Here is a 55,802-nt window from a genome sequence, read left to right as displayed (position 1 = left end):
GACCCGGACCATCGCGCGGCAGTACGGCCGTGACGGCGTCACCGCGTTCGCGGTCGCCCCCGGCTATGTCGACACGGCTCTGAACAAGGTGTTCGCCGAGACCGTCGGTGTGCAGGTCGCCGCCGAGCAGACCGGCCTGGGGCAGGTCGCCCAGCCGCAGGACATCGCCAACGTCGTGGTGTTCCTCGCCTCCGGGCTCGCCAAGCACGCCACCGGCACCACCATCGACGTGAACGGAGCCAGCTATGTCCGCTGAGGCCGCCATCGACATAGATACCCGGCTGTTCATCGACGGCAAGCACCGCGACGGCGGCGCCGGCAGCCAGCCCATCGTGGACCCGGGCAACGGTCAGGAGATCGGCAAGGTCGAACTCGCCGACCCCAGTGACGTCCAGGACGCGCTCGACGCCGCGACCGGCGCGTTCCCTGCCTGGAGCCGCACCCTGCCCGCACAGCGCGGGGCGATCCTCAAGCGAGCCGCCGCCCTGCTGCTGGAGCGCGCCGATCACGCCGCCGCGATCCTGATGACCGAGGCGGGCAAGACCCGCGCCGAGGCGCGCGGTGAGATCGGCCGCGCGATCGAGACGCTGACGTGGAACGGTGAGCAGGCCGGCCGGATCGAGGGCCGCATCATCTCCGGCGCGGCCGACGGTAGCGTCCGGCACAGCGTTCCGACCCCGCTCGGCGTGGTCGCTGCGTTCACCGCGTGGAACTTCCCCGCGGTCCTCGCCTCCCGCAAGCTCGGTGGCGCTCTGGCCGCTGGTTGCACGGTCGTGCTCAAGGCGGCCGAGAGCGCCCCGGCGACGGCCGCGTTCATCGTGCAGGCGCTGGTCGACGCGGGCCTGCCGGACGGGGTGGTCAACCTCGTCTTCGGTGATCCTCCGGCCGTGGCGCAGCAATTGCTCAGCTCGCCGGTGGTCAAGGCGACGACCTTCACCGGGTCGACCGCCGTGGGCCGCTCCCTGGCCGCCCTGGCCGCGCCGCGCCTGATCCGCTGTGTGTTCGAACTCGGCGGTCACGCACCGGTCATCGTGTGCGAGGACGCTGACGTCGACGCCGTGATCACAACGACGAGTCCGGCGAAGTTCGGTTCGGCCGGCCAGTCCTGTGTGGCGCCCACCCGCTACCTCGTGCACCGCAGTCTGTATGAGGAGTTCACCGAGAAGCTCGCCGCACGGGCCAGTTCGCTCACCCTCGGCCACGGCGCGGACCCGGAGACCACGCTCGGTGCGGTCGCCCACCAGGGCCGCATCGAGGCACTGAAGCAGCTGACGGACGATGCCGTGGCGCGCGGCGCGCGCCTGGTCACCGGCGGCCGCCAGGCCGAGCGTGAAGGCTTCTTCTTCGAGCCGACCGTGCTGGCCGGCGTGCCGGCCGACGCGGACATCATGACCGAGGAGCCCTTCGGGCCGATCGCCGCGGTGAGCGCGTACGACGACTTCGACGAAGCCATCGAGCTGGCGAACGCGACCGACTACGGATTCGCCGCCTACCTGTTCACCGACTCCCTGTACTACCGCAATCAGGCCGTGGAGCGGCTGAAGGCCGGGAACATCGGCATCAACCAGCTCGCCCCCTCCCTCCCGGATGCCCCGCTCGGCGGCATCGACGCCAGCGGCCTGGGCTACGAGGGCGGCGCCGAAGGCATCCTGTCCTTCATGCAGCTGCGCCTGGTCAGCCAGTCCGCCCCCGCCCACGGCCCGTATAGGAAGCAGTAATCATGGCCCTCCCCCTGGAAGGCGTCCGGATCCTGGCGGTCGAGCAGTTCGGCGCCGGCCCCTTCGGCTCGCTCCACCTCGCCGATCTCGGTGCCGAGGTCATCAAGATCGAGGACCCGAACAGCGGTGGTGACGTCGGGCGCCATGTCCCGCCCTACATCACCGACACCGACTCGCTCTACCTCGAGACGTTCAACCGCGGCAAGAAGTCCATCGTGCTCGACCTGGCCACCGACGCCGGCCGGGCGGTCTTCAACGACCTCGTGGGGGGGTTCGCGGCGCGCCGACGCGAGCGGCCGCGAGCGGCTCGGGAGCCCACGATCCGTCCTGGGCCTGGCACCGTGATGTCGCGATCGACCCCACCTTGCTGTTCCGGTTCTCGGCGCTGACCTACAACGCCCACCGCATCCACTACGACCGCACCTACGCGACGGACGTCGAGGGCTACCCGGGACTGGTGGTCCACGGGCCGCTCCAGGCCGTCCTGCTCGCCGAACTCGTCCGCGTGCACCTGCCCGAACGGTGCGTGACCCGCTTCGAGTTCCGTTCGCGCGCCGCCGCGTTCGACGACGGCCCGCTGCTGCTGCGCGGCCGCCACGACGCCGCCACCGCGACACTCACCGCGTACGACCACCACGGCACCCCCACCATGACTGCCACCGCCGCGTTTGAGGAGCTCCACCCGTGAACGCCCCCGCTCAGCCGCACACTGCATCAGCACCTGTTGCCGTCGCCACAGGCGGGCGGACGATCCGTGACGTCATCGCCGCACCCGGCCTCGGTGCCTTCTTCTTCGACGACCAGGCCGCCATCAAGGCCGGCGCGACTCGTGACGGCGCCGCCTACACCGGGACCGCACTGACCGATGGCTACCGCGCGGTCCGTGAACCTTCCGAGTCCGTCTCCGTCATGCTGGTCCTCGACGACGGCTACGTCGCCCATGGTGACTGCGCCAGCGTCCAGTACAGCGGCGTCGGCGGCCGCGAACCGCGCATGCAGGCCCGCGCGATGGTCGAAGCCATCGAGAGTGAACTCGCCCCCGCGCTGCGCGGGCTGGACGTGAGCAGCTTTCGGACGGCAGCCGTACGGGCGGAGCAGTTGATCGCGGAGGTCCCCGGTCTCGGCCGGGCCACGGCCTACGGCCTGTCCCAGGCCCTGCTGGACGCCGCCGCCCATGCGGCCGGGCACCACCTCATGGCCCGCGTCATCCAGGACGAGTGGCAGCTGACCGCGCCGCTCGCCGCTGTACCGGTCTACGGCCAGAGCGGCGAGGACCGCTGCGACAACGTCGACAAGATGATCCTGAAGACGGCCGACGTCATTCCGCACGGCCTGATCAACACCGCCGAACTCGTCGGCCCCGGCGGCCGGGAGTTGGAGACGTACATCTCCTGGATCACCCGCCGGATCGAGGCACTGCGTCCTCGTTCCGACTACGCACCGGCCCTGCACCTGGACGTGTACGGGCTGCTCGGGGCCGCCGCTGAGTCGCTGGAGGACCTCGCCGACATCATCATCAGGCTCGAAGCCGCCGCCGCGCCCTACCCGCTGCGCATCGAGCACCCGCTGGACGCCGGCGGACGCGACGCCCAGATCGACCAACTCGGCGCCCTTCGCAAGCTGTTGGCCGAACGCGGCTCCATGGTGCGACTGATCGCGGACGAATGGGCCAACACCGCGGAGGACATCCACGCCTTCGCCGCCGCCGGCGCCGCCGACATGGTGCAGATCAAGACACCCGACCTGGGGTCCCTGCACCACACCGTCGACGCCATCCTCGACTGCAAGCAGCACGGTGTGGGACCGGTCCTGGGCGGCACCTGCGCCGAGACCGACCGCTCCGCACGAACCTGCGTGCACATCGGCATCGCCACCGGCGTCGTCCAGATGCTCGCCAAGCCCGGCATGGGTTTCGACGAGGGCTACGCCATCGTCCGCAACGAGATGCACCGCGCCCTCCGCCTCGACGCGGCGCTTCCCGCATGAGCGCCGCGAGCGGCGAGGCCACCGGCGGCAGCCCGGCCCGAAGCCACCTGTACGTCCCCGGCGACCGCGCCGATCTCCTCACCAAGGCGTTCACCCGGGGCGCGGACGCCCTGATCGTCGACCTGGAGGACGCGGTCGCGCCGGCGGCGAAGGAGACCGCCCGCGACACCGTCGCCGACTGGCTCACGGACCTAGGAACACCACCAATCCCGGTATGGGTCCGCATCAACGCAGGCGATGAGCGGGCCGCGGACGTCGCAGCCGTCGCCGGCCTGGCCTCGCTGACCGGCCTTTGCGTGGCCAAGACCGACGCGGCATCCGAACTCGCCGCTCTGGACCGCGAGTTGACGCTGCGGAAGTCATCGGCTTGGCTCGCCCCGCTGATCGAGTCCGCGCGCGGCGTGCTGGCCGCCCCCGAGATCGCCGCGGCGCCGCGGGTGGCTCTGCTCCACCTGGGCGAGATCGACCTTGCCGCCGACGTGGCTCTCACCCCCGGGCCCGACGCCCCCGAGCTGCTGTTCGCCCGTTCGCAGGTGGTGTTCGCCAGCCGCGCGGCACGGATCGGGGCACCGGTGGCACCGGTATCCGCCGATCTCGGCGACCCCGCCCGCTACCGTGCCACGACCGCGGCACTGAAGCGGCTGGGCTTCTTCGGCCGGGCCTGCATCCACCCCGGCCAGGTCACAGTCGCCAACGAGGTCTTCACGCCGACCGAGACCGAACTGCGTTGGGCCCACAGCCTCCTGGAACAGTTCGCCGACGCGGCTGCCGGAGTGTTCCGCGACAGCGACGGCAACATGGTCGACGAGGCCGTGGTGCGGCGGGCCCGGCACATTGCCACGCTGGCCGGCCATACGCCGGCGGATGCGGCTCCGCCGGCCCTGTGAGGCCGCTCAGGGCGTCGGCAGACGCATGGACAGCAGCGGGCCGTGCTGCTGGGCCCCGTAGACGTCGCTCTCGCCCACGTTCCCCGAGGGGAGCGGGCGCCGAAGGTTGATCTTCACGGCCTTCGCCGGGTCATAGAAGATCGGCTCACTCACGTCGGCGACGGGAATCCCGTAGAGCCCGGCCACCAGTTCCTGGCTGATGGCGCGCTCGCACTTGACCAGGTCGTACTGGTCCTGGCCTGTGAAGACGATGTCGAGGGTGAGTTCGTAGGGGCCGGAGTTCTTGCTGCGGATCACATCGGCAAGTTCGGTCAGCGGCGCGGTCACGAGGGATCTCCCAGGTAGTCGATGTAGGTGATCGGGAACAGCGCGAGCGGGTCGTCCAGCTCCATGAGGTGGTAAACGCTCCACTCGTAGACCGCGCCGGCGTGGAAGTCGGACGGCGAATAGGGGAAGGCCAGGTTCCCGGCCGTGGACACGCGGCCGGGATAGCCGAAGTGCAGCATGGTGGAACGGGCGAACGCACACAGCGTGTCGGCGAGGTCCTGGTCGGCGGCCACAGCCTCGATCACGATGCCGGCCTCGTGGCCCAGCACCTGGGGCGAGGGCTCTAGAGGACCCATGCAGCCGTCCCGCCCGTAGACGCGGAACAGCAGGTCGTAGTCGTCCGGCGGGATCTCCGGGAAGTTGTCGGTCACTCGGTCCCGCACGCCTGCGGTGATCGTTTCGATTTCCCGGAGGAAGTACGGGTCCCGAGCGCCGGCCACCGACACCGTGCGGTAGCCGCGCAGGCGGGCGCCTTCGAGCTTGACCGCGAAGGGCCGGGCGACGTGCCGGGAACCGGAGACACGGGTCCCGCGCTCGCCCTCCGGCGTGAACACACACTCGCTCAGATCCAGGAAGCCACCGGGGCCCGGCAGCCGGTAGGGATCGCTCTTCTCGTAGAGCGTGTGTGCCGCCACCGAGGTCGGCGTGCACCGGCGGGCGAGCGAGAGGGGCTCCAGGACGAAGTGATCGCGGCGCAGAACGCCCAACATGCAGTCGCTGCCGCTGCCCGGCACAGCGGCGATCGCCGCGCACTCCAGAATCTTGCCCATGTGAAGCGCCAGGCCCTCGTCGAACCCGTGCAGCAGCGGCAGCGCCGCGAAGACCGCCGGATCGTAGGCACGCCCGGCAAGGACGACATCGGCGCCGCCACGCAACGCCTCGACAAAGGGTGCCGTGCCCATCTGGGCCACCAGCTGAGTGCTGGCGCGGACGTCGTTCGCCGTGAGCTGCGGACCATGCGGAACGGCGCTGATGCGGCCCTCTTCGAGGGCCTCCAGCGCCCTATGCCGGTCGACATCAGCCGGGATGACCGCCACCCGCAGCGCCAGACCGGCTTCGGTGACGATGTCGTCCACGATCTCGCGGAGCCAGGCCAGGTGCGGGCCAGCGCCCGCCCCGCCCGCGGAACCGACGACCACAGGTATCCCGAGACGCCTGCCGGCGGTGATCATCCGCTCCAGATCCCGCCTCACCGCCGCCCGGTCGGTGAACGACTCGCCCGCCCCCAGGTAGTACGGCCCGGGGTCGGTGGACCCGGCGTCGGCCGCGATGACGTGCGGCCGACGCGCCAGACCGGCCTCAAACGACTCGTCGGGAAACCCATAGCCCAGGATCGCCGTCGCCGACAGCACACGGATCTCGTCGAGCACGTCCGCCTCGTGCGCCAGACTCACTGCACCCTCCCCAGGTCCACTTCAAATGTCAGGCAACTATCGCCTTCAACGAAACATACCTGCAAACTCATCACACCTCCCTTGTCGAACGACAATTTTGCAACCGATTCACCTTCCAGTCGAGACCCTGACTGAGGGGTGAGGCGAAAGGTGCCCGTCATGACAACCCCAGGCCCATCAGCGCCAGAAGGACGGCGCACCCGTAGCGCCCACTCCGGCCGACGAGGGCTACCAGCGCGGACTCACCGCTCGCCAGATCCAGATGACGGCCATCAGCGGCGCCATCGGCGTCGGCCTCTTCTACGGCTCCGGCGAAGCCATCGCCAAGATCGGCCCCAGCCTGATCGCGTGTTACGCCGCAGCCGGCGTCGTCGTCTTCTTCATCATGCGGGCCCTGGGCGAGCTCCTCACCTACCTCTCCACCTAGGGAAGCTTCGCGGACTACGCACGCGAGTTCTTCGGCCCGTTCGCCAGCTACGTCACGGGCTGGTCCTACTGGGTCTTCTGGGTGACCGCAGGCATGGCCGAACTCACCGCGGCGGGCCACTACATCGCCTACTGGTGGCCCGCCGTGCCGGTATGGGCCACCGCCGCCGCGGCACTCATCGTCCTCGTCGTCACGAACCTCGTCTCGGTCAAGCTCTTCGGCGAGCTCGAGTTCTGGTTCTCCACCATCAAAGTCATGGCGATCATCGCGCTGATCGTCATCGGCATCGGTGTGCTCACCTTCGGCTTCACCGATGTCGGCAACACAGCCTCGGTCACTCACCTGTGGGCCGACGGCGGATTCGCCCCTCACGGTGTCTGGCACCAGCGGCCGCATGCTGAGGGGGCTGGCCGCCAACGGGGAGGCTCCGGCCGTCATGACGAAACTCAACGCACGCAAACTGCCGCTGCCCGCCCTCATGCTCTCCGGCCTGGTCATGGGCCTCGGCGTGGTCGTCAACATCGTCTCCCCGGACAAGGCGTTCGCTTACATCACCGCCGTCGGCACCTGCGCCGGCCTGTGGACCTGGCTCGTGATCCTCGCCGCCCACCTCCGCTACCGCGCCGAAGTGCGCCGCGGGAACCTGCCCGCCAACGACTTCCGGATGCCCGGCGCCCCACTGACCAACTGGTTCGCGATAGCCGCTCTGCTCTTCGTCCTCGTGCTGATCGCGAACAACGCCGACACCCGCATAGCGCTCTACGTATGGGCCGTCTGGTTCGCACTCCTCTGCGTCGGATACCGGTTCACCCGACACACCACCGGTGACCCAACCAGGACCTGAGCTGCCGATCTCCGGGGGCGCGGTGCCCCTGTCACCGCCCTGACGCCAGCCGCGCCCCCGGTACCTTCCAACCCACCCGACACACGGAGACCGGGTCCGAGCGCGCCGCCCCGAGGACACCCGGGAAGACCGTCTCAGATCAGGACGGTCACACCTACGCCTTCCGCTACGTCTGGCTGACCGGCCGTGCCGTGGTTCGCGTCCGCACCGGGATCGACCGGGACACCCGCTTCAATGCGAATGCGGACGGGCGCATGTACGCACCGGCGTCGCGGCGGGAGAGTTCCCGATGGCCGCGAGCATGTTGGTCAGCGTTCCGATGCAGGAGGTCACGTGGGGCAGGGCCTACGCCGACCCGGAGAAGGACGGCGCCTCCACCTGGTCCCCTATCGGCCCCGCGTATCTGCCGAATGCACCGCCGTCAGCAACCCCGGCGTACTGCCGATGGCGCCCGATGCGCCTGGAGAGACCCTGATCGTCTCCGGTGTCGTGCGATCTACCTCGGGTGAGCCACTGGCCGGGGCAGTGGTAGACCTGTGGCAGACCGACACTGAGGGCCTCTACTCGGGTATCACCGCGGGGCAGGTGGGACCCCTTCCGATCGTCAACCCCCATCTGTCGAAGTACCACCTGCGAGGCAAGATCGTCACCGATGCCGAGGGCCGCTACGAGTGCCGGACCGTCGTTCCGGGCCTGGAGTCGCTGACGGTACCGGGCGCCGTGTTCGACGAGTTGCTGCACAAGCTCGGGAAGGCCAACTCTCGCGCCCGGCACATCCACGCGAACGTCACGCACTAGGGCCACCACATGCTGACGCACCAGATCCACTTCGAGGGTGACCCGCTGATCGACCTGCTCACGGAAGGACCGATCTCCAGGGGGTGGCCCGGCCTGCCGAGCGGACGCTGCGCTTTCTGCCCGGAAGCGTGCCGGGCACGGCCGACGTGCGCTTCGCGGACGGACGGCCCTTCCACGATCTGGACCTGCGCTCCGGGCGGCACCTGGCCGGGCATCCGTGCGCGGCGGATCTCTACCGGGGCGAGTTCACCGTCCGGGACGCCGGGCACTGGCGCACGGTGTGGCGCGTGGGCGGCCCCGCGAAGGACCTGCTGCTGACGACGGACTACACGCGCGAGGACTGAACTCCCTGTTCCCCGCGGCCGGTTCCGCTGCCCGAGCGTCAGGGCAGCGCCTCCGCGCAGGCCGTCCGCAGGCGGCGCACGCCCTCGGCGATCTCCGCCGTGCCACCGACCGCGGCGAAGCTCAACCGCACGTGGACGGCCGGGGGTTCGGCGCTGAAGTACGGGCGGCCGGGGGTGAGCGCGACACCCGTGCGCAGGGCGGCGGCGGTCAGGGCGGACTCGTCCGTTCCGTCGGGCAGGCGCGGCCACAGGTGGTAGCCGCCGGACGGGACGTGCGGCAGGGCGAGTTCGGGAAGGTGCTCCCGCAGCGCGGTGGTCAGCGCGTCCCGACGGCTCTTCAACTCGGCGGCGAGCGCGCGCAGATGGCGCGGCCAGGCGGGTGAGCCGACCAGTTCGAGGGCGGCCTCCTGCAACGGCCGCGGCACGAAGAACGTGTCCACGACCTGGATGGCGCGCAGCCGCTCCAGCACCGGGCCGCGCGCGACCAGCGCGCTCACCCGGAAGCTGGGCGAGGTGGCCTTGGTCAGCGAGCCGACGTGCACCACGACCCCGTCCGGGTCACCGGCGACGAGCGGGGGCGGCAGGGTTCCCGCGTCCTCGTGCGCGAGCCGCCGTACGAAGTCGTCCTCGACGACGAAGGCGCCGGCCTCGCGGGCCGTCCGCAGCACCCGCGCGCGCCGGTCGGGGGCGAGGACGGCGCCGGTGGGGTTCTGGAACAGGGGCTGGCAGACGAACACGCGGGCGCCGGTGGCCCGGAACGCGTCGGCGAGCAGTTCCGGCCTCACCCCGTCCGCGTCGACGGGCACGGGTACGGGCCGCAGCCCGGAGGATCGGGCGATGGCCAGCATGCCGGGATAGGTGGGCGACTCGACCAGCACCGGAGCGCCGGGCGGGGCCAGGGCACGCAGGGCGGTGGTCAGCGCGGACTGACCGCCCGCGGCGATCAGGACCTCGGCGGCGGTGACGGTCCCGCCCGGTCCGCCGATGTCCCGCGCGAACCACTCGCGCAGTTCCGGCAGCCCCTCCAGCGGCGGCCGCCCCCACGCGCCGGGGCGGCGTCCGGCCCGGGACAGCGCGGCGGCCATGGCACGCTCGGGCTGCAACGAGGGGTGCAGGTAGCCCCCGTTGAACTCGATCACGCCCGGCGGCGGGGCGGCCAGCGAGATCGTGACGCCGGAGGCGTCCACCGTGCGCGGTACGAGGTCGGCGGCGCCGTCCGCGCTGAGCGCGACCTCCTGCCAGGAGGTGTCGCCGGCAGGAGCGGCCGTCGCGCGCGCCGGGGCGCGGAAGGCGCCGGCGCCGGGACGGGTGACCACCAGGCCCTCGGCCGCCAGCTGCGACAGGGCCCGCGAGACGGTCACCGGACTGACCCGGTACCGCTCGACGAGGACCCGGCTCGACGGGAGCTTTCCGCCAGGTGAGTAGCGGTTCAGCTCTCTCCGCAGGCATTCTGCGAGTTCGGCGACGCTGCTACGCTGTTGCATGAGAGCACAGAGTAGCGCTACCGCACCGACACCGATAGCGGTGGACGCCCCGGCCCGCCCACGCGCAGGCATCCTTCAGGCGGCCCTCGGCGTGGTCGCCTTCTCCTTGACCTTCCCGGCCACCGCCTGGGGCCTGGAGGGCTTCGGACCCTGGTCCCTGGTGGCCGTGCGCAGTGTGCTCGCCGCCGTCCTCGCGGGCGGCTGCCTGCTGGCGCTGCGCGTACCGCCGCCCGCACGCCGGCACTGGCCCGGCCTCGCGGTCGTGGCCGCCGGAGTGGTCCTCGGCTTCCCGCTGCTCACCACGCTCGCCCTGGAGACCTCCACCACCGCGCACGCCGCCGTCGTCGTGGGCCTGCTGCCGCTCACCACGGCGCTGCTCTCCGCGCTGCGCTTCGGCATCCGTCCCTCGCGCACGTTCTGGACGGCGGCGCTGGCGGGCGCGGCGGCCGTGGTGGCCTTCACCGTGCAGCAGAGCGGCGGTGCGCTGACCACCGCCGACGCCTACCTGTTCGGCGCCCTGCTCGTGTGCGCCGCCGGCTACACCGAGGGCGGCCGGCTGGCCCGCGTGATGCCGGGCTGGCAGGTCATCGGCTGGGCGCTGGTGGTGTGCCTGCCGCTCACCGCGCCCACGGCCGCGCTCGCGCTGACGCACGAGCCCGTGCACCTGGGCGTCCACAGCGTGACCGGACTGCTCTGGGTCGCGGCGGGCTCGCAGTTCCTCGGGCTGGTCGTCTGGTACCGGGGCATGGCCACCGTCGGCATCCCCAAGGCGAGCCAGTTGCAGTTGGCCCAACCCCTGCTCACACTGGTGTGGTCGGTGCTGCTGCTCGGCGAGCACCTCACTGCGGCCGCCCCCGTGACGGCCGTAGCCGTGCTCGTCTGCATCGCCGTCACCCAGCGGGCGCGCGGCTGACCGGCGCTCACACCGGTGCCGACCGCACACCGGCCCGGCGCTCACCGGTTCCAGTCGCGCTCCGCACCGTAGACTCGGAAGTCGAGGACCGCTGCTCCCGCACATGGTGAGGAGGCCCCGCAGATGCGCGCAACCGTGGGCGACCAGCTCGTCCAACACGGCAGGGTGGTCGGTCAGCACGACCAGATCAGCGAAATCGTCGAGGTCATGGGCACGGAGGGCAACCCGCCGTACCGCGTCCGCTTCCCGGACGGGCACGAGGCCGTCATGTCACCGGGCCCCGACTGCCAGGTCCGCCACAAGAAGGAGCACGAACACCACTGAGTCAGCGCGGGGGTCTCGCCGGCCGGCGGTAGTGGTCGGCGACGACCCGCGCCATGGCTCCCGACGGGTCGGCCGCCACCTCCTTCGCGGCGAAGAAGACGTGCCCGCGTACTTCCGGGTGCGCGGCCGCGAGGGTGAGGTGGCGGGACAGTTCGTCGGGGTCCTGCCAGGCCGCGCCCTGCGCGGGGTCGCCGGCCTTGTAGAGCGCCTCCCCCACGTACAGCCGCGTACGGCTGCCCCGTGCCACCTCGGCCCACCAGGGCAGCAGGGCGGCGTAGTCGGCGGTGGCGAAGCCGACGGCCCAGTACAGCTGCGGGACGACGTAGTCGATCCAGCCCTCCATGACCCACTTGCGCGTGTCCGCGTACAGGTTGTCGTACGTCTGCACGCCGGCACGGGTTTCCGAGCCGCGCGGGTCGGTCGAGGCATTGCGCCACACCCCGAAGGGGCTGATCCCGAACCGGGTGCCGGGGCGGGTGACGGCGATGGCCGCGGCCATCTCGCGGATCAGCCGGTCGATGTTGTCGCGCCGCCAGTCGGCCCGGCCGGCGAAGGCGCCGCCGTACCGGTGGTGGGCGGTGGCGTCGTCGAGGGTCTGGCCGGCGACCGGATAGGGGTAGAAGTAGTCGTCGAAGTGGACGCCGTCCACCGGGTACCGGGACACCGCGTCGAGCATCGCCCGCAGCACGAAGGACCGGACCTCGGGCAGGCCGGGGTTGTAGTAGAGGCACCCGCCGTACCGCACCACCCAGTCGGGGTGCCTGCGGGCCGGATGGGAGGCAGCCAGCAGGGCCGGGTCCTCGTGCAGGGCGACCCGGTAGGGGTTGAACCAGGCGTGCAGCCGCAGTCCGCGGGCGTGCGCCTCCGCCACGGCCGTGCCCAGAGGATCCCAGCCGGGGTCCCTGCCCTGCGTGCCGGTGAGGTACTGCGACCACGGCTCGTGGGGCGAGGGCCACAGCGCGTCGGCCGACGGGCGCACCTGGAGGAACACCGTGTTGAGCCGGCGGCGCACCGCCACGTCGAGCAGGGCGGTCAGCTCGCCGCGCTGCCGGGCCGCGCTCAGCCCCGGGTGTGAGGGCCAGTCGCGGTTGCGCACGGTCGCCAGCCACATGCCGCGCATCTCGGTGACCACGGCGCGGCCCCACCGGTCCGTGCCGGTGCCACCCGTCGCGGTGGCCGCGTCGCCGGTCATCGTCAGGGTCGACAGCGCCGCCACGGTGAACGACCGTCGTGTCACCCGTGCCGCTCGGGCCATCCGGGCACTCCCAGTACGCCGTGGATCCGCACGGTCACGGATCGTTCTCCTGCTCAGGATGCCCGACCCGGGCAACCGATCACGGCCACTACGGGGGTAACGTGCACGATCGGAGCAGGCACCGCACAACGGGCCGCCTGCCACAGCCGTAGGAACTGCGAAAGGGACGATGTGACCGGCATTTCGGGAGACATTGCACGCGTCGGAGTGGTGGGCTGCGGCCAGATGGGTGCGGGCATCGCCGAGGTGTGCGCCCGGGCCGGCCTGGAGGTGAAGGTCGCCGAGACCACCGGCGAGGCCCTGGAGATAGGCCGTACCCGGCTGTTCAACTCCCTGGCCAAGGCGGCCGAGCGCGGCAAGATCAGCGAGGCGGAGCGGGACGCGACGCAGGCCCGGCTGAGCTTCACCACCGACCTCGGCGAGTTCTCCGACCGCGACCTGGTGATCGAGGCCGTGGTGGAGAACGAGCAGGTCAAGACCGAGATCTTCCAGGTCCTGGACCAGGTGGTGACCCGACCGGACGCGATCCTGGCCTCCAACACCTCCTCCATCCCGCTGGTGAGGCTGGCGGTCGCCACCGCGCGGCCCGACCAGGTGATCGGCATCCACTTCTTCAACCCCGCCCCGGTGCAGCAGCTGGTCGAGCTGATCCCGGCGCTCACCACCTCCGAGGGCACGCTGAGCCGGGCGCAGCTGTTCACCGAGAAGGTGCTCGGCAAGCACGCGATCCGCGCCCAGGACCGCTCGGGCTTCGTGGTGAACGCGCTGCTGATCCCCTACCTGCTCTCGGCGATCCGGATGTTCGAGTCGGGCATCGCCAGCCGCGAGGACATCGACAACGGCATGGAGCTGGGCTGCGCCCACCCGATGGGCCCGCTGAAGCTGTCCGACCTGATCGGTCTGGACACGGTGGCCTCGGTCGCCCACTCCATGTACGAGGAGTACAAGGAGCCGCTGTACGCCGCTCCCCCGCTGCTCCAGCGCATGGTGGACGCCGGCCGGCTCGGCCGGAAGTCCGGCTCCGGCTTCTACACCTACGGCTGACCACGAAGAGCGACGGTCAGCGGGCCCGGCACCGAGGTGGTGCCGGGCCCGTGTCGTTCACCACCCTGGTGGGCCCTGCCCAGCCGGGACGGAACCTGCCCGGTTGCCCGTCAGGGCAGGGTGTCCTGGCCCAGCCTGAGGTGGTGCAGGAGCAGTAACGCGGCCGCCATGGTGGCCGCCGGGACCTCGCCGCGGGCGACCAGGTCGGGAACGATCTTGAGGGGCACCCATTCCCGGCGGTCGGACTCGAAGTCGTCCGCCGGGTGTCCGACGTACTCGCCCTCGTCCGACCAGTAGATGTGGTGCCGGGCGTCGGTCAGTCCGTTGGACGGCTCCACGCTCATGAGGTGGCGCAGGGGTCCCGGCCGCCAGCCGGTCTCCTCCTCCAGTTCCCTGGCGGCGGCGGCCGCGACGTCCTCGCCGTCCTCCACGACGCCCGCCGCGAGCTCCCAGCCCCAGCTGTCGGTGATGAAGCGGTGGCGCCACAGGAGGAGGACCTCACCCGCCTCGTTCACCACCGTGGCCACGGCGACGGGCCGCAGCCGTATCAGGAAGTGGTCGAGGTGCCGGCCGTCCGGCAGCTCGACATCCGCGAGGTTGACGGTGAACCAGCGGTTTGCGTACACAGTTTGTTCGTTCTGTTTCGTCCACTGCACGGTTCTGCCACCTTCCGTCGGGTCAGTGGCAATATCGCAGCCGGAACGGTCCCGCAGCAGGCGCACGGCGAGCCGCCGGGAGCACCGCGCCGCCGTCACAGCGGTACGCGCAGGGCCCCGTCGATCAGTTCGGCCGCCTCGGCCGTGCCGGCGCCGCCGCTGCGCACCAAGTGCTCGCGCACCGCGCGCAGTCTGTCCCGCAGCCGCTGCGACTCCATCCCACGGGCCTGTTCGGCCATCCGCACGGCCGTGGCCACCGCCTTGTCGGCGTTGCCCCGGCGCAGTTGGATCGTGCTGAGCATGGCCAGCCGGTGCACCCTGCCCCGGTCGTGCGCGGGGTTGTCCACCGCGGCCGCGGCGTGCTCCTCGGCGGCGGCCAGTTCGCCGAGGCTGAGCAGGGCCTCCGCCACCTGCACGTTGACCAGGCCCGGTTGGACGTAGCCCGTCTCGTCGGGTTCGTACCCGCGCCGGATGCGTTCTGCCGCGGACTCGGCGCGCCCGATGCAGCCCAGGGCGCTCGTGCCGTCGCCGAGGTGGGCGTAGGCCTTGGCCTGCATCGCGTACAGGTCGGAGGCGAGCGCGGGGGTGATGTGCTGGCCGGCGGCGCGCAGGGCGGCCTCGGCGAAGGCGACGGCCTGGCGGTACTCCCGCATGAACAGCGACTGGTTGACCAGCAGCGCGATCACATACGCGCCAAGTCCCCGGTCCCCGCTGGCCTTGGCCAGCCTGAGCGCCTGGTGGAAGTAGCGCTGGGCCAGGCCGTGCGCGTCGGAGTCGTAGGCGCAGATGCCCACGACCGCCACCAAGGCGCCGGTGGCGCGGTGCAGTTGGCGGCCGGTGGCGTCGGTGTAGCTGCCCCGCAGCAGCGGGGCGGCCTCGGCGTTCAAGAAGCCCACGACACGGCCGCGGGTCGCGACGCCGCCGGCCTTGCGGTACATCTGCTCGTAGTGCGTGCGGGCGGCGCGGAGCATCTCGATGTCCAACGAGGTGACCCGGTGCCGGCCACCGCGGGAGACGTCCACGTCCTCGGGCGGGTTCTCCCACTCCCACACGGGCATGACGGCGGGCGTGCCGGTCACGGCGGGGGCTCCGAGGAGGTGCGGGCGCTGCTGCTCGTCGGATCGCCACAGGGCGGTGGCGCGTTCGACGAACCCGGACAGCGAGGTGCCGTGCGGCGCGGAGGGCTCGCCGGGCACGCCGAGGCCGATGTCGTCGAGCGTGACCGGCCGGTGCAGCCGGCCCGCCAGCACCTCGCAGATCAGGTCGGGCACCTGGCCGCGCGGCCGCTGGCCCTTCAGCCACCGGGCCACGGCGGTGTGTTCGTACCGGAGCGCGAGTCCGCGGGCCCGCCCCTCCTGGTTGACGTGCGCTGCCAGGCCCGCGTGCGAGATCCCGGCCTCGTCCAGGATCGCGTCGAGCAGTGTGTTGGGCTGCATGGGTGCCCCCCGGTGGCTGGGTGGCGACAGCGTAGTGCGTTCGCCTTCACACGGGGTGTGAACGGAGCACGCGCATCCGCGCTGTACGCGCGCTGTCGCGGAGCGTCCCCACCCGGTTGACTGAACCGCCTCCTCCAAGAGGCCGTCCGGGCCGCCGGCTCCCCCTCAACACACCACGGCGGCCCGGCACGGCAACGCTCCGCAAGGTGGCTGGCCCTGTCGACCCGGGCGGACTCGAGAAGGGGCGCGGGGAACTGCGCGACCGGCCACCGGCCACCCGCAGCCGACAACGGACCCGCTCCACCGATGGGCCCACCTTGTCGACCGAGGCCGGCTCAAAAAGGGGCGCGGGGAACTACGCGACCGGCCACCGACTGCCCGCAGACGGCAACGGACTCGCAGTCCCCCGCACTTCACCGGCTAGCTGCGCAGCTCCGCCCCCGTGCGCTCAGCGGCCAGCGCCACCGCCGCGTCGCGGGCGGCGGACGCCTCGTCCACGGTCAGCGTGCGGTCCGGCGCGCGGAAGCGCAGCGCGTAGGCGAGGGACTTGCGGCCCTCGCCGAGCTGCTCGGCGTTCTCGTAGAGGTCGAACAGCCGGATGGACTCCAGGAGTTCACCGGCGCCCTCGCGCAGCGCGGCCTCGACGTCGGCGGCCGGGACCGGCTTGTCGACGACGAGGGCGACGTCCTGCGTGGCGACCGGGAACGTGGAGATGCCCGGCGCCTGCGGGGTGTCGTCGCCGACCTGCTCCAGCACGTCCAGGTTCAGCTCCATCGCGCAGGTGCGCTCGGGCAGGCCCAGTGCCTTGACCACGCGCGGGTGCAGTTCGCCCGCGTGGCCCACGACCCGCTCGGTGCCGTCCACGGCGACCGCGAACTCGGCGCAGCGGCCCGGGTGCCACGGTCCGTACTGGCCCTTGCGGACGATCAGTTCGGCCCCGGTCTCGCGGGCCGCGGTCCGCGCGGCCTCGACCGCGTCGGCCCAGTCGGCCGGGCGGCCCTTGCCCCACCAGCCGGTCTGCTCACGGGCGCCCGCGAGGACCACGGCCACATGGCGCGGCTGCTCGGGCAGCGCCGCGTTCAGCTCCGCGATCTCCTCGTCGGTGGGACGCCGGTCGACGGGCGGCTGGGCCGCGACCCGCTGCTCCTCGCGCGGGTGGAAGACCAGGCCGGTCTCGAACAGGGCGAGATCGTGGCTGCCGCGGCCGTCGTTGCGGCGCAGCGCGCCGAGCAGGCCCGGCAGCAGCGTGGTGCGCAGCACGGGCTCCTCGTCGCTGAGCGGGTTGACCAGCCGGACCACGCGGCGCGCGGGGTCGCCGGGCTCCAGGCCGAGCTGGTCGAAGACCTGCTCGCCGACGAACGGGTAGGTCGGCGCCTCGACGTAGCCCGCGCCGGCCAGCGCGCGGCCGACCCGGCGGTGCAACCGCTGGCGGTGGGTGAGGCCGCGGCCGGAGGGGAGCCTGGGCAGCGTGGAGGGCAGGTTCTCGTAGCCCTCCAGGCGGATGACCTCTTCGGCCAGGTCGTTGGGGTCCGTCAGGTCGGGCCGCCAGGACGGGACGGTGACCGTCAGGTCGTCCTGTCCTTCCACCTGGCAGCCGATCTGCTGGAGCCGGCGGACGACGGCCTCACGGCCGTAGACGACGCCCGCGACCTTGTCCGGGTGGTCGGCCGGCACAGTGATCGTGCGCGGAGCCGCGGGCGCGGCGACCTCGGTGACCCCGGCGTCGGCCGTGCCGCCCGCGAGCAGGACCAGCAGGTCCACCGTGCGCTGGGCCGCGGCGGAGGCTGCCTGCGGGTCGACGCCCCGCTCGAAGCGGCGGGAGGCCTCCGAGGACAGCTTGTGGCGACGGGCGGTGCGCGCGATGGAGACCTGGTCGAAGTGGGCGGCCTCGATGACGACCTCGGTGGTCGCGTTCTCCGTGTCCTCGTGGTCGGCGATCTCGGTGTTGGCACCGCCCATGACGCCGGCGAGGCCGATGGGGCCACGCTCGTCGGTGATGACCAGGTCCTCGGCGTGCAGCGTGCGCTTGACGCCGTCGAGGGTGGTGAACTTCTCGCCCTCCTCGGCCCGGCGCACGCCGATCGTGCCCTGGACCAGCTTGCGGTCGTAGGCGTGCAGCGGCTGGCCGAGCTCCAGCATCACGTAGTTGGTGATGTCGACGGCGAGCGAGATCGGGCGCATCCCGGCCTTCTGGAGGCGGCGCTGGAGCCAGATCGGGGAGCGCGCCTCGGGGTCGAGGCCGGAGACGGTGCGCGCGGTGAAGCGGTCGCAGCCGTACGGCTCGTCGATCCGCACGGCGTAGCCGAACGCGTTCGGCGCCGGTACGTCGAGCAGGGCGGGGTCGCGCAGCGGCAGGCCGTAGGCGATGGCGGTCTCGCGGGCGACGCCGCGCAGGGACAGGCAGTCGCCGCGGTTGGCGGTGACGGCGATGTCGAGGACCTCGTCGACCAGCTCCAGCAGCTCGATGGCGTCCTTGCCGACCTCGGTCTCGGGCGGCAGCACGATGATGCCCTGGCTGCCGTCGTCGCCCATGCCCAGCTCGTCGCTGGAGCAGATCATGCCGTGGGAGGTCTTGCCGTAGGTCTTGCGGGCGCTGATCGCGAAGCCGCCGGGCAGCACGGCGCCCGGGAGGACCACGACGACCTTGTCGCCGACGGCGAAGTTACGGGCGCCGCAGACGATCTCCTGCGGCTCGCCGGTGCCGTTGGCCTGGCCGACGTCGACGGTGCAGAAGCGGATCGGCTTCTTGAAGCCCTCCAGCTCCTCGATGGTCAGCACCCGGCCGACGGCGAGCGGCCCCTTGAGGTCGGCGCCGAGCTGTTCGACGGTCTCGACCTCGAGGCCGGCCGAAATGAGCTTGGCCTGGACGTCGCGCCCGGTCTCCGTCGCCGGCAGGTCGACGTACTCCCGCAGCCAAGAAAGCGGGATCCGCATCAGATCTCCATCCCGAACGGCCGGGTGAACCGGACGTCACCCTCGACCATGTCTCGCATGTCTTCGACGTTGTGGCGGAACATCAGCATCCGCTCGATGCCGAACCCGAAGGCGAAGCCGCTGTACTTCTCCGGGTCGACGCCGCAGGCGGTGAGCACCCGCGGGTTGACCATGCCGCAGCCGCCGAGTTCGATCCAGCCCTCGGAGGAGCAGGTGCGGCAGGGCCGGTCGGGGTTGCCGACGGACTCGCCGCGGCAGACGTAGCACACCATGTCCATCTCGGCGGACGGCTCGGTGAAGGGGAAGAAGTTCGGCCGCAGCCGGGTCTTCATGCCCTCGCCGAACAGGGACTGCACCATGTGGTCCAGGGTGCCCTTGAGGTCGGCCATGGTCAGGCCCTCGTCCACGGCGAGCAGCTCGACCTGGTTGAAGACGGGCGTGTGGGTGGCGTCCAGCTCGTCGGTGCGGTAGACGCGGCCGGGGCAGATCACGTAGACCGGCAGCTCGCGTTCGAGCAGGGAGCGGATCTGCACCGGCGAGGTGTGGGTGCGCAGGACGACACCGGACTCGCTGCCGCCTTCGGGGCCCTGCACGAAGAAGGTGTCGGCCTCGCCGCGGGCCGGGTGGTCCGGGCCGATGTTCAGGGCGTCGAAGTTGAACCACTCGGCCTCGGCCTGCGGGCCCTCGGCGACCTCGTAGCCCATGGCCACGAAGACGTCCTCGATGCGCTCCGAGAGCGTGGTCAGCGGGTGGCGGGCGCCGGCCGGCACGCGATCGTACGGCAGCGTGACGTCGACGTCCTCCTCCACCAGCACACGGGCGTCCCGCTCGGCCTCCAGTTCAACCTGGCGGGCGGCGAGCGCCTTGTTGACAGCGCCGCGGGCCATGCCGACGCGCTTGCCGGCGTCGGCCTTGGCGTGCGGGGGCAGGGCGCCGATCTCGCGGTTGGCGAGGGAGAGTGGGGAGGCGGGGCCGGTGTGGGCGACCTTGGCCTCGTGGAGCGCGTCGAGGGAGTCCGCGGCAGCGAAGGCGGCGAGCGCCTCGTCCCGCATGCGCTCGATCTCTTCCGGTTTCAACGCCTCGACCTCGACAGGGTCGTACGACTTATTGGGTGCCGACATCTCTTCCCGTGCTTCCGATTGGCTGGCTGGAGGTCCCCGTCACCGACTCGCACCGCCACGCGGACAGATCGTCACGGCTTTCGGGACACAAAGGTGCCAAAGGCCGAGTCTAACGGGGGCTGGGGAAAGCGAATGCGCCCGTGGGTCCTCGGCCGGTGCTCAGAGCAGGTACGCCGGGGTGCCCACGGGCAGGGTGAATCGGATCTCCGCGCCGCCCCCTCGGGCGCGGCCGACCGTGATGGTGCCGCCATGGGCCTCGACGATGCCCTTGACGATGTAGAGCCCGAGACCGGTGCCGCCGCGCTTGCTGCCCCGCCAGAAGCGGGTGAAGACACGGTTCATGGACTCCTCCGGAATGCCGGGCCCCTCGTCGCTCACCGTGACCGACGTGGCGGTGTTCTCGATGGTCCCGGCGGCTTCCCCTTCCCGTGGGGACGGCGCCGGCGTGACATCGATGGTGACGGATCCCTCGCCGTGCCGCACGGCATTTTCCACGAGGTTGCTCAGCACCTGGTCGATCTTGTCGGGGTCGGCCCACAGCGCGGGCAGCGGCTTCTCGACGCGCACCAGGAACCGGTCGGCGGGCTGGCCGGCGGCGACGTACGCCTGGACGTGCCGCCCGACCGCGGCACCCATGTCGACGGGCTGGCGGCGCACCTCCAGGCGGCCGGAGTCGATGCGGGATATGTCGAGCAGCTCGGCGATGAGCCGGGTGACGCGGTCGGCGTCGGCGTCGACGGTCTCCAGCATCAGCCGCTTCTGGTCGTCGGTGAACCTCTCCCACTTGGCGAGCAGGGTCGCCGTGAAGCCCTTGACGGAGGTCAGCGGCGAGCGCAGCTCGTGTGCGACGGTGGCGATCAGCTCGGCGTGGCTGCGCTCCGTGCGACGGCGTGCCTCGGTGTCGCGGAGGGAGACGACGACGCGGCGGACCGGGCCGGTGGGGTGGGCGCGGACGTACTTCGCGGAGACGAGGACCTCCCGGCCGCCGTGCAGCAGGAGGTTGCGCTCGGGCTGGCTCACCCGGATGGCCAGGCCGCCGTAGGGGTCGGTCAGCTGCCACCAGCGGCGCCCCTCCAGGTCCTCCAGCGGCAGGGCCTTCTCCAGGGGCTGTCCCAGGGCCTGGTCGGCGGGTACGGCGCTGATCCGGGCGGCGGCGGCGTTGAAGCAGATGATCCGCCCGTGCTCGTCGGCGACCACCAGGCCGTCGGGCAGGTCGTCGGGGTCGATGCCGAGGCCGGCGGGATCGTCCTGCCGGGGCGCGGGTGGTCGTCGCGCGTCCCGCGCTCCGGGCGCGCGACCGGTGCCGACAGTCATCCCCTCACCCCACCTCTCAGCCGGTGCAGCAGGCCCCCGGGCTGGTCACCCTACTGGTTGCGGGTGGCGGAGCGGCATCCTCCGGAGCCGCGCTGCGCACGGGCCGACGCGTACAGACATACGGCGGCGGCGGTCGCGAGGTTCAGGCTCTCGGCCTTTCCGTGGATGGGAACCCGTACGACGGCGTCGGCGAGGGCGCGGGTCTCCTCCGGCAGGCCCCAGGCCTCGTTGCCGAACACCCACGCGGTGGGGCCGCCCATGGTGCCGTGGTCCAGTTCGTCGTCCAGATCGCGCTCGCCCGCGCCGTCGGCGGCGAGGATGCGCACTCCGGCGTCCCTGAGCGCGGCGACCGCCCGCTCGACGGGGACGCCGACGGCCACGGGCAGGTGGAACAGGGAGCCGACGGAGGCCCGGACGGCCTTGGGGTTGTAGAGGTCGACGGAGGCGTCCGTGAGGACGACCGCTTCGGCTCCGGCGGCGTCGGCGCAGCGCAGGACCGTGCCCGCGTTGCCGGGGTCGCGCACATGGGCGAGGACCGCGACGAGCTTCGGGCGGGCCGCGACGATGTCCTCGAAGGGGGTGTCGAGGAACCGGCAGACGCCGACGAGCCCCTGCGGGGTGACGGTGGTGGAGATGTCGGCGATGACGTCGTCGGCGGCGAGGTGGATCCGGGCCCCCGCGGCGCGGGCCTCCCCCACGATGTCGGCGTACCGATCGGCGGCCTCGACCGTGGCGAACAGCTCGACGAGGGTGGCCGTGTCGCCGGCCCGGTGCGCCGCCGCCTCCCGCACGGCCTGCGGCCCCTCCGCGAGGAACAGCCGCTCCTTGCCCCGGAAGTTCCGCTTGGCCAGCCGCCGCGCTGCCGAGACGCGGGGCGAGCGGGGGGAGAGCAGGTCAGGGGTGGCGGGGGACATGGAGAGCTTCACCTTCGGTAGGAACGTTCCGCCGCGACGGCGATCAGCCGGCGGTCCCGGGCGGTGCCGGACGCGCCTCGGGCACCGCACGGCGCACATACGACGGACCCGCAGGCAGAGCCCACGGGTCCGTATGGATCGCACCGGCCGGGCCGGCGTCGCGTCACGCAGCCTTGGGCGCGTTGACGTCGCTCGGCAGGGCCTTCTGCGCGACCTCGACGAGCGCGGCGAACGCGCCGGCGTCGTTGACGGCCAGCTCGGCCAGGATCTTGCGGTCGACCTCGACGTTCGCGGCCTTCAGACCCTGGATGAAGCGGTTGTACGTGATGCCGTTGGCGCGGGCAGCGGCGTTGATGCGCTGGATCCACAGCTGGCGGAAGTCACCCTTGCGCTTCTTGCGGTCGTTGTAGTTGTAGACCAGCGAGTGGGTGACCTGCTCCTTGGCCTTGCGGTACAGGCGCGAGCGCTGACCGCGGTAGCCGGAGGCCTGCTCGAGGATCGCCCGGCGCTTCTTGTGGGCGTTGACTGCCCGCTTGACGCGTGCCACTTGATTGACTCCTTGTAGCGGGGCCGTGGTTGTCCTCACACGGCCCGGAAACGATTGGGTCCCGGTCCTGACGTACGGCGCGCGGAGATCGCAGGGCGATCACGCGCCGCCGCGTCACTTGCCGAGAAGCTTCTTGATCTTCTTGGCGTCGCCCGGGGCCATCTCGGCGTTGCCGGTGAGACGACGCGTCAGACGGGACGACTTGTGCTCGAGCAGGTGGCGCTTGCCGGCGCGCTCACGGAGCACCTTGCCGGAGCCGGTGACCTTGAAGCGCTTGCTGGCACCGCTGTGCGACTTGTTCTTCGGCATAGCGCCGTTCTCTCCTCGTCGGTGGCGCTCCGGTGCCCGGTCGCGAGAACCGGGCACGGTGGAGCGTCGCTCTTGTGTCGGATACATCCTGGGACGGGGGTCCCGGGAGTCACGCCTCGGCGGAAGCCTCGGCCGGGGCCTCGGTGATCTCGGCCTCAGCGGCGTTCTGCGAGCGGCCCGGGTGGGCCTTCGCCTCGGCCTTGCGGGCCTCCTGCGCCTGGCGGGCCTCGGCCATCGCCTCGGTCTTCTTCTTGTGCGGACCGAGAACCATGATCATGTTGCGGCCGTCCTGCTTCGGGTTCGACTCCACGAAGCCGAGGTCCTGGACGTCCTCCGCGAGCCGCTGCAGCAGCCGGTAGCCCAGCTCGGGCCGGGACTGCTCGCGACCACGGAACATGATCGTGATCTTGACCTTGTCGCCCTGCTTGAGGAACCGGACGACGTGACCCTTCTTGGTGTCGTAGTCGTGCGGGTCGATCTTCGGCCGGAGCTTCATCTCCTTGATGACCGTGTGCGCCTGGTTCTTGCGCGCCTCACGGGCCTTCATGGCCGACTCGTACTTGAACTTCCCGTAGTCCATGAGCTTGCAGACGGGCGGACGGGCGTTCGCCGCGACCTCGACCAGGTCCAGGTCGTACTCCTGCGCAAGCTCCAGTGCCTTCGCGAGCGGCACAATGCCGACCTGCTCGCCACTGGGACCGACAAGTCGCACCTCGGGAACGCGAATCCGGTCGTTGATGCGGGGCTCGGCGCTGATGGATCCTCCTCGGTTAGCACCACGCGACGGTCTGGCGGACAGCCGCGTACTCTGTGTTCGACAGACCTAACCGCGCCGAAGCACGAAAAATGCCCCGGACGATCACAGGCGGGGCTCCTCGAACTACCGGAACGACCGCCGCGATGGCCGCGGGGCGCACTTTCGGACGGATCGCCGCCACTGGGACGGGAACCGTCTGACCGGTGACCCGCCGCCCCGGAGGGCGGTCAGGTGGGAGTTCGAAGCCTCCACTTGTGGGCCGGACTCGTGATGCCCTGGGCATACGCGTCCAGCCGGTCGTCACACAAGGTTAGCAGCATCGATGGGGAAGGGCTAATTCGAGCTGTCCGGGGCTCGCTGCGGGAGCCCTCCGTCCTGCACCTATCGTGTGGGGCATGAGTGAGACCTCCCCCTCCGGCCCCGCCGAGCAGCCCGACTTCGACGCCATGACCCGCGACATCGCGGAGGTCCCGGCGGTCGAGGTGATCGTGACGGTCGCCGTCAACCTGATGAGCGCCGCCGCCGTGAAGCTCGGTCTGACCGAGGAGGGCGACGAGCACAAGGACCTGGACGAGGCCCGCAAGCTGGTGTCGGCGCTCGCCGGACTGCTGGACGCGAGCGCCACCGAGATCAGCTCCTTCCACGCGGCACCGCTGCGCGACGGCCTGAAGTCGCTGCAGCTGGCCTTCCGCGAGGCCTCGGTCGTCCCGGACGAGCCGGGCCAGGGCCCGGGCGAGAAGTACACCGGGCCGATCTACGGCTGAGCCGCTCCCGCGGAGCCCCGTTTCCCGACCCAGCCGATCACCGCTGCGACGCAGCCGATCCCCGCTCCTTCACGTACAAGGGCTCGCCCGGCGGCGTCGCCCCGGCCGGCAGCAGTGCCAGGTCGAGGCCGCGCACCAGGCGGGCCCTCAGTGTCTCGCTGGCGGCGAGCCGCGCGGCCACGGCGCGGGCGGTCTCGGCGGGGGCGGTGGGGACGGACGGGTCGAGCACCAGCGCCAGGGTCCCGTCGGCCTGCCCCCGCCCGAGGTGGGCGCGCAGCACGGCGGGCTCCGCGGCGACTGCCTCCCGCACGGCGGTGACGACGGCCGGGTCGGCCAGCGGGTCGGTCGTCGTACGGCCCTCGGCCAGGGCGAGCAGGGCGGGTCCGGTCAGCTCGAACGGCACCGGTCCGGCCATGTCCAGCACCACCGTGTCCGCCTTCTCGTGCGCGGCGGCCTCCAGGACCTGGTGCAGCCGTACGGCCACGGGGCGGGCGTCCGGGTCCCAGCGGGCCAGGGAGCCGGTGGAGCTGAAGGCGGGCAGGGCGGTGCGCTGACCGGCCTTCAGGGTGGGTACGGCCATCTCGCTGGTCTTCTCCCGGCGCAGCCCGTTCTCGTCCTCCTCCACCTCGCCGAGGACGGCCACCACGGGCACGAGCAGCCGGGCGCTCCGGAGCCCCTCCAGGACGGGTCCCACGGCGGTGCGGTCCTCGGCCCAGGCGGCGAGCGCCGCGCTCAGCCCGGGGTCGACGGAGCCGTCGTCGTCGGAGAAGCCGGAGTCGGGAATGTTCTTCATCGCCACGGAGCCGACCCTATCCGGGGCCGCGCCCGCTCTCTCAGGGTCCCCTGGCCCACGTCCGATACCGCCCCAGGGGACGTTCGGGCCCCCTATCGTCGGCGGAAGGCGGCGGAGGGGCCGTCGTGAGCGGGGAGGCGGGCGGTGGAGGCAGTGGGCGGAGGCTCGGTACCGGTGCCGGTGCCGAGGTCGGTAGCGGTGTCGGTGGCCGGGGGAGTCACCGTGGCGGTGGCGGTTCGTCGCCTCGGATCCGACGTGAGCGTCGGGTACGGCGACGCCGTGTTCGACACGGCGAGCATCGTCAAGGTCGACATCCTGGCGGCCCTGCTGCTGGGGGCCCAGGACGCGGGGCGGCGGCTGACGACGCGGGAGCGGACGTACGCCGCCGCGATGATCGGGAGCAGCCACAACGACTCGGCGTCGGCGCTGTGGCGGGACATCGGCGGCGCCGACGGCCTGAACGCGGCCAACGAGCGGTTCGGACTCAGCCGGACCACCGGCGGCGACGGTCCGCGGTGGGGTCTGACCCGGACCACGGCCGCCGATCAGCTCGCGCTGCTCGGGCAGGTCTTCGGGGCCCGCTCGGAGCTGAACGATGCCTCGCGGACGTATCTTCAGGGGCTGATGGGGCGGATCGCCCCGGGCCAGGACTGGGGGGTGTCGGCCGCCGCCGACGGCTCCGGGTGGGCCCTGAAGAACGGCTGGATGCCGCGCGACACGACCGGTCTGTGGGTCGTCAACAGCATCGGACGGGTGACGGCCGGCGGCGACGACTGTCTGGTGGCCGCCCTGTCCAGTGGCAACCCGACGAAGGAGCAGGGCATCGCGCTGGTGGAGGAGGCAGCCCGGTCGGCGGTGTCGGCGTACGGCCGGAGGGCGTGACCTCCAGCCGTGGTCGGGTGACCCGGGCCCTACAGCCGGAAGTCGGCCTCGCCCTCGCGGCGGCCGCGCCACAGGACGACCGCCACGACCAGCATCACTCCCCCGGCACCGCCCGCGAGAGGGCCCGCCCAGCCGGAGGCGGTGTCGTCCGCCTCGGCGGAGTCGGGGCCGGGGCCGAAGTACCGCTCGCCGTAGGACGCCGCGGTCAGGCCCTCGGGCCGGAGGCGGGCCGCGGACTTGATGGCGGCGGCGGGATCGACCATGCCGAAGCCGCGGGAGTCGTCGCGGCCGCCGACGGGGGCGCTGCGGGCCGTGTCCTCCAGGAGCTTCTTGATCTGGGCGGGGGTCAGACCCGGGTGGGCGGCCTTGACGAGGGCCACGGCGCCGGAGACGAAGGCGGAGGCCGCGCTCGTGCCCCAGCCCTCGTAGTACCGCTGGTCGGGGTCGGCGATGACGACGTCGACGCCGGGCGCGCTGACCGTCGCGTACCAGCGGCGGGTGGAGAAGGAGGCGCGGGTGCCGTAGCGGTCCACGGCGGTCGCGGCGATCACGCCCGGGTAGGCCGCCGGGTAGGAGATGTGGTCGCCCTTCTCGCCGCCGTTGCCGGCCGAGGCGACGACGACGGCGCCCTTGCCGAGCGCGTACTGGACGGCCTCGTCCTCGGCGGGCTCGGGGTGCGCGGAGTCCGAGTCGTCGCCGAGGGAGAGGTTGATGACGTCGGCGCCCTGGTCGGCGGCCCACCGGATGCCGTCGGCGAGGGCGTTGCCGCGGGTGCTGCGGGCCTTGCTCCGGGCGGAGTCGTCCTCCTCCAGGATCACCCGCACGGGCAGGATCCGGGCCTTGGGCGCGATGCCCATGACTCCGTCCGCGTTGCCGGGGCCGTGGCCGTGACCGGCGATGATGCCGGCCATGGCGGTGCCGTGGCGGGCCCAGGGGCGGTCGCCGCGCCGCGCGCCGAAGCCGATCATGTCCTTGCCGGGCAGGACGTTGCCGCGCAGATCGGGATGGTCGTCGTCGACGCCGGTGTCCAGGACGGCGACGGTGATGCCCTTGCCCTGGGTGGTGCGCCAGGCCTCCTGGGTGTGCATGGCGTCGAGGCCCCACTGCTGGGCGCGGATGCCGTCGGCGTGCGCGGGGACGGACGGCACGAGGGCGAGGCAGGCGGCGAGGAACAGGCTCGGGACGCCGACCGCGAGAGCCCTGCGCGGCGTACGGTTCCCGGGCGTCACGGCGGCTGTCACGAGGGCTCCTCCGTGGCTGACTTGACGGTCTGGCGCAGGCCCCGTTCGATGCGGTCGGCGAGGCCCTGGGCCTCGTTTCCCAGGCCTGCCTGGGCGGCGGGGGTGGTGGCTCCGGACTTCGTCGCGTCGGCGGCGGCCTGCGGGGTGCCGGCGGCGCGGCCGTCGGCCCAGCCGGACACGGCGTAGACGACCACCGGGGCCTCGGTCAGCACGGAGACGGTCCACGACGCGCGCTGCTCGTCGCCGAAGGCCGCGGCGACGGTGCCCTTGGCGGCGTACGGGCGCGGCACGAGGTCGGTGCGCCGGGCGAGCCCCTCGTTCTCGAAGCGGGCGGCGAGGGACGTCATGGTGGGGGCGTCGGCCTTGGTGAAGAGCAGGCCGACGGTGGTGACGTAGCTCTGAGTGGCGTCCGTGTAGGTGGCGCGCAGCAGGCGGGCGCAACCGACGGGGGTCAGGGCCTTGCGCAGCAGCGGGTCGAAGGCGCCCTCGCAGCCGCTGTCCGGCGCCACGGCGACACGGGTCCAGGTGCGGTCGGCTCCGCCGGGTCCGGCGCCGCGGCCGTCCAGGGTGGGCGGGAAGAGCTGGTCGACGGGGACGCTGTGCCACATGGCACCGGCCGCGGCGAAGCCGCCCTCCGCGCCGGGCTTCCCCGGCTCCCCGGTGAGCCAGCTGCCGGTCAAGGCGCCGCCTACGAGCCCGATCCCCAGCACCACGCAGGCGGCCGCCACGGCGACCCGCGGCCGTACCAGCGCACCGTTCGACCGTGCCCGCTGGTCGTGGCCTGCCGGCTCCCCGAACCCCAGGCCGAGCCCCGCCCCCGGCGCCATGGCCGCGCTCCAGGACAGCGCCGGATCAGGCGCCGTGGCGGCACCCGTGGCTCGCGGCGGTGTCCCGGCGGGAGCACCCGGGGAGGCGTCGAAGGACGGATGCGGCGGGACCGGGGTCCACGCCGACCCGGTCGGCCGCTGGGGCGCGCCGGTGGGGCGGGGACGGTTGTCGGCGTCGACGGGGCTGGAGAAGCTGCCAGGGCCTCCGGTCCGGCCGGGCGCGCTCGGGTGGCGTGCCGTGCCGAGGGGGCCGGTCGCGGTGTCGGCGCCGCCGACGGGCCCGGCCTGGGACGCCGGGGTGGTGACGGGGCCGTTCGCGGCGTCCGACCGGGGGTCGCGCGCGGGGGACGGGGCCGTCGGATGGGGCGGTGCGCTCGGCATCGGGGGGTTGTGGACGGAGACGGGGCGCAGACGTGTGGTCGTCTCGGACGCGGTTTCGGCGGGTGCGCCGTCACCGCGTGCCGCCGGTGAGGGCCGGTGTCCCGGAGGCGGGGGTATGGTCCCGCGCTCGCGCCGGCCGGGCTGCGCCGACTCACCGGGGAAGCGAGCGGCGGCCCTCCGGTCCCCGGAGGTCGTACTTCCTGCCGTGCCGTCAGCGGAGTCTCGACGACTCGAAGCCCCACGCCCAGGCACCTGCGACGCGTCCGCAGAACGGCCGGGAGCCCCGGCGTGGGTGTCAGCGGACGCCCCGGCAGCGGCTCCGGACGCCGCGCGTCTCTCGACCGGTGGTGTGCCCAGTGGACGGTCCCCTGCCCGGCCGAGGTCCGGTCGGCGCGGTGCCTCGCGGCCGACCGTCGGGGGTGCGTCCGGGAAGCGGGCCGTGGCGGGGGGCGGGGGCGGTGTCGTGGGGGGTGTGGTGCGGCGGGCAGGGGCACGGAAGTCCGGGAAGCGTGGGCGGGAAGCGGCGGTGGTCCGGGCGTCGTCGGTGGCGGGGCCGGTGCGAGGTGGCGGGAAGCCGGTGCCGTGGCCCGCGCGGATGTCCGTATCCGGACCCGCCGGTCCTCCACCTGTCATGGCACGCGGGGAGCCACCCGGGACCGGAGCGGCGGGACCTGCCGAAGTGCCGCGTGCGGAGACACCCCCGGCTGGAGCGGCCGAACCCGTCGAAGCACCACGCGGGGAACCACCCTCGGCCTGAGCCGCCGAAGCGCCACGCGGGGAACCACCCCCGACCGGAGCCGCCGAACCCCCCGAAGCCCCACGCGGGGAACCACCCCCCGCCGGAGCGGCCGAACCCGTCGAAGTGCCGCGCGTTTCCGCGGTCGTACCGCCGCCGGGCACCGCCCGTGTCGTGCCCTCGACCGTGCCGGGCGCGGCCTGGGTGGGCGGGTCGTCGGTGGCGCGTGCCGTCGGGTCCCAGTCGCCGTCGCCGCCCGAGGGCCCGACGGGCCGCGGGGGGACGGGGGCGTGGCGCGCTTCCGTGCTCATGCACCCCCCGTTTCCTCGTGCCCGTGTCGTTGCACCGGGCACGGCCGTCCTCGTCGCCCCGCCCGGCGCGGACTCGTCGTCACCGGACACGCATACCCGTACGAGCGATCCGCCATCCCGGCTCAACACCGCGGCCGGATTCACCTCGCGGTTCCACCGTTCGTGCGCGTCACTCTACGGGCTGCCCCGGTCCCGGCGGGAACCAGTCCACGAGCCCAGGGGGATCTGCCCGGAACATCCCCCTACCCAGCGGTAATCAGGTCTGGCAGGCTGCGTCCATGACTGCGCGCGCCGCCGACCGGGCCCGTTACGACCGGGCCACCGCCCAACTCGACGCCCCTGTCGCGATCGTGGACCTGGACGCCTTCGACGCCAACGCGGACGACCTGATCCGCCGGGCCGGAGGAAAGCCGATCCGGGTCGCCAGCAAGTCCGTGCGCTGCCGGGTCCTGCTCGAACGCGCCCTGGCGAAGGACGGCTTCGCGGGCATCATGTCGTTCACCCTCGCCGAGTCCCTGTGGCTGGCCCGCTCGGGCTTCGACGACGTGCTGCTCGCCTACCCCTCCGCCGACCGCGCCGCCTATGCCGAACTCGCCGCCGACCCCAAACTCGCGCGTGCCGTCACGGTGATGGCCGACGACCCGGCGCAACTGGACCTGATCGACGCCGCACGCGAGGGCGGACGTGAAGTCGTCCGGGTCTGCCTGGAGTTGGACACCTCGCTGAAGCTGCTCGGCGGGCGCGTGCGGGTCGGCGCGCGCCGCTCCCCGCTGCACTCCTCCGCCCAGGTCGCCGACATGGCCCGCACGGTGGCCCGGCGGCCGGGGTTCGCGCTCGTGGGGATCATGGCGTACGAGGGCCATGTGGCGGGTGTGGGCGACGCGGTCGCGGGGCGGCCGCTGCGTTCGCGCGCGATCCGGCTGATGCAGGCGGCGGCGCGCAGGGAGCTCGCCGAGCGGCGTGCCGCGGTGGTGCGGGCGGTCCGGGCTGTGGCGCCGGACCTGGAGTTCGTCAACGGCGGCGGCACCGGCAGTGTGCAGCACACGGCGGCGGAGGACGCGGTCACCGAGATCGCCGCGGGCTCCGGGCTGTACGTCCCGCGGCTCTTCGACAACTACACGTCGTTCCGGGGCCGTCCGGCGGCGCTGTTCGCCCAGCCCGTCGTACGGCGCCCGGGGGTCGGGGTCGTCACGGTCCTGGGCGGCGGCTACCCGGCCTCCGGCGCGGCCGGCGCGGACCGGCTCCCGGAGCCGTACCTGCCCGAGGGGCTGCGCTACGACCCCCAGGAGGGTGCGGGCGAGGTGCAGACCCCGCTGCTCGGCTCCCCCGCCGACGACCTGCTGATCGGCGACAAGGTGTGGTTCCGGCACGCCAAGGCGGGCGAGCTGTGCGAACGGTTCGACACGCTGCACCTCGTCGAGGGCGATCGTGTGACGGCGGCCGTGCCGACGTACCGGGGCGAGGGGCACACCTTTTTGTAGCCCCGGGCTCCTGCCCGTAGCCACGGCCCCGGGGGGCCTGCCGCCCCGGCCTTCCGGCGCCTCCGGCTCAGCTCGACGGGCCGATGCTGCTGCCCACGCCGCCGCCGGTCGTGGTGTCGCCGATGGGCCGGATGCCCTTGGTGATCCTGTCCATGTCGGCCGGCGGCGGGCCGTCCGGGCCGGCGTCGAAGACGAAGCGGACGAGGACCGGCGCCTGGGTGCCGGTGCTGGACGGGAAGACGAGCGACTCGACGTAACCGCCCGGCCCCTCGGCGGTTCTGACCAGCCTGCGCACGAAGTAGCCGGCCCGGCCCGCGACCGCGACCTGCCCGGACGCGACTGTCCGCTGGGAGGTGATCCCGCCGTAGAGGCGCTGGCCGATCGCGTTCCGCTCGTACGCCTCGTCGGCCGCGTCCTGGATGTCCCGCCTGGCCAGGGTCTCGGGGGTGGTGCCCTCGGCCGCGGTCGCCGTGCGGGTGATGACCAGGCCGTGCCGGCACAGGCCCACCCCGGCGGGGCAGTCGTAGACGCCGTGGGTGGTCATGACGACGTCGTCCTGGGCGACGTTCTCCGGCTTCTCCCAGCCCTCCGGCAGCGGCAGGGTGATGCCGTTGAGCTGGTCGACGGCGACGGAGGGATCGCCGTCGGCGGAGGCCGCCGGGGACGGCGACGAGGTGGCGGTGGGCGCGCTCGTGGGCGCGGCGGACCGTGTGCCGGTGGCCGGGTCCGCCGTGCCGCCGCCCCCGTCGTCGCGGCCCAGCAGGACCGCGCCCGTGACGACCGCGGCGACCAGGACGGCACCCGCGGTGACGAGGGCGACGGCCTTGGCCCGGGACGGTCCCGCGCCGGCGGGCGGTGACGCGGACGGCTGCCCGGGGGCGCGCCGGTGCTCGGTCCAGGCCGTGCCGTCCCACCAGCGTTCCAGGTGGGGGGCGTTGGGGTCGCGGTACCAGCCGGGCGGGGGCGTCATGCTCACCCCGGCACTCTATGCACCCGGCCCTTCGGACTCACCGGCCGGTGGCCCCACGGGCGGCGCTCCGTGAGGCCGTGGCCGTGCCCGTGTCCGTGTGCACGGTCCGCCGGATCCGCGGAATCAGCCCCGGTCCCGCACGCGTCAGCCGCCGTCGCGCAACGTGCCCGGCTCCAGCCCGAGTTCACGCTCGGCCGTGGTGAACAGCAGGGTGTCGAGCGCGGGGTGGGTGAACCGCGTGTCGTCGTTGGCGTAGGAGCCGAGGCCGTCGATCGCCACGAGGATGACCACGCACGCCCCGAGGGCGTCGTCGGTGGTGAAGTCTCCCCCGCGCACACCGTCCTCGATCACGGCGGTCAGGGCGTCCCGCATGATCTCCTCCTGCTCGGCGACGACGCGCAGGAGGTTCGGGCGGTAGCGGGAGAGGTGGCGGGCGTTGAGCCAGAGCCGTCCCAGGTCGACGAAGTCCTCGCCGCCGAGTCGGCCCAGCAGGCGGCTCAGCCGCCGCACCGGCGGCAGCTCGGCCTCGGCCTGAGGCAGCAGGGCCTCGCGTTCGCGGGTGACCGCGCGGACGAACGCGTCGCACAGCAGGTCGTCGATGGTCGCGAAGTAGTGGCTGATCAGACCGGGGCGCACCCCCAGCTCGTCGGCGACGAGCTGCATCGTCACACGCTCCAGGCCCCGCTCCAGCGCGAGGCGGGCTGCCGTCTGCAGGATCTCGGTCCGTCGCTCGGCCGCGGTTTTCCGCGTCCGCGTGGCCCGGGGGGTTGACGTCATGCCGATCACATTATTGGATGGCGCACCAACAGTCTATTGGTGTCGACACCAACAAAGCTGGTCCGCCTCGGCCGTACCCCCCGGACACCTCGGTGGCGAGGACAGTGCCGTCTTTTCGTCTCTTCGAAGGAACCACCCATGCAGCGTTCCCCGCGTTCCCCGGCGGGCTCCGACGTGGCCGCCCCCGCCCCCGGACGTGACCGGGCCGGACTGGTCGAGAGCCGCGGCATCGACTGCGTGCCCGACTCGGAGCGGCACGGCACGGCGCGTGAGCTGTTCTCCGTCTGGGCCGCGCCGAACGTGAGCTACCTCAGCTTCGTGGTCGGAGGCACCCTCGTCCTGATGGGGCTGTCACTGGCGGAGTCGCTGGCCGTCATCGTCACCGGCAACCTCTTCTGGCTCCTGACCGGGTTCATCGCCGTCAGCGGCCCCGCCGCGGGCACCTCGGGCTCGGTCATCTCCCGAGCCATGTACGGCGTCGTCGGCAACAAGGCCGTCGTCGCCCTCACCGGCTGGCTGATCTCCTCGCTCTACCTCGCGCTGAACTGGTCGGCGGCCTCCGTCGCCGGCCTCGGCCTGGCGGGACGGCTCGGCCTGCCGGACTCCGCCGCGCTGGACGCCGCGGTGGTCTGCGTGATCGCCGGCGCCACCATCCTCGTCGCGATCTACGGGCACGCGACGATCGTCCGCCTGTACACGGCGCTGACCATCGTCCTCACCCTGGTCTTCGTCGCCCTGAGCGTGATGGTGCTCGGGCACACGAACTGGTCGTACACGCCCGCCGAGCCGCTCACCGGGCTCGGCCACCTCGTCGTCCTGGCCTCCGGCTTCACGATCGTCGCCTCCGCCCCGCTGTCGTACTCCAACAGCCCGGACCTCTCCCGCTACCTGCCGCGGCACACCAGCGGGCGGGCCATCACGCTGTGGACCGCGTGCGGCGCCTTCCTGCCGAGCGTCGTGTTCACGGCGATCGGGGCCCTCGCGGCCACCACGCTCGACATGAGCGATCCGCAGGCGGCGCTGGAGAGCGTCATGCCGCACTGGTTCGTGCCCGTCTTCGTCACCGCGGTGGTGGTGAACACCGTGGCGAACAACGGCCTCACCGCCTACAGCTCCGGACTGTCCATGCAGTCGATCGGCGTGCGGCTGCCCCGGATGATCGCCGTTCTGGTCGTCGGCGTGATCGGCACCACCATGACGCTGTTCGCGCTCCTGGTCTTCGACTTCCTCACCGCCGTCAACGCCATGATGGAGCTGGTCGTGATCGTCACAGGCCCCTGCATGACGGTCTACGGCACCGACATCGCCCTGCGCCGCAACCGCTACGACGGCGAACTCCTCCACGACCAGAGCCGTACGAGCCCCTTCTGGTACCGCGGGGGCGTCAACTGGGCCGGTGTGCTCGCCACCCTGGGCGGCGCCGCCGCGGCGACGCTGTGCGCCAGCTCCACGTTCTGGGCCGGCCCCGTCTCCGCGGCCATGGACGGCCTCAACCTCGCCATACCCGTCGGCGTCCTCGGCTCGGGGGCCCTGTACTGGGCCCTGTCCCGCGCCTTCGGCACCCTCGCCCCGACGTCCTCCCCCACGACCGCTCGGCACTGACCGCTCAGCACGGAAAGAACTCCCATGAAAGCCGACCTCATCGTGCGCGCGGCACGGATCGAGAACTTCGACCCCACGCCCGCCCGGACCACGGACACCGTGGTGGCCGTCCAGGACGGCAGGATCGTCGCCGTCGGCGGGGACGACGTCCTGCGCCACTGGACGGGCGCCGCCACCGACGTGCTGGAATTCCCCGGGGCGACCCTCACCCCGGGACTGACCGACGCCCACGCCCATCCGGTGTGGGGGGCGATCGAGGTCGGCAGCGGCCTGGACCTCGGCGGCCTGACCACGCTCGACGCGGTGTGCTCCCGTATCGAGGACCGCGTCGCGGAGCAGGGCCGCGAGGCCTGGGTGACCGGGTTCGACCTCGACGTCAACGTCTTCGACGGGGAGCCCACCGGCCACTCGCTGGGGCGGCGCTTCCCCGGCGTGCCGATCTCGCTCATGACCCGCGACGCGCACTCCCTCGTGGTCAGTCCGGCCGTGGTCGACCGCGTCGGGCTGACCGGCGCGGAGACCTTCGACGACGCCTCCGAGATCGTCGTCGGGCCCGACGGGCGGCCCACCGGCTTCATCGTCGAACTCCAGGCCATGGACCTCGTCCTCGACCGCTATCCCGAGGTACCGCTCCCGGTCGCGGCCGGCCATGTCGCCGACCGGCTGCGCGAGTTCGCCGCCACCGGCCTCACCGGTCTGCACGCGCTGGACTTCACCGCGCCCTCCGAGGACGTCTACCGGGAGATCGAGAGGCACGGGGACCTTCCGCTGCGGGTGCGCTGCTCGCCGCTCGTGCCCGCCGACTCGGGACGGGACGTGTGGGAGGCCGTCGCCGCCCAGCAGGGGCTCGCCGGGCGCCGCTGGCACGTCGCCGGCGCCAAGCTGATGCTGGACGGCACCGCCGACAACGGCTCCGCCTGGTTCGAGCACCCCGACGTCTTCGGCCAGAACCGGCGGCCGCTGTGGAAGGACGTGGAGGGCTACCGCGAGGCCGTCCGGTTCTTCACCGAGCGCGGCATCCCCACGGCCACCCACGCCATCGGCGACCGGGCGGTGCGCACCGCCCTCGACGTCATCGAGGAGGCCGGCCACGCCGCGTCCGCGCCGCACCGGATCGAGCACATCGAGTCGATCCCCGACGATCTGCTCCCGCGGTTCGCCGCGCTCGGCGTCGTCGCCGGGCTCCAGCCCGTCCACGCGACCCGTATGACCAGGGCCGACCAGCAGGACAACTGGTCCCGCCGGATCGGGCCGCAGCGGGTCGCCCACGGCTGGCGCACCCGCGACCTGCTCGACCACGGCGCCGTGGTGGCGCTCGGTTCGGACTGGCCCATCGGCATCGCGGACCCGCGGACCGCCCTCGCCGACGCCCAGTTGCGCCGGCCCGTCGAGGAGCTGACGGCCGCCCCCGTCCAACCCGGCCAGCGGATCAGTGCCCGGGAGGCCTACGCCGGGATGACCCGCGCCCCGGCCGTCGCGGCGGGCGCCGCCGACCGGCTCGGCCGGATCGCGCCGGGCTACCTGGCCGACCTCGCCGTGTTCGCCCACGACCCCCTCGACCTGACCCCCGGACAGCAGACCGCCAACCCCGTCCTCGCCACGGTCGTCGGCGGCTCCGTCCTCCAGCACACGCCCCAGGAATGCGCCTCGTGACCTCCGCACCGTACCCCCGCCCCGACCACCGCCCGCATGTGAGCGCCGACGCCGCCGATCCCCGCCTGCGCGGCCGGATCCGGGGCCGGCAGCTCGCCGACGGGCTGCACGGCACCCTCGACGCCTACGACCGCCTCTTCACGCTCGCCGGCCGCAGGCCGGCCACGGTCCGCGACGACGCCGACCGCGCACTGGACGCCATCGGCGCCTTCCGCCCGGCCCTGCGCGAGCAGATCGAGGGCATCGCCGAGGGAGCCGCGGTCGAGGCCTGGCAGGTGGCCGCGCTCAACGCCCGCACCGAGATCCTCGCCCGCGGCAGCGCGGTCCGGCCCGGTGAGTGCTCCACCATCGTGCGGCGGCTGCGGACGGCCGACGGTGGCAGCACCCACGTCGGCGTGCAGACCTGGGACTGGCACGTCGAGCTCAGTTCCTCCTGGCACACCCTCGAATCCGCCGGCGGCGCGCACCGGTACGTGGGCATCACCGAGCACGGCATCCTCGCCAAGATCGGCGTGAACAGTGCCGGACTCGCCCTGCACTTCAACATCCTCGGCCACCGGGACGACCGCGTCGGCGGCATCCCCGTGCACGTTCTGGCCGCGCTCGTCCTCGAGGAGGCCGGCAGCGCCGAGCACGCGCGGGAGATCCTGCGCGAGGCCCCGCTCACCTCGTCCGGGTCCTTCACGCTCTTCGACGCCCACAGCGCCCTCCTCCTCGACCTCAGCCCGGTGGGGGTCTTCGAGGTGCCCGAGGTGGCCGAGGGAACGCATCTGCGCACCAACCACTTCCTCACCGACGTCCCCTCCCGCCACGAGAAGACCTGGCTCTACCAGCCCGACTCCGGCGAGCGCTACGCCTTCCTCCGCGACCGGCTCGCGCGCAACCCCGTCGAACGTGCCGGTGAACTGATCCAGCGACTCGTGACCGGCCCCGGGGAGCCCCCGGTGACCTGCGTCCCCGACATGGACGGGCCGACCGGCGGCCGCTGGGCGAGCCTGGCCACCGTCGTCCTCGACCCGGCCTCCCGCACCGCACAGGTCCTCGACGGCACACCCGCCGAACACACGACCCGCCCCTGGCGCTCACTGCACGCCTGACGCGGTCCTCACAGAACAGGACCACGGCCCCCGCAGGCCGGGGAGGACCGGCCCGGCGCGGCGGAGTTCCGATCCCGGCCCGGCTCCCCTGTCGCAGCTCGGCACGGCAGGTTCCTGACCCCCCGGGCCCGGACCCACCGCCGCTCCCCGACACGGCGGGTTCCCAACGCCCGCCGGGCCCTCGTACCCGCCCGGCGGGGCGGGTTCCTGGCCCAGGGCAGGACCCCGGTCTAAGCCCGGCTGGAGGGGTTCTGACCCCGGACCGGGTGGCCCCATCTCAGCTCGGCCCGACGGGATCCTGACCCCGACCCACACGCCCGTCCCAGCCCGGCGCCGCGGACTTCCAACCCCGGCCCGGCAGGGCGCCTGCCCCAGAGCCGGACCTCGGTCTAAGCCCGACTGAAGGGCTTCTGACTCCGGACCGGATCCCCCGTCTCAGCTCGGCCCGACGGGATCCTGACCCCGACCCAGACCCCCGTCCCAGCCCGGCGGAGCAGATTCCCAACCCCGCCCGGACTCACCGCCTCACCCGGCCACGGCCCGTTCTCCCCTGGGACCCCCGTCCCAACCGAGCGCGGCGCGTTTCCCAACCCCGGCCCGCGGCCCCCCTCTCAGCCCGCCCCCGGCCTCGTGCGTTGGCCGGTCGCGCTTTCCGAGCGGGTCAGGGACAGCAGTTCGCGGGCCGGGCCCACCGGGCGGTGGCCGGTGGGCCAGACCGCGCGCAGGTCGCGTTCGAGGGTGACGCCGTCCACGGGTACGGCAACGAGCCGGCGCAGGGACAGCTCCTCGCCCACCGCGAGTTCGCTGAGCACCGCGGGCCCCGCGCCGCTCACCACGGAGGCCTTGACCGCCGTCGTGGAGGACAGCTCGATCAGCGGGCGCGCCAGGCCGCCGAGCGCCGCGTCCAGCACCTGCCGGGTGCCGGAGCCCTTCTCGCGCAGGATCAGCGGCGTGGTGGCCAGTTCCTCCGCGGACAGCGGCCGCCGGCGGCGGGCCCACGGGTGGGCCGGGGAGGTCACCACGAGCAGACGGTCGTGGCCGATCACGACGGAGTCGAGACCGGACGGCACCGACACCCCCTCGACGAAACCGAGGTCCGCCTCGTCCCCCAGCAGCCGCTCCGCCACCACCGCCGAGTTCCCGGCGAGCAGGGACACCGCCGTGTCCGGCCGCCGGGTACGCAGCGCGATCAGCCATCCCGGCAGCAGGTACTCCGCGATCGTCATGCTGGCCGCCACCCGCAGCCGCGAGTCCCGCCGGTCCCGCAGCGCCTGCGCCCCCGCGTCGAAGGCCTCCGCCGCCTCGACGACCCGCCGCGCCCAGTCGGTGACCAGGGCTCCGGCGTCCGTCAGCCGCGACCCGCGCGGCGAGCGGTCCACCAGCGCCACACCCAGCTGCCGCTCCATGGAACGGATCCGGCTGCTCGCCGCCGGCTGGGTGATGCCCAGCTCCCGCGCCGCCCCGCCGAGGCTCCCCAGCCGCGCCACCGCCAGCAGCAGCTCCAGCGCGCCCAGGTCGGGCACCCGGTGCCCCAGCGAGGTCCTCGGCCGCCGTCCCGCGCCGTCTCCTCCGTTCATCTCGGTCCTCTCGGTGCTCCTCATAAGGCCAGCTTATGTCGTGATAGACATAAACCCCCTGGTGGGGGCCTATGGACCAGGAAAAGCTCGAGTCATGGTCACCGCAGCCCACACCCTGCCCCGGCAGGCCGCACCCCGGCCCCGCGTCCCCGCCGTCCGCCATCTGGGCCCCAACTGGTACGCCTCCGTCATGGGCACCGCCGCCGTCGGCACGGCGGGCGCCGCGCTGCCGCCGCACATCCCGGGACTGCGCACCGTGTGCACGGCCGTGTGGGCGCTCTCCCTCATCGTGCTCGTGGCTCTGCTCACCGCCCGCACCCTGCACTGGGCCCACCACCGCGACCAGGCCCGCGCACACCTGCTGGACGCGGCGGCGGCGCCGTTCTACGGCTGTCTGTCCATGGCCCTGCTGGCGGTCGGCGGCGGCGCCCTGTCCGTCGGGCGGGACTGGATCGGCACCCCGGCCGCGGTCGCCCTGGACGCCGTGCTGTTCACCGCCGGTACGGCCGTCGGGCTCGCGGCCGCCGTGGCCGTGCCGTACCTGATGGTCGTGCACCACCGGATCGAGCCGCACCAGGCGACGCCCGTATGGCTGCTGCCGCTGGTCGCACCCATGGTGTCCGCCGCCCTGGGGCCCGCCCTCGTACCGCACCTGCCGGCCGGGCAGGCCCGGGCGACCCTGCTCCTTGCCTGTGTGGCGATGTTCGGGCTCAGCCTGCTCGCGACCCTGGTCGTGCTGCCGGTGATCTTCGGCCGGCTGCTCACGGCGGGCCCGCTGCCGCTCGCGCTGACCCCGACGCTGTTCCTGGTCCTCGGCCCGCTCGGACAGTCCACCACCGCCGTCGGCGCCTTCGCGGACACGGCGCCCGGTGTCGTGCCGGCCCCGTACGCCGGCGGCTTCGCCGTGCTCGCCGTGCTGTACGGCGTCCCGGTCATGGGCTTCGCGCTGATGTGGTTCGCCTTCGCCGCCGCCCATGTGGTGCGCGCCGCCCGCCAGGGCATGGGCTTCGCCATGACCTGGTGGTCGTTCACCTTCCCGGTGGGCACCTGCGTCACCGGCGCCGCGGCCCTCGCCCGGCACACCCACCTCGCCGCCTACAGCGCCCTCGCGGTCGGTCTGTACGCCGTCCTCGTGACCGCCTGGGCCGCCGCGGGCGTGCACACCGCCCGCGGGCTGATCAGCGGCGCGCTGCTCGCAGCGCCTCGCCCAGCACCTGTGGAGCCCGCGCCAGTGACGGCCCGTACCACGTCAGGTGCCGCCCGCTGATCAGCGCGCAGGGCAGTCCGGGGAAGGCCTCGGGACCGTCGTCGGCGGTGAAGCGGTACGGCTCGTCCGGCAGTACGACGACGTCCGGGGCCGCCGCCCTCAGTTCTTCCAGCGGGACGCGCGGATAGCGCTCGGCATGCCGGGCGTAGAGGTGGTCGATGCCCAGCCGTGCCAGGACGTCGCCCGCGAAGGTGTCCCGGCCCAGCACCATCCAGGGCCGCCGCCAGATCGGTACGACGGCCGTCGTACGGCGCGGGGGCACAGGCGGTGACGACCAGGCAGCCTCGGCCTCGTCCAGCCACCGGGGCCGGCCGGTCCCGCCGCACGCGCGCAGCACCCGCGCCAGTTCCAGGAAGGCCTGCGGCAGGTCCCTGATCTCGGTCACCAGGACCTCCAGGCCCGCCGCGCGCAGGGCGTCGAGGTCCGGCGCCCGGTTCTCCTCCTCGTTGGCGATCACCAGGTCGGGGGCGAGGGCGGCGATCCGGTCCACCTTGGGGTTCTTGGTGCCGCCGACCCGGGTGACGTCGAGGTCCGCCGGATGAGTGCACCAGTCGGTGGCGCCGACGAGCACACCGGGCAGGGACACGGCCACCGCCTCGGTGAGCGAGGGGACCAGCGAGACGACCCGCATCAGCGCGACCGGTCCTGTACCGCCTCGATGTGCTCGGCGACCGCGACCACGATCACCCGGGTGTCGGGCACGGTCGCCCGCCAGCGGTGGCGGACCCCGCCGGTGAGGTACATCGTGTCGCCGCGCACCAGCCGGTAGGCCCGGCCCTCCGCCTCGATCTCCACCGCTCCGTCGGCGACGTACATCAACTCGTCGTTGCGGTGCTGGAATTCACGGCCGGCGTCATGGTCCCCGGTGAACTCCGAGGCGTGCAGCTGGTGATGGCCGCGCACCAGGGAGCGCACCCGGGGTTCGGGTTCCAGCTCGGTGACCTCGGCGCGCACGACGTCGACGCTGCACGCCGGGTCGGCCGCCGCCAGCAGCTCCACGGCGGTGGTGCGCAGGGCGTCGGCGACCTTCTCCAGGGAGGTCTGGCTGGGCCGGGCCCGGTCGTTCTCGATCTGGCTCAGGAAGGGGACCGACAGGCCGCTGCGGTCGGCCACCACGGCGAGGGTGAGCCCCAGCGCGCGGCGGCGCCGCCGGACGGCCGCGCCCACTCGAAGGGGCCGCTCTTTGTTGTCGCCCATCGCTCCGGCTCCCTCCTTCGCTCGTCGGTCCGGTGCTCGTGGGGCCGCTGCCCGTGGGCCCGGTTCCGGGCGCACTCCTTCTGATGAGTTCTCTGCACCCTATGCATGTTCGGCAAACCGGTGCATGCGGGCGTCACAGGAAACCTCCGAAGACCGAACGACTGCCCACATGGTTCGGCAGGCTGACGGTCGTGCGTTGCGAGAGCCAAGCACGCGCAACTCCTTTGTCCTGACCGGCAACCGGGCAGGTTCCGTCCCGGCTGGTGCTGAGAGCGTCAGACTCGTTCGTTCGCTGAGCGGATGGGCTGCTTGAGCCAGGAATCCCCCTGCTTCAGCTGGGGGAGGGTTCAAGTCCCTGTAAGGATCGCGCGGCACCGAGCAGTGTGTGAGCGGCTCTGTGTAATTGGCCGAATTCCTACGGTGGACACCGCCGAAGGGGCGGGCCTGCCCCACACAGATGGGGAAGGCCCGCCCCTTCGGCGGTTTCCGGGTCGGCGGCTACTGCGGGGTCATCCGCGCCGGGACGTCGGGGTGCTGCTTCAGCCAGGCGGTGACGGCCTCGGCCTCGTGGCCCTGACCGTGCTGGTTGATCTCGCCCTCCAGGCTGCCGAGCTCGTCCTCGCTCATCCTGAAGTTCTTGATCCACTTGGTGAGCTGCGGGTACTGCTCGGGGAACTTGGCGCTGGAGATGGTGCGCACCGTGTTGCCCTCGCCGAAGAGCTTCTTGTCGTCGGCGAGCTTGGTGAGGTCGTAGCGGCTGTAGGCCCAGTGCGGCGACCACAGCACCACGGCCACGGGCTGCTTCTTGGCGTACGCGCGCTTGAGCTCGGCGAGCATCGCGGGCGTGGAGCCGTCGACGACCTTGTACTCCTTGTCCAGGCCGTAGCCGGGCAGGACCTTGTCCTTCAGCAGGGTCATCTCGCCGGTGCCCGGCTCGATGCCGATGATCTTCCCGTTGAAGGTGGACGCCTTGCCCTTGAGGTCCTCCAGGGACTTCACGTCCTTGACGTAGGACGGCACGGCGATCTCCAGGGAGGTCGGCTCGTACCAGGTGCCGAGGTCCCTGAGTCTGTCCTTGTTCTTGTCCCAGTAGTTCTTCTGGGCGTAGGGCAGCCAGGCGTCGAAGTTGAGGTCGATGTCACCGCCGGCCAGGCCGGTGTAGACCGGGCCCACGTCCATCTGCTTCAGGTTCATCCGGTAGCCGCGGCGCTCCAGGACGTTCTTCCACAGATAGGTGACGGCGATGTCCTCGTCCCACGGGAACCAGGCGACGTTCAGGGTGCGCTTGGCCTCGGCCGGTTTGGCGGCCGAGGCCCCGCCGGGCAGCGGGGCGAGCTTGTCGACGACACCCGGGTTGTCCTTCAGCCAGGCGCGGACGGCGTCCTGCTGCCGGCCCTTGCCCGCCTTGTTGATCTCGGCCTCGAGGCCGGTGAGCTGCTTCTCGGTCAGCTTGAAGTTCTTCAGCCACGTGCCGACGACCGGGTCGTCGTTCGCGAAGCCCTTGCGGGCCAGCGTGTGCACGCCGTCGCCCTTGCCCCAGGAACCCCTGGGGTCCTTCAGCTTCTTCAGGTCGAAGTCGCTGTACGCCCAGTGCGGTGACCAGAGCGTGACGACGATCGGTTCCTTCTTGCTGTAGGCGCGCTTGAGCTCGGCCAGCATGGCGGGCGTGGAGCTGTCGACGACCTTGTACTCCTTGTCCAGGCCGTAGTCCTTGAGGACCTTGCTCTTGAGCAGGGCCATCATGCCGGCGCTGGACTCGATGCCGGTGATCTTCCCGCCGAACTGGCCCGCCTTGCCCTTGAGGTCCTCGAGCGAGTTCACGTCCTTCATGTACGAAGGGACGGTCAGTTCCAGGGACGTCGGCCCGTACCAGGACCCGAGGTCGTCGAGCTTGCTGCCGTACTTCTTCCAGTACTCGGCGTGGGTCGTCGGCAGCCAGGAGTCCGTCTCGAAGTCGACGTTGCCCTGGGCGAGCGCGGTGTAGAGCGGTCCGGCGTCGAACTGGCGGGCGTCGACCTGGTAGCCGCGCTGTTCGAGGACCTCCTTCCACAGGAAGGTGGACGCGACGCCCTCGTCCCACGGGATGTATCCGATGGTGATCTTCTTGCCGCGGCCGACGTCGCTGCCGTCGCCGGCGGCCGTAGCACTGCCGCCGCCCCCCGCGAAGAGGCCCATACCGCCCGCGACCAGGGCGAGGATCACCACGCCGATGACGGCGATCTGCGGCTGCGGCCGGTAGGACCAGATCTTCAGGCCCTTGGCGGCCCGCGCCTTGGCGGCGGCGCGCCGGCCGAGCGGCGAGACCTCGGTGCCCAGGGCGCTGGTCATGCGGTCGAGGTAGATCGCGAGGATCACGATGGCGATGCCGGACTCGGAGCCGAGGCCGACGTTGAGCTGGCCGATGGCCTCGTTGACGTCGCCGCCGAGGCCGCCGGTGCCGACCATGCCGGCGATCGCGGCCATGGACAGACCGAGCATGATCACCTGGTTGACGCCGGCCATCACGGTGGGCAGCGCCAGCGGCAGCTGGACGCGCAGCAGCGTGTTGCGGGGCGTGGTGCCGAACGCCTCGGCCGCCTCGACCAGTTCCTTGTCGACCTGGCGGATGCCCAGCTCGGTCATGCGCACGCCGGGCGCGAGGGCGAAGATCAGGGTGGCGACGATGCCCGCGGAGGCGCCCGTGCCGAAGAACAGGATGGCCGGGATGAGGTAGATCATCGCGGGCAGCGTCTGCATGAAGTCCAGGACCGGCCGGACGAAGGCGCTGACCCGGTCGGAGCGAGCCGCCCAGATGCCGACCGGCACCGAGATCACCAGCGCGATGATCGTGGCGACGAGGACCAGCGACAGGGTCACCATCGCGTCCGACCACAGTTCCATGGAGTCGATGAACGCGAACCCCACGAAGGTGAGCACTCCGGCGAAGGCGCCGCGCAGCCACCAGGCGAGCACGGCGAAGATGCCCGCGAGCAGCAGCGGCTCCGGCGCCTGGAGGACGGCGTTGATGCCGTCGTAGGTGCCGGTGAACACGGCCTTGAAGAAGTCGAAGAGCCAGGACATGTGGCCGAGCAGCCAGTCGACCGCGGAGTTGACCCAGTCGCCGAGCGGGATCCTAGGCACGGGCCACCGCCTTGTCGCCGCCCTTGTCCCGCGGCGCGTCGCAGCTCACCTGGGAGCTCTGCTCGTCGCCCAGGAAGCCGACGAGACGCTGGCGCGGGACGATGCCGACGATGTCGCGGTGCTCGTCCAGCACGGCGACCGGGTGGGGCACGCGGGCGCTGATCGCGCACAGCTCGGTGAACGGGGTGTGCGGGGTCGCGGTGTCGCAGCCGCAGTCCGCCTCGTCACCGCGTACCTCGCGGTCCATGACCGACTCGGCGGTCAGCACCCGGGACCGGTCGACGTCCTGGGTGAAGGAGGCGACGTAGTCGTCGGCGGGGCGCAGCAGGATGTCCTCGGCGGTGCCGGTCTGCACGATGCGGCCGTCGCGCATGACGGCGATCCGGTCGCCCAGGCGCATGGCCTCGTTGAGGTCGTGGGTGATGAAGACGATGGTCTTCTTGAGCGTCTTCTGGAGCTGGAGCAGCTGGTCCTGCATGTCGCGCCGGATCAGCGGGTCCAGGGCGCTGAAGGACTCGTCCATCAGCAGCAGGTCGGCGTCGGTGGCCAGGGCGCGGGCCAGGCCCACCCGCTGCTGCATGCCGCCGGAGAGCTCGTCGGGCCAGGAGGACTCCCAGCCGGCCAGACCGCACAGGGCGAGCGCCTCGTCGGCGCGGCGTTCGCGCTCGGCGCGGGGCACGCCCTGCACTTCCAGACCGTAGGCGGCGTTCTCACGGACACTGCGGTGCGGGAAGAGCGCGAAGTGCTGGAAGACCATGCTGATCTTCCTGGAGCGGACCTCGCGCAGCTCGCGGTCGCTGAGCGCGGTCAGGTCCTGGCCATCGAAGCTGACGCGGCCGGCGGTCGGCTCCAGCAGCCCGTTCAGCATCCGCAGGAGCGTGGACTTGCCGGAACCGGACAGGCCCATGACGACGAAGATGTGGCCGGGGTCGACGCTGAAGGACGCGTCGATGACGGCGGCGGTGGTGCCGTCGGCGCGCAGGTCCTCGCGGTCGGCACCCTGCCGTAGCTTTTCGACTGCCTCGTCCGGTCGTCGGCCGAACACCTTGAACAGGTGCTGGGCCTGAAGTCTTGAAGACACGCGTACCTCTTGTCTCGGGGCCAGGAACGGGATGCAGAGGGCCGCTAACAGTTGAAGAAAGCAACCACCTTCGATCCGAGGCGCGCCTGCCCAGACCCATTTGGCTCAAACCAAACGTGGCCTGCTTCACATCGCCCTCGTCTTCCGTTCACGTGGAATCCACGGTTCCCGGCCTTCCGGTGACTGTCGGTGCCGTACGGCATGATGCGAGACGTGACCGGACGACTGATGCTCCTCGACACCGCCTCCCTGTACTTCCGCGCCTATTTCGGCGTCCCGGAGTCGATCAAGGCCCCGGACGGCACGCCGGTGAACGCCGTGCGCGGGCTGCTCGACTTCATCGACCGGCTGGTCAAGGACCACCGGCCCGATCACCTGGTGGCCTGTATGGACGCCGACTGGCGGCCGGCCTGGCGGGTGGAGCTGATCCCCTCCTACAAGGCACACCGGGTGGCCGTGGAGCACACCGGCGGTCCGGACGAGGAGGAGGTGCCGGACACCCTGTCCCCGCAGGTCCCGGTGATCGAGTCCGTCCTGGACGCGGTGGGCATCGCGCGCGTGGGCGTCGCGGGGTACGAGGCGGACGACGTGATCGGCACGTTCACCGCGCGGGCGACGGGCCCTGTCGACATCGTCACCGGCGACCGGGACCTGTACCAGCTGGTGGACGACGCCCGCGGGATTCGGGTGCTGTACCCGGTCAAGGGCGTCGGCACGCTCCAGGCCACCGACGAGGCGGCACTGCGGGAGAAGTATGGGGTCGACGGCCCGGGGTACGCGGACCTGGCGCTGCTGCGCGGCGACCCGAGCGACGGACTGCCGGGCGTGCCCGGCATCGGGGAGAAGACGGCGGCCAGGCTGCTCGCCGAGTTCGGCGACCTGGCCGGGATCATGGCGGCCGTCGACGACCCGAAGGCGAAGCTCACGCCGTCGCAGCGCAAGCGGCTCGACGAGGCGCGGCCCTATCTCGCGGTGGCGCCGAAGGTTGTGTGCGTCGCCGCCGACGTCCCGGTGCCGGACGTGGACACGGCGCTGCCGCGCGCCCCGCGCGATCCGGCGGCGCTCGAGGAACTGGCGGCCCGCTGGGGCCTGGGAGGTTCGCTTCAGCGGCTGCTCGCCACGTTGCCGGCGTGACGGCTGTGGCCACGCGCGCGGCCGGCGGCCGGACGGGAGAGGAACTCACCGGAGCGAGGTGTTAGCTTAGGTAAACCTAAGCAAGGGGAACAGGGAGGCCGTCATGGCAGAACGTCCGGCGCGCAAGCCGCGCAGGACCCACTCCGCGCAGGTCGTCCGGACCGAACGGCTGACCCCGCACATGCAGCGCGTGGTGCTCGGCGGGGAGGGCCTGGCCGGCTTCTCGGCGGACACCTGCACGGACCACTACGTCAAGCTGCTGTTCCCTCCCGACGGGGTCACCTATCCGGAACCCTTCGACCTTCAGGGGATCCGCGAGGAGTTGCCGCGCGAGCAGTGGCCGGTGACCCGGACGTACACGGTGCGCGCCTGGGACCCCGGCCACCGCGAGCTGACCCTGGACTTCGTCATCCACGGCGACGAGGGGCTGGCCGGCCCCTGGTCGCTGCTGGCGCGGCCCGGCGAGACCGTGCACTTCCTGGGTCCGGGCGGCGCCTACGTCCCGGACGCGAGCGCCGACTGGCATCTGCTGGCCGGTGACGAGAGCGCCCTGCCGGCGATCGCGCGCTCCCTGGAGGCACTGCCCGAGGGCGCGACGGCCCACGCCTTCATCGAGGTGGCCGGTCCCGAGGAGGAGCAGAAGATCGACTCCGACGTGGAGGTGGTCTGGCTGCACCGCGGCGAGCGGCCCGTCGGACGGGCACTGGTGGAGGCCGTACGGGCGCTGCCGTTCCCCGAGGGCCGGGTGCACGCGTTCGTGCACGGCGAGGCCGGGTTCGTGAAGGAGCTGCGCCGGCTGCTGCGGGTCGAGCACGCCGTGCCCCGCGAGGACCTGTCGATCTCCGGCTACTGGCGGCTCGGCCACGACGAGGACGGCTGGCAGGCCTCCAAGCGCGACTGGAACGCCCGGATCGAGGCGGAGCAGGAGGGCACGGCGCCGGCCGCGTGAGCGACGTACGGAAGCGGCGGTACCCGGGTCGGTACCGCCGCTTCCGCGTGGCTCAGACCGACCGCTGGTAGGAGCGGAACGTCCGTATCGACAGCCACACCGCGGCCACCGCGAGGGCCAGCAGCGCGCCGCCCCGGCTCCCCACGACACTCCAGTCGGGATGCGCGGACATCGCGGAACGGCCCGCCACCATCGCCCAGTTGAGCGGGTTGAAGTCGGCGATGTGACGCATCCAGGCGGGCATCTGGGCGGGCGCCATGAAGGCGGAGGACAGGAACGTCAGCGGCAGCAGCAGGAAGGTGTTGATCCCGATGATGGACTCCCGCTCCTGCACCAGCATGCCGAGCGCGTTGGACAGTGCCCCGAAGACCGTGCCCAACAGGACCGAGGCGAGCACCAGGATCAGGACGCCGCCGACGCCGCCGGGGTAGTCGGCCCCGCCCAGCAGGCCGAGCAGCACGATGACGACCGACTGGAGGGCGGTGACCAGGCCGTTGTGGACCACGTTGCCGTTCATCAGGGCGGCCCGGCTGACCGGGGTGGTCAGGAACCGGTTGAGCGTGCCGCGCTGGATCTCCTCCAACGTGCCCATACCGGCCCACATGTTGGAGCTGAGCGCGCTCATCACCACCACGCCCGGCACCAGGTAGTCCAGGTACGAGGTGGTGCCGAAGCCGCCGAGCTCGACGACCTTCCTGAAGAGGCTGCCGAACAGGAACAGCCAGATCACCGGCTGGATCAGCGTGATGACCGCGTAGGCCGGCTGGCGCGCGAACACCATCAGCTGACGCTGGGTCATGTACCAGGTCTGGGAGATCGCGGTGCTCATCGCGCTCCTCCGGCGAGGGCGAGGGCCTCGGTGCCGGGGGCCCCGCTCTCGGCTTCCGCCTCGGCGTAACGTCGGCCCGCGTAGCGGTGGTAGACGTCGTCGAGGGAGGGGCGGGCCACGGTCGCCGCGGTCACGGTGACCCCTGCGCGCTCCAGCCCTGCGAGGAGCGCGGGCATGGCGGCGGCTCCGTCGTCGGCGCGGGCGCTGATCCGGCGCCCGTCGATCAGCACCTCGTGCACGCCGGGCAGAGCGCCCAGGGCGCTGCCGAGCACCGTACGCCCGGCCTCGCCGACCGCCTCGCGCAGTTCCACGTGGACCGCGTCGCCGCGCAGTTCGCCCTTGAGGGAGTCCGGGGTGCCCTCGACGACGACCCGGCCGCGGTCGACGATGGCGATGCGCTCGGCGAGCCGGTCGGCCTCCTCCAGGTAGTGCGTGGTGAGCAGGATGGTCAGGCCCTCCTCGCCGGCCAGGCGGCCGATCTCGTCCCACATCGCCGTACGGGCCTCCGGGTCGAGGCCGGTGGTGGGCTCGTCGAGGAAGAGGACCTCGGGCCGGTGCACCAGTCCGAGCGCGACGTCCAGGCGCCGCCGCATACCGCCGGAGTAGCCCTTGACGGGGCGGCGTGCGGCGTCGGCGAGGCTGAACCGCTCCAGCAGTCCGTCGACCCGCCGGTCCAGGCCGGCGCCCTTCAGTCCGTAGAGCCTGCCCTGGAGCCGGAGGTTCTCGCGGCCGGTGGCGACCGGGTCGGCGCCCGAGCTCTGCGCGACCACGCCGATGGCACGCCGCACCCGGTCCGGGTGGCGCAGCACGTCATGGCCGGCCACGGTCGCCTCGCCGGAGTCGGGGCGGGCCAGGGTGGTGAGGATCTTGACGGTGGTGGACTTGCCGGCGCCGTTCGGGCCGAGGAGACCGAAGACGGTGCCCGGCTCGACGGTGATGTCCATGCCGTTCAGGGCGGTGACGTCACCGGGATAGGTCTTGGTCAGCCGGCGTGCCTCGACGGCGGGCGCACGAGTGGGACTCATGGCGGAGCTCTCCTGGATGCGTGGATGCGGATGGGTGGCGAAGATCGCCGAATGATCCACGTGAGAGCGCCGGGCTATCCTGGGTGTGCCGCACCTCGATCGCCCGGAGAAGCCTCACGGTGGATTCGGCTCGGGGTTCGAGACCCTGGCGGGGCTGCTGCAACAGCCCTGCCGGGGTCTGTCTCATTGACAGTTCACTTCTGGTAGTGGCGTTCCTCGGCTTCCTTGAACTCCGCGGGGATCTCCCCCGTCTCGTGGAACCGGCGCCAGCTCTCGACGCCCGGCAGCGAGCCCTCGCGGATCTCGCGGGCGAAACCGCGGACCCACTCCGTCTCCGCCTCGGCCATGTGCTGGTGGTACTCGACCTCGACGAGGAACAGGCGCGGCAGCGTCTCGTAGAGCTTGTCCAGCACCGCCCGTCCGCTCGCCACCCGCATTTCCAGGGCGGTCAGCCGCTCCTCCAGCAGCCGCACGACGTCGTCCGGGGGCAGCGCCCCCAGCAGCGAGAGCGCGGTCTCGAAGATCGGGTACTCCTTGGCCGGTACGGCGACGAGGTCCGACAGCCACCGTGTCATCTCCTCGCGGCCGGACTCGGTGAGCGCGTAGATCGTGCGCTCGGGGCGGTTGCCCCGCCGCTCCACGTCGACCACCTCGACGAAGCCGCGCTCCTCGAGGTTCTGCACGACCGTGTAGAGCGAGCCGTAGTTGATCTTGGTGCTGGCGTCCTTGCCCTGGCGGCGCAGAGTCTGCGCGATCTCGTACGGGTGCATGGGCTTCTGCCAGAGCGTGGTCATCACGGTCAACGCGAGCGGATTGCTCAACTTTCTGCGCCCGCTGGCCATGCCCGATCACCTCGCTTCCGAATATCCGTAGCCGAACATATCGCGACTCGACCAACCCGTCAATAGTCGCGATATATCGTGGTGCCGGAGGCGGGAACTCCGCCTCAGTCCCCGCGGACGCGCGCGTGCAGATGCATGTCGTGCCAGCCGTCCGCGTGGAGGCCCGAACTGCGCTTGGTGCCCTCCAGGGCGAAGCCGGTCCTGGTGGCGACGCGGCAGGAGGCGCCGTTGTGCACGGAGTGCAGGAGTTCCAGGCGGTGGAACCCGGTGTCCTCGAACGCCCAGCGGACGAGGGCCGCGGTGGCACGCGAGGCCACGCCCCGGCCACGGGCCGCCGGAGCGGTCCAGTACGCCACCTCCGCCGCGCCGTCCTCGAACCGCACCTCGCGCAGCGCGACCCGCCCCACCGGGCGGCCGGTGTCCGCGTCGGCGACCGCCCACTGGGCCTCCCGGTCCGCGGTCCAGGCGGCACACCACTCCTCGATCCAGCCGGCCGCCTCGGCCTCGGACTCGGCGGCCCTGGCGTGCCACTGGTGCATGACCGGGTCCTGGAAGACGTCGTGGACGACGGCCGCGTCCTCGGCCGTCCAGGGCCGCAGGAGGAGACCGTCACCGGTGGGAAGGGTGGGCTGCGCGGTGCGCGCGAAGGTGCCGGCGGGAAGTACAGGGCTGGTGAGAAGAGGCATGGCCCGTATCCTGCCCACGCGCGGGCCACCGGCGCAGTGGTTTTCCCGGGCCGCGGGCGGCCTCGTAGGCTTTCGGTCGATGCGACGCAAGACCCGTACCCCGCCCTCTCCCCTGCCCCAGCGCCACGGGGTGGACCCGGTGCGGGTGCGACTGCCCGCCGCGGGGACCTGGACCACCGTGCGGGCATATCTGGTGGAGCGGCTGTCGGGGGCCGGGCCCGGCGTGGTCGGGGCCATGGTCGACGCGGGCCGCGTCGTCGGGGCCGACGGACGGGCGGTGGCGTCCGACGCGCCGTACGAGCCGGGGATGTACGTGTGGTTCCACCGGGAGCTGCCCGAGGAGGTGCCGGTGCCGTTCCCGCTTCGGGTCGTGCACCGCGACGAGCACCTCGTCGTCGTCGACAAACCGCACTTCCTCGCCACCACCCCGCGCGGCTCGCACGTCACCGAGACGGCGCTGGCACGGCTGCGGCGCGAGCTGGGGATCCCCGCGCTGAGCGCCGCGCACCGCCTGGACCGGCTCACCGCCGGGCTGGTGCTGTTCACGGTGCGGCCCGAGGAGCGCGGCGCCTACCAGACGCTGTTCCGCGACCGGCTGGTGCGCAAGGAGTACGAGGCGGTGGCCCCGTACGACCCGGCGCTGGTCCTGCCGCGGACCGTGCGCAGCCGGATCGTGAAGGAGCGCGGGGTGCAGGCCGCCCGCGAGGTGGCGGGCGAGCCGAACGCCGTCACACGCGTGGAACTGGCCGAACACCGCGCGGACAGGCTCGGGCGGTACCGGCTGGTGCCCGCCACCGGACAGACGCACCAACTGCGGGTGCACATGAACGCGTTGGGCGTGCCGATCCTGGGCGACCCGCTCTACCCGGTGGTGACCGCCCCCGTGCCGGCCGGCGACTTCCGGCGCCCGCTGCAACTGCTCGCGCGGGCGCTGGAGTTCACGGATCCGGTCACGGGGGCGGAGCACCGGTTCACCAGCGGGCGGGTGCTCCAGGCCTGGTCCGACTTCGCCGGGTGGGCCGGTCAGTAACCGCGCCACCAGCGCAGGAAGCGCTGCCAGGCGCCCTGCGGGCGGGCCGCGTCGGCGGCCAGTGCGGTGTCCGGCTCCCCGGCGCCCGGCGGCTCCTGCACCGCCGGGGGCGTGGGCGGCGACTCGGAGGACGGCACGGATGACGGCTCGGGGGACGACACAGATGACGGCCCGGGCCGCTGCCGAGCGGTCTCGGTGCCGACCTCCCAGGCCGGGCGCAGCGGCGTAACCGGGTGCGGGGTGTGGCTCGGCGTCGATCTCTCGTCCTGTTGCGGCCGCGGCGTGAAGCGCACCGGCAGCTCCACCAGATGGCGGGAGGCGATCGACTCAGTCCAGCGCAGCTCCGCCTCGTCGCAGTCGAGCCGCACGTCCGGCAGCCGGGTCAGCAGCATGTCGACGCCGACGTCGGCGATGGCGCGCCCGACGTCCTGGCCCGGGCACTCGTGCGGGCCGCCGCCGAAGGCGAGATGGGAGCGGTTGCCCTGCATGTCCGCCGTCGGGCCCGGCCGCACCCGGGGATCGACGTTGCCCGGAGCGATGCCCAGCAGCAGCCCGTCGCCCCGGCGGATGCGCCGGCCACCGAGTTCCGTCTCCTGCTTGGCGAAGTAGCCGAAGATGGTGCTGAACGGCGGCTCGTCCCACAGGGACTGCTCGACCGCCTCCGGCACCGTCATCTGGCCGCCGTTGAGCTGGGCCCGGAAGCCGGGCTCGGTCAGGACCCGGCGCACGGTGTTGGCCAGCAGGTTGGCGGTGGCCTCGTAGGTGCCGATGAGCACGACGCGCAGGTGCTGGCCGACCTCCTCGTCGGTCAGGCCCGCCGGCTGCTCGATGAGGTGGCTGGTGAGGTCGTCCTCGGGCCGGGCCCGGCGGCGGGTGGTGACCCGCAGCAGGCAGTCCATGATGTACGCGTTGCTGGCGATCGCGGTGTCGGTGCCCTTGAGCATGTCGCGGGCGGCCTGCACGATCCGGTCGTTGTACTCCTCGGGCATGCCGAGGACCTGGCACATCACCGCCATGGGCAGATGCTCGGTGAACCGGGCGACGAGGTCGGCGCGGCCCGTCTCGCAGAACCGGTTGACCAGGCGCTGGGTGGCCCGGCCGATGTGGCGGCGCAGGGCGCGGAAGTCGATGAACTCCAGGGCGCCCTGGACGGCGCCCCGCAGCCGCCTGAGTTCCTCGCCCTCGGCGTGTGCGCAGATCGGCTGCCAGGCGATGTGCGGCATGAGCGGGTGGTCGGGCTTGACCGTGCCGTCCCCGAGCGGCGTCCAGATACGGCTGTCCTTGGTGAACTGCGAGGGGGTGCTCACCATGTGCAGGTTCTCGGCGTGGCCGAGGACCACCCACATCGGTACGTCGTCGTGGAGCAGTACGGGCGCCACCGGGCCGTACTGCTCGCGCAGTTGCTCGTAGAGCGCTCTCAGGTCCCGCGCCTCGTGGAGCCGGTGCAGTCCTCCGGGCCCGGTGCCGTGCGCGGGGCAGCCGGGGGGCGGGTCGAGGGCGAAGTCGTCCGGACCGGTCGGGGAGTGGGGTTCAGGCGTCACGGCGGTCGCTTTCGGGAAACGGAAGAGGTGTGGGTGCGGGACGGGCCGGCCGGTGCGGATCAGGTGCGCGAGCCCGTCACGGCGAGGGAGTGCAAGAAGCGCGTCAGCGTCAGCAGCACCTCGCGGCTGGAGGCGCGGCGCCGCGCGTCGCACTCGACGATCGGGATCTCCTCGGACAGATCGAGCGCGGCGCGCAGCTCCGGGAGCGGGTGACGGGGCGCGTCCGGGAAGGAGTTGACGGCGACGACGAAGGGCACGCCGCGCTCCTCCAGGCGGCCCATCACGTCGAAGCTGACCTCCAGCCGGCGGGTGTCGGCCAGCACCACCGCGCCGAGCGCGCCCTCGAACAGCCCGTTCCACAGGAACCAGAAGCGCTGCTGGCCGGGGGTGCCGAAGAGGTAGAGAACCAGGTGGTCGCTGATGGTGATGCGGCCGAAGTCCATCGCCACGGTGGTGGCGCTCTTGGACTCGGAGCCGTAGTCGTCGTCGACGCCGATACCGGCCTGGGTCATCGTCTCCTCGGTGGTGAGCGGCCTGATCTCGCTGACCGAGCCCACCATGGTCGTCTTGCCGACCCCGAAACCGCCGACGATCACGATCTTCGCCGCGGCCTGTGCCGTGTGCGGCAGTTGGTCCTCGGTGCGCGGGCCGGGAATGGTGTCAGAGCCTTTGAAGTCCATGCATCACCGCTTCGAGGAGGTGTCGGTCGGGGACCGCCCGGCGGACGATCGGCGCGCGGGCCTGCACGAGGCCGGCCGCGAGCAGCTCGGTGATCAGGGCCGTCGTCGCGCTGAACGGCAGGTTGAGGTAGGCCGACAGCTCGGCCACGGACAGCGGGGCGGTGCACAGCCGCAGCAGCGCCACCTGCTCCGGGGTGGCGGACGGCGGCGGCTCGGTGCGCGCCACGATCAGTGTCACCAGGTCGACGGCCGCGCGGGCGCCGTCCTCGCCCGCCCCTGCGACCACGTACAGCCGCTCGGGGTGTCTCTCCTCGCCCTGCCCGGCGGGGTCCGGGGACGGTGGCGGTTCGTGCCCGGGGGAACGCCTCTGGCGCCGCGGAGGGGTCATACGGTCTGCCCGCCCCGCCGCGGCGGACTGGTCAGGTGGGCGCCGATGCGGACCACGAGGTCGCGCATGCGCGCGCTCATGAGGCCGGGTTCGGTGCGGATGTCGGCGAGCACGGCGAGATAGGCGTTGGCCCCCGCGGACATGAGGTAGAAGTAGCCCCCGTCGATCTCGATGACGACCAGCTTCATCCGGCCGTCGCTGCCTGGGATCTCCACGGCGACGGCGGTCGCGAGGCTCTGGAGTCCGGCACAGGCCGCGGCGACCCGGTCGGCGGCGTCGGCGTCCCCGCCGTAGCGGGCGATGCGCAGTCCGTCGGCCGAGAGCACCACGATCATCTCGATGCCCGGCACGCTGTCGTGGAGCTCCTTGAGCATCCAGTCGAAGTTGGCTCGCTGCTGGATCACTTGAGGTCCCCCTCGTCGTCGGCCCGGACGTCGGCCTCGGCTCGGGCCGGCTCCTCGATCAGGTGGAGATACGCGGTAGGGTCCTGGGTGAACCCCGTCGGGTCCGGGCCCGGGTTGTCCTTCTTCAGCCCGTCCCAGAACGCCTCGACCCACAGGCCCGGTTCGGAGTTCCTCGTGGGCGCGGGCCCGGGTCCGGGCACGGCCCGCACCGTCCCGCCCTCCCGCTCGGCACGCTCGGCGGCGGCCTGCTCGGTGACGCGCCGGCTCAGCGGGATCCTGGCCCGGCTGCGGCGCTGCGGCAGGCCGCCCGCCGTCCACTCGGTGACCTCGGGGACCTCGTCGTCCGCCAGGGACACCGCGGCGGGGACGCGGGGGCTGGTGGGGCGGCGCCTCTTCGGGGCCCGCTCGGGGCCCGCCACCGCGTCCTCCCCCGGAGCCGGAACGGAGGTCGCGCCGATGCCGTGGGCGAGTCCCGGAGCGGGATCGGTGGTCGTCATGTCGCCGGGCACGACGAGGACCGCGCGGACACCGCCGTACGCGGAGGCCCGCAGGGAGACCTGCATCTTGTGCTTCGCGCACAGGCGCCCCACGACCGCGAGGCCCAGGCGGGGAGTGTCGCTCAGGTCCAGCGGGTCGACCCCGGCCCTGGCCGCCTCGAGCAGCCGCTCGATCCGGGCGCGGGTCTCCTCGTTCAGGCTGACGCCGCCGTCCTCGATCTCGATGGCGACGCCGGTCTGCACCTCGACGGCCGTGACGTGGACCTTGGTCTGCGGCGGCGAGTAGCGGGTGGCGTTGTCGAGGAGT

General features: G+C 72.5%; 52 protein-coding genes and 2 pseudogenes (2 of these 54 running past the window's edge). 22 read left to right on the top strand and 32 right to left on the bottom strand.

The features are described 5' to 3' along the window. The 6 genes in view from ACWEK3_RS13130 to ACWEK3_RS13105 are tightly spaced (at most 2 nt apart) and all read left to right on the top strand, a layout consistent with a single transcriptional unit that may run on beyond the window. Positions 1-256: the final stretch of an SDR family NAD(P)-dependent oxidoreductase gene (locus ACWEK3_RS13130; RefSeq protein WP_450539250.1), read on the top strand. 500 nt of this gene lie to the left of the window's left edge; 256 of the gene's 756 nt are visible here — the last part of the coding sequence; the start codon falls outside the window, past its left edge; its stop codon occupies positions 254-256. Further along, complete coding sequence (locus ACWEK3_RS13125) at positions 246-1,718, top strand: NAD-dependent succinate-semialdehyde dehydrogenase (RefSeq protein WP_453249688.1); 1,473 nt, start codon at positions 246-248, stop codon at positions 1,716-1,718. The genes ACWEK3_RS13130 and ACWEK3_RS13125 overlap by 11 nt, the downstream gene beginning before the upstream one ends. 2 nt (positions 1,719-1,720) lie before the next feature. Continuing rightward, a complete protein-coding gene (locus ACWEK3_RS13120) occupies positions 1,721-2,107 on the top strand; it encodes a CoA transferase (protein WP_453249687.1) in 387 nt (128 codons plus the stop codon). After that, positions 2,083-2,406: a hypothetical protein gene (locus ACWEK3_RS13115; RefSeq protein ID WP_453249686.1), complete on the top strand. Its 324-nt coding sequence runs from the start codon at positions 2,083-2,085 to the stop codon at positions 2,404-2,406. Before ACWEK3_RS13120 ends, ACWEK3_RS13115 begins: the two co-directional genes overlap by 25 nt. Next, positions 2,403-3,704 (top strand): methylaspartate ammonia-lyase, encoded by a 1,302-nt coding sequence (locus tag ACWEK3_RS13110; protein ID WP_450539242.1) that lies wholly within the window; start codon positions 2,403-2,405, stop codon positions 3,702-3,704. Before ACWEK3_RS13115 ends, ACWEK3_RS13110 begins: the two co-directional genes overlap by 4 nt. Further along, entirely contained in the window at positions 3,701-4,591 is an 891-nt protein-coding gene (locus ACWEK3_RS13105; RefSeq protein ID WP_453249685.1) for an HpcH/HpaI aldolase/citrate lyase family protein, read from the top strand. Before ACWEK3_RS13110 ends, ACWEK3_RS13105 begins: the two co-directional genes overlap by 4 nt. Before the next feature lie 6 nt (positions 4,592-4,597). On the opposite strand, the gene ACWEK3_RS13100 is transcribed toward ACWEK3_RS13105, so the two are convergent. Both ACWEK3_RS13100 and ACWEK3_RS13095 read right to left on the bottom strand, forming a co-directional pair. Continuing rightward, complete coding sequence (locus ACWEK3_RS13100; protein WP_390724388.1) at positions 4,598-4,918, bottom strand: DUF4387 domain-containing protein; 321 nt, start codon at positions 4,916-4,918, stop codon at positions 4,598-4,600. Next, on the bottom strand, positions 4,915-6,312 hold the full coding sequence (locus ACWEK3_RS13095; RefSeq protein ID WP_450539239.1) for an acyclic terpene utilization AtuA family protein: 1,398 nt from the start codon (positions 6,310-6,312) through the stop codon (positions 4,915-4,917). Before ACWEK3_RS13095 ends, ACWEK3_RS13100 begins: the two co-directional genes overlap by 4 nt. A gap of 262 nt (positions 6,313-6,574) precedes the next feature. On the opposite strand from ACWEK3_RS13095, the pseudogene ACWEK3_RS13090 reads away from it, so the two are divergent. The 3 genes and pseudogenes from ACWEK3_RS13090 to ACWEK3_RS13080 form a co-directional block, all read left to right on the top strand. Continuing rightward, positions 6,575-7,583 (top strand): annotated as a pseudogene (locus tag ACWEK3_RS13090) (amino acid permease). Between the two features lie 234 nt (positions 7,584-7,817). Next, positions 7,818-8,381 (top strand): dioxygenase family protein, encoded by a 564-nt coding sequence (locus ACWEK3_RS13085; protein WP_453249684.1) that lies wholly within the window; start codon positions 7,818-7,820, stop codon positions 8,379-8,381. 62 nt (positions 8,382-8,443) lie between these two features. Further along, positions 8,444-8,725 (top strand): annotated as a pseudogene (locus ACWEK3_RS13080) (DUF6314 family protein); the annotation flags it as partial. 38 nt (positions 8,726-8,763) lie between these two features. Here ACWEK3_RS13080 and ACWEK3_RS13075 read toward each other — a convergent pair. Continuing rightward, positions 8,764-10,209, bottom strand: a complete 1,446-nt coding sequence (locus tag ACWEK3_RS13075) for an aminotransferase-like domain-containing protein (RefSeq protein ID WP_453249683.1) — start codon at positions 10,207-10,209, stop codon at positions 8,764-8,766. On the opposite strand from ACWEK3_RS13075, the gene ACWEK3_RS13070 reads away from it, so the two are divergent. Further along, entirely contained in the window at positions 10,208-11,122 is a 915-nt protein-coding gene (locus tag ACWEK3_RS13070) for a DMT family transporter (protein ID WP_453249682.1), read from the top strand. The two genes, ACWEK3_RS13075 and ACWEK3_RS13070, sit on opposite strands and share 2 nt — an antisense overlap. Before the next feature lie 123 nt (positions 11,123-11,245). Then, positions 11,246-11,446, top strand: coding sequence for a DUF1918 domain-containing protein (locus tag ACWEK3_RS13065; RefSeq protein ID WP_141362616.1), 201 nt, complete (start codon positions 11,246-11,248; stop codon positions 11,444-11,446). Position 11,447: 1 nt separating this feature from the next. On the opposite strand, the gene ACWEK3_RS13060 is transcribed toward ACWEK3_RS13065, so the two are convergent. Next, positions 11,448-12,701 carry a glycoside hydrolase family 10 protein gene (locus ACWEK3_RS13060; protein ID WP_450539228.1) on the bottom strand — a complete coding sequence of 418 codons (1,254 nt, stop codon included), beginning with the start codon at positions 12,699-12,701 and terminating at the stop codon, positions 11,448-11,450. Positions 12,702-12,872: 171 nt separating this feature from the next. Between ACWEK3_RS13060 and ACWEK3_RS13055 the strand changes: the two genes are divergently transcribed. Then, positions 12,873-13,745 (top strand): 3-hydroxybutyryl-CoA dehydrogenase, encoded by an 873-nt coding sequence (locus ACWEK3_RS13055; RefSeq protein ID WP_361412808.1) that lies wholly within the window; start codon positions 12,873-12,875, stop codon positions 13,743-13,745. Positions 13,746-13,855: 110 nt separating this feature from the next. Here ACWEK3_RS13055 and ACWEK3_RS13050 read toward each other — a convergent pair whose 3' ends face one another. From ACWEK3_RS13050 to infC, 9 genes are all read right to left on the bottom strand, one after another. Then, positions 13,856-14,401 carry an NUDIX domain-containing protein gene (locus tag ACWEK3_RS13050; RefSeq protein WP_453249681.1) on the bottom strand — a complete coding sequence of 182 codons (546 nt, stop codon included), beginning with the start codon at positions 14,399-14,401 and terminating at the stop codon, positions 13,856-13,858. A gap of 95 nt (positions 14,402-14,496) precedes the next feature. Next, on the bottom strand, positions 14,497-15,837 hold the full coding sequence (locus ACWEK3_RS13045) for a transcriptional regulator (RefSeq protein WP_450539224.1): 1,341 nt from the start codon (positions 15,835-15,837) through the stop codon (positions 14,497-14,499). A 420-nt stretch (positions 15,838-16,257) separates the two neighbouring features. Then, positions 16,258-18,771 carry a phenylalanine--tRNA ligase subunit beta gene (gene pheT / locus ACWEK3_RS13040; RefSeq protein ID WP_450539222.1) on the bottom strand — a complete coding sequence of 838 codons (2,514 nt, stop codon included), beginning with the start codon at positions 18,769-18,771 and terminating at the stop codon, positions 16,258-16,260. Beyond that, positions 18,771-19,892, bottom strand: a complete 1,122-nt coding sequence (pheS, locus tag ACWEK3_RS13035; protein WP_384424622.1) for a phenylalanine--tRNA ligase subunit alpha — start codon at positions 19,890-19,892, stop codon at positions 18,771-18,773. Before pheS ends, pheT begins: the two co-directional genes overlap by 1 nt. A gap of 159 nt (positions 19,893-20,051) precedes the next feature. After that, positions 20,052-21,206, bottom strand: coding sequence for an ATP-binding protein (locus ACWEK3_RS13030; RefSeq protein WP_453249680.1), 1,155 nt, complete (start codon positions 21,204-21,206; stop codon positions 20,052-20,054). A 50-nt stretch (positions 21,207-21,256) separates the two neighbouring features. After that, the gene (locus ACWEK3_RS13025) at positions 21,257-22,120 is read right to left on the bottom strand and encodes a TrmH family RNA methyltransferase (RefSeq protein ID WP_450539219.1); all 864 of its coding nucleotides are present in this window, start codon (positions 22,118-22,120) and stop codon (positions 21,257-21,259) included. A 163-nt stretch (positions 22,121-22,283) separates the two neighbouring features. Beyond that, entirely contained in the window at positions 22,284-22,667 is a 384-nt protein-coding gene (rplT, locus tag ACWEK3_RS13020; protein WP_004002577.1) for a 50S ribosomal protein L20, read from the bottom strand. A 114-nt stretch (positions 22,668-22,781) separates the two neighbouring features. Continuing rightward, entirely contained in the window at positions 22,782-22,976 is a 195-nt protein-coding gene (gene rpmI, locus ACWEK3_RS13015; RefSeq protein WP_007829094.1) for a 50S ribosomal protein L35, read from the bottom strand. A 109-nt stretch (positions 22,977-23,085) separates the two neighbouring features. Continuing rightward, positions 23,086-23,733: a translation initiation factor IF-3 gene (gene infC / locus ACWEK3_RS13010; protein WP_361412886.1), complete on the bottom strand. Its 648-nt coding sequence runs from the start codon at positions 23,731-23,733 to the stop codon at positions 23,086-23,088. A 395-nt stretch (positions 23,734-24,128) separates the two neighbouring features. Between infC and ACWEK3_RS13005 the strand changes: the two genes are divergently transcribed. Continuing rightward, the gene (locus ACWEK3_RS13005) at positions 24,129-24,497 is read left to right on the top strand and encodes a DUF1844 domain-containing protein (RefSeq protein WP_376399089.1); all 369 of its coding nucleotides are present in this window, start codon (positions 24,129-24,131) and stop codon (positions 24,495-24,497) included. Between the two features lie 37 nt (positions 24,498-24,534). On the opposite strand, the gene ACWEK3_RS13000 is transcribed toward ACWEK3_RS13005, so the two are convergent. Continuing rightward, the gene (locus tag ACWEK3_RS13000; protein WP_450539217.1) at positions 24,535-25,296 is read right to left on the bottom strand and encodes an SseB family protein; all 762 of its coding nucleotides are present in this window, start codon (positions 25,294-25,296) and stop codon (positions 24,535-24,537) included. A 249-nt stretch (positions 25,297-25,545) separates the two neighbouring features. Here ACWEK3_RS13000 and ACWEK3_RS12995 point away from each other — a divergent pair, with 249 nt between their 5' ends. Then, the gene (locus tag ACWEK3_RS12995) at positions 25,546-26,172 is read left to right on the top strand and encodes a serine hydrolase (RefSeq protein ID WP_450539215.1); all 627 of its coding nucleotides are present in this window, start codon (positions 25,546-25,548) and stop codon (positions 26,170-26,172) included. Between the two features lie 29 nt (positions 26,173-26,201). Here the strand turns inward: ACWEK3_RS12995 and mycP are convergent, their stop codons facing one another. Both mycP and ACWEK3_RS12985 read right to left on the bottom strand, forming a co-directional pair. Further along, complete coding sequence (gene mycP, locus ACWEK3_RS12990) at positions 26,202-27,413, bottom strand: type VII secretion-associated serine protease mycosin (protein ID WP_450539214.1); 1,212 nt, start codon at positions 27,411-27,413, stop codon at positions 26,202-26,204. Beyond that, a complete protein-coding gene (locus tag ACWEK3_RS12985; RefSeq protein ID WP_453249679.1) occupies positions 27,410-28,621 on the bottom strand; it encodes a hypothetical protein in 1,212 nt (403 codons plus the stop codon). Before ACWEK3_RS12985 ends, mycP begins: the two co-directional genes overlap by 4 nt. A gap of 1,325 nt (positions 28,622-29,946) precedes the next feature. On the opposite strand from ACWEK3_RS12985, the gene ACWEK3_RS12980 reads away from it, so the two are divergent. Further along, on the top strand, positions 29,947-31,149 hold the full coding sequence (locus ACWEK3_RS12980) for an amino acid deaminase/aldolase (RefSeq protein ID WP_450539210.1): 1,203 nt from the start codon (positions 29,947-29,949) through the stop codon (positions 31,147-31,149). Between the two features lie 67 nt (positions 31,150-31,216). Here ACWEK3_RS12980 and ACWEK3_RS12975 read toward each other — a convergent pair whose 3' ends face one another. Continuing rightward, a complete protein-coding gene (locus tag ACWEK3_RS12975; protein WP_450539294.1) occupies positions 31,217-32,119 on the bottom strand; it encodes a DUF2510 domain-containing protein in 903 nt (300 codons plus the stop codon). Positions 32,120-32,263: 144 nt separating this feature from the next. Next, positions 32,264-32,896: a TetR/AcrR family transcriptional regulator gene (locus ACWEK3_RS12970; RefSeq protein WP_450539208.1), complete on the bottom strand. Its 633-nt coding sequence runs from the start codon at positions 32,894-32,896 to the stop codon at positions 32,264-32,266. Between the two features lie 138 nt (positions 32,897-33,034). Between ACWEK3_RS12970 and ACWEK3_RS12965 the strand changes: the two genes are divergently transcribed. The 3 genes from ACWEK3_RS12965 to ACWEK3_RS12955 are packed head-to-tail and all read left to right on the top strand — an operon-like array spanning position 33,035 to position 37,248. Next, positions 33,035-34,498, top strand: a complete 1,464-nt coding sequence (locus tag ACWEK3_RS12965) for a purine-cytosine permease family protein (RefSeq protein WP_453249678.1) — start codon at positions 33,035-33,037, stop codon at positions 34,496-34,498. 24 nt (positions 34,499-34,522) lie between these two features. After that, entirely contained in the window at positions 34,523-36,151 is a 1,629-nt protein-coding gene (locus tag ACWEK3_RS12960) for an amidohydrolase (RefSeq protein WP_453249677.1), read from the top strand. Further along, a complete protein-coding gene (locus ACWEK3_RS12955) occupies positions 36,148-37,248 on the top strand; it encodes a C45 family autoproteolytic acyltransferase/hydolase (protein WP_450539203.1) in 1,101 nt (366 codons plus the stop codon). The genes ACWEK3_RS12960 and ACWEK3_RS12955 overlap by 4 nt, the downstream gene beginning before the upstream one ends. 611 nt (positions 37,249-37,859) lie before the next feature. Here ACWEK3_RS12955 and ACWEK3_RS12950 read toward each other — a convergent pair. Next, positions 37,860-38,849, bottom strand: a complete 990-nt coding sequence (locus ACWEK3_RS12950; RefSeq protein ID WP_450539202.1) for a LysR family transcriptional regulator — start codon at positions 38,847-38,849, stop codon at positions 37,860-37,862. A gap of 70 nt (positions 38,850-38,919) precedes the next feature. Here ACWEK3_RS12950 and ACWEK3_RS12945 point away from each other — a divergent pair, with 70 nt between their 5' ends. Then, a complete protein-coding gene (locus ACWEK3_RS12945) occupies positions 38,920-40,092 on the top strand; it encodes a TDT family transporter (protein ID WP_450539200.1) in 1,173 nt (390 codons plus the stop codon). Here the strand turns inward: ACWEK3_RS12945 and ACWEK3_RS12940 are convergent. The 4 genes from ACWEK3_RS12940 to ACWEK3_RS12925 all read right to left on the bottom strand — a co-directional run bounded on the left by ACWEK3_RS12940 (position 40,004) and on the right by ACWEK3_RS12925 (position 45,490). Then, a complete protein-coding gene (locus ACWEK3_RS12940; protein WP_450539198.1) occupies positions 40,004-40,723 on the bottom strand; it encodes a helical backbone metal receptor in 720 nt (239 codons plus the stop codon). The two genes, ACWEK3_RS12945 and ACWEK3_RS12940, sit on opposite strands and share 89 nt — an antisense overlap. Continuing rightward, on the bottom strand, positions 40,723-41,289 hold the full coding sequence (locus tag ACWEK3_RS12935) for a helix-turn-helix domain-containing protein (protein WP_100567780.1): 567 nt from the start codon (positions 41,287-41,289) through the stop codon (positions 40,723-40,725). The genes ACWEK3_RS12940 and ACWEK3_RS12935 overlap by 1 nt, the downstream gene beginning before the upstream one ends. Before the next feature lie 498 nt (positions 41,290-41,787). Further along, positions 41,788-44,409 (bottom strand): ABC transporter permease/substrate binding protein, encoded by a 2,622-nt coding sequence (locus tag ACWEK3_RS12930; RefSeq protein WP_453249676.1) that lies wholly within the window; start codon positions 44,407-44,409, stop codon positions 41,788-41,790. Then, on the bottom strand, positions 44,402-45,490 hold the full coding sequence (locus tag ACWEK3_RS12925) for a quaternary amine ABC transporter ATP-binding protein (protein ID WP_450539194.1): 1,089 nt from the start codon (positions 45,488-45,490) through the stop codon (positions 44,402-44,404). Before ACWEK3_RS12925 ends, ACWEK3_RS12930 begins: the two co-directional genes overlap by 8 nt. Before the next feature lie 204 nt (positions 45,491-45,694). On the opposite strand from ACWEK3_RS12925, the gene ACWEK3_RS12920 reads away from it, so the two are divergent. After that, positions 45,695-46,624: a 5'-3' exonuclease gene (locus tag ACWEK3_RS12920; RefSeq protein WP_453249707.1), complete on the top strand. Its 930-nt coding sequence runs from the start codon at positions 45,695-45,697 to the stop codon at positions 46,622-46,624. Positions 46,625-46,727: 103 nt separating this feature from the next. Beyond that, the gene (locus ACWEK3_RS12915; RefSeq protein WP_453249675.1) at positions 46,728-47,573 is read left to right on the top strand and encodes a siderophore-interacting protein; all 846 of its coding nucleotides are present in this window, start codon (positions 46,728-46,730) and stop codon (positions 47,571-47,573) included. A 52-nt stretch (positions 47,574-47,625) separates the two neighbouring features. On the opposite strand, the gene ACWEK3_RS12910 is transcribed toward ACWEK3_RS12915, so the two are convergent. From ACWEK3_RS12910 to ACWEK3_RS12895, 4 genes are all read right to left on the bottom strand, one after another. Then, a complete protein-coding gene (locus ACWEK3_RS12910; protein ID WP_388725250.1) occupies positions 47,626-48,402 on the bottom strand; it encodes an ABC transporter permease in 777 nt (258 codons plus the stop codon). Next, entirely contained in the window at positions 48,399-49,427 is a 1,029-nt protein-coding gene (locus tag ACWEK3_RS12905) for an ATP-binding cassette domain-containing protein (RefSeq protein WP_450539190.1), read from the bottom strand. Before ACWEK3_RS12905 ends, ACWEK3_RS12910 begins: the two co-directional genes overlap by 4 nt. Positions 49,428-49,621: 194 nt before the next feature. Then, on the bottom strand, positions 49,622-50,269 hold the full coding sequence (locus tag ACWEK3_RS12900; RefSeq protein ID WP_453249674.1) for a PadR family transcriptional regulator: 648 nt from the start codon (positions 50,267-50,269) through the stop codon (positions 49,622-49,624). A gap of 104 nt (positions 50,270-50,373) precedes the next feature. Beyond that, entirely contained in the window at positions 50,374-50,955 is a 582-nt protein-coding gene (locus tag ACWEK3_RS12895; protein ID WP_450539188.1) for a GNAT family N-acetyltransferase, read from the bottom strand. A 79-nt stretch (positions 50,956-51,034) separates the two neighbouring features. On the opposite strand from ACWEK3_RS12895, the gene ACWEK3_RS12890 reads away from it, so the two are divergent. After that, on the top strand, positions 51,035-51,985 hold the full coding sequence (locus ACWEK3_RS12890; RefSeq protein ID WP_453249673.1) for an RluA family pseudouridine synthase: 951 nt from the start codon (positions 51,035-51,037) through the stop codon (positions 51,983-51,985). On the opposite strand, the gene ACWEK3_RS12885 is transcribed toward ACWEK3_RS12890, so the two are convergent. The 5 genes in view from ACWEK3_RS12885 to ACWEK3_RS12865 are tightly spaced (at most 59 nt apart) and all read right to left on the bottom strand, a layout consistent with a single transcriptional unit that may run on beyond the window. Further along, positions 51,979-53,526 carry a cytochrome P450 gene (locus ACWEK3_RS12885; protein WP_453249672.1) on the bottom strand — a complete coding sequence of 516 codons (1,548 nt, stop codon included), beginning with the start codon at positions 53,524-53,526 and terminating at the stop codon, positions 51,979-51,981. The two genes, ACWEK3_RS12890 and ACWEK3_RS12885, sit on opposite strands and share 7 nt — an antisense overlap. A gap of 59 nt (positions 53,527-53,585) precedes the next feature. Further along, complete coding sequence (locus ACWEK3_RS12880) at positions 53,586-54,206, bottom strand: GTP-binding protein (protein WP_376651670.1); 621 nt, start codon at positions 54,204-54,206, stop codon at positions 53,586-53,588. Continuing rightward, positions 54,187-54,594 (bottom strand): DUF742 domain-containing protein, encoded by a 408-nt coding sequence (locus ACWEK3_RS12875; protein WP_450539182.1) that lies wholly within the window; start codon positions 54,592-54,594, stop codon positions 54,187-54,189. Before ACWEK3_RS12875 ends, ACWEK3_RS12880 begins: the two co-directional genes overlap by 20 nt. Then, positions 54,591-54,998: a roadblock/LC7 domain-containing protein gene (locus tag ACWEK3_RS12870; RefSeq protein ID WP_141362553.1), complete on the bottom strand. Its 408-nt coding sequence runs from the start codon at positions 54,996-54,998 to the stop codon at positions 54,591-54,593. Before ACWEK3_RS12870 ends, ACWEK3_RS12875 begins: the two co-directional genes overlap by 4 nt. Continuing rightward, positions 54,995-55,802 carry the final stretch of an ATP-binding protein gene (locus ACWEK3_RS12865; protein WP_453249671.1) on the bottom strand. It continues 818 nt past the right edge of the window, so only the last 808 of its 1,626 coding nucleotides appear in the window; the start codon falls outside the window, past its right edge; the stop codon is at positions 54,995-54,997. Before ACWEK3_RS12865 ends, ACWEK3_RS12870 begins: the two co-directional genes overlap by 4 nt.

The sequence above is a fragment of the Streptomyces sp. NPDC004721 genome (genome assembly GCF_053601495.1).
This window is presented reverse-complemented; position numbering and strand designations above follow the sequence as displayed.

Bases quoted from the DNA above. Each gene is read 5' to 3' on its own strand.
- ACWEK3_RS12895 (WP_450539188.1), bottom strand. From the start codon at position 50,955: ATGCCTCTTCTCACCAGCCCTGTACTTCCCGCCGGCACCTTCGCGCGC.
- ACWEK3_RS13105 (WP_453249685.1), top strand. From the start codon at position 3,701: ATGAGCGCCGCGAGCGGCGAGGCCACCGGCGGCAGCCCGGCCCGAAGC.
- ACWEK3_RS13125 (WP_453249688.1), top strand. From the start codon at position 246: ATGTCCGCTGAGGCCGCCATCGACATAGATACCCGGCTGTTCATCGAC.
- ACWEK3_RS12900 (WP_453249674.1), bottom strand. From the start codon at position 50,269: ATGGCCAGCGGGCGCAGAAAGTTGAGCAATCCGCTCGCGTTGACCGTG.
- ACWEK3_RS12980 (WP_450539210.1), top strand. From the start codon at position 29,947: ATGACTGCGCGCGCCGCCGACCGGGCCCGTTACGACCGGGCCACCGCC.
- ACWEK3_RS13120 (WP_453249687.1), top strand. From the start codon at position 1,721: ATGGCCCTCCCCCTGGAAGGCGTCCGGATCCTGGCGGTCGAGCAGTTC.
- ACWEK3_RS12950 (WP_450539202.1), bottom strand. From the start codon at position 38,849: ATGAGGAGCACCGAGAGGACCGAGATGAACGGAGGAGACGGCGCGGGA.
- ACWEK3_RS12890 (WP_453249673.1), top strand. From the start codon at position 51,035: ATGCGACGCAAGACCCGTACCCCGCCCTCTCCCCTGCCCCAGCGCCAC.
- ACWEK3_RS13025 (WP_450539219.1), bottom strand. From the start codon at position 22,120: ATGTCCCCCGCCACCCCTGACCTGCTCTCCCCCCGCTCGCCCCGCGTC.
- ACWEK3_RS13075 (WP_453249683.1), bottom strand. From the start codon at position 10,209: ATGCAACAGCGTAGCAGCGTCGCCGAACTCGCAGAATGCCTGCGGAGA.
- ACWEK3_RS12940 (WP_450539198.1), bottom strand. From the start codon at position 40,723: ATGCGGGTCGTCTCGCTGGTCCCCTCGCTCACCGAGGCGGTGGCCGTG.
- ACWEK3_RS12915 (WP_453249675.1), top strand. From the start codon at position 46,728: ATGGCAGAACGTCCGGCGCGCAAGCCGCGCAGGACCCACTCCGCGCAG.
- ACWEK3_RS12970 (WP_450539208.1), bottom strand. From the start codon at position 32,896: ATGACGTCAACCCCCCGGGCCACGCGGACGCGGAAAACCGCGGCCGAG.
- rpmI (WP_007829094.1), bottom strand. From the start codon at position 22,976: ATGCCGAAGAACAAGTCGCACAGCGGTGCCAGCAAGCGCTTCAAGGTC.
- ACWEK3_RS12910 (WP_388725250.1), bottom strand. From the start codon at position 48,402: ATGAGCACCGCGATCTCCCAGACCTGGTACATGACCCAGCGTCAGCTG.
- ACWEK3_RS12875 (WP_450539182.1), bottom strand. From the start codon at position 54,594: ATGACCCCTCCGCGGCGCCAGAGGCGTTCCCCCGGGCACGAACCGCCA.
- ACWEK3_RS12975 (WP_450539294.1), bottom strand. From the start codon at position 32,119: ATGACGCCCCCGCCCGGCTGGTACCGCGACCCCAACGCCCCCCACCTG.
- ACWEK3_RS13065 (WP_141362616.1), top strand. From the start codon at position 11,246: ATGCGCGCAACCGTGGGCGACCAGCTCGTCCAACACGGCAGGGTGGTC.
- ACWEK3_RS13085 (WP_453249684.1), top strand. From the start codon at position 7,818: ATGCGAATGCGGACGGGCGCATGTACGCACCGGCGTCGCGGCGGGAGA.
- ACWEK3_RS12920 (WP_453249707.1), top strand. From the start codon at position 45,695: ATGCGAGACGTGACCGGACGACTGATGCTCCTCGACACCGCCTCCCTG.
- ACWEK3_RS12985 (WP_453249679.1), bottom strand. From the start codon at position 28,621: ATGCCGAGCGCACCGCCCCATCCGACGGCCCCGTCCCCCGCGCGCGAC.
- pheS (WP_384424622.1), bottom strand. From the start codon at position 19,892: ATGTCGGCACCCAATAAGTCGTACGACCCTGTCGAGGTCGAGGCGTTG.
- pheT (WP_450539222.1), bottom strand. From the start codon at position 18,771: ATGCGGATCCCGCTTTCTTGGCTGCGGGAGTACGTCGACCTGCCGGCG.
- ACWEK3_RS12905 (WP_450539190.1), bottom strand. From the start codon at position 49,427: ATGAGTCCCACTCGTGCGCCCGCCGTCGAGGCACGCCGGCTGACCAAG.
- ACWEK3_RS13070 (WP_453249682.1), top strand. From the start codon at position 10,208: ATGAGAGCACAGAGTAGCGCTACCGCACCGACACCGATAGCGGTGGAC.
- ACWEK3_RS12880 (WP_376651670.1), bottom strand. From the start codon at position 54,206: ATGGACTTCAAAGGCTCTGACACCATTCCCGGCCCGCGCACCGAGGAC.
- ACWEK3_RS13060 (WP_450539228.1), bottom strand. From the start codon at position 12,701: ATGGCCCGAGCGGCACGGGTGACACGACGGTCGTTCACCGTGGCGGCG.
- ACWEK3_RS13030 (WP_453249680.1), bottom strand. From the start codon at position 21,206: ATGACTGTCGGCACCGGTCGCGCGCCCGGAGCGCGGGACGCGCGACGA.
- ACWEK3_RS12960 (WP_453249677.1), top strand. From the start codon at position 34,523: ATGAAAGCCGACCTCATCGTGCGCGCGGCACGGATCGAGAACTTCGAC.
- ACWEK3_RS12945 (WP_450539200.1), top strand. From the start codon at position 38,920: ATGGTCACCGCAGCCCACACCCTGCCCCGGCAGGCCGCACCCCGGCCC.
- ACWEK3_RS12965 (WP_453249678.1), top strand. From the start codon at position 33,035: ATGCAGCGTTCCCCGCGTTCCCCGGCGGGCTCCGACGTGGCCGCCCCC.
- ACWEK3_RS13005 (WP_376399089.1), top strand. From the start codon at position 24,129: ATGAGTGAGACCTCCCCCTCCGGCCCCGCCGAGCAGCCCGACTTCGAC.
- ACWEK3_RS13045 (WP_450539224.1), bottom strand. From the start codon at position 15,837: ATGCAGCCCAACACACTGCTCGACGCGATCCTGGACGAGGCCGGGATC.
- ACWEK3_RS12935 (WP_100567780.1), bottom strand. From the start codon at position 41,289: ATGGGCGACAACAAAGAGCGGCCCCTTCGAGTGGGCGCGGCCGTCCGG.